The 57,671-nt window shown below is 49.3% G+C and carries 51 protein-coding genes (2 of these 51 only partly in view); 26 read left to right on the plus strand and 25 right to left on the minus strand.

Features of this window, described 5'->3' with window-relative positions; translation table 11 throughout:
* Positions 1 to 171: 171 nt before the first annotated feature.
* The 7 genes from FJM74_RS20090 to mazG all read right to left on the minus strand — a co-directional run bounded on the left by FJM74_RS20090 (position 172) and on the right by mazG (position 8,200).
* Positions 172 to 1,758, minus strand: coding sequence for a tetratricopeptide repeat protein (locus FJM74_RS20090; RefSeq protein WP_187264433.1), 1,587 nt, complete (start codon positions 1,756 to 1,758; stop codon positions 172 to 174).
* Positions 1,759 to 1,803: 45 nt separating this feature from the next.
* A complete protein-coding gene (locus FJM74_RS20095) occupies positions 1,804 to 2,754 on the minus strand; it encodes a PstS family phosphate ABC transporter substrate-binding protein (RefSeq protein WP_187264434.1) in 951 nt (316 codons plus the stop codon).
* A 1,214-nt stretch (positions 2,755 to 3,968) separates the two neighbouring features.
* Positions 3,969 to 4,805 carry an energy transducer TonB gene (locus tag FJM74_RS20100; RefSeq protein WP_187264435.1) on the minus strand — a complete coding sequence of 279 codons (837 nt, stop codon included), beginning with the start codon at positions 4,803 to 4,805 and terminating at the stop codon, positions 3,969 to 3,971.
* Between the two features lie 15 nt (positions 4,806 to 4,820).
* Positions 4,821 to 5,336, minus strand: a complete 516-nt coding sequence (locus FJM74_RS20105) for an ExbD/TolR family protein (RefSeq protein WP_187264436.1) — start codon at positions 5,334 to 5,336, stop codon at positions 4,821 to 4,823.
* A 15-nt stretch (positions 5,337 to 5,351) separates the two neighbouring features.
* Positions 5,352 to 5,957: an ExbD/TolR family protein gene (locus FJM74_RS20110; RefSeq protein WP_187264437.1), complete on the minus strand. Its 606-nt coding sequence runs from the start codon at positions 5,955 to 5,957 to the stop codon at positions 5,352 to 5,354.
* A 16-nt stretch (positions 5,958 to 5,973) separates the two neighbouring features.
* Positions 5,974 to 6,861: a MotA/TolQ/ExbB proton channel family protein gene (locus FJM74_RS20115; protein WP_187264438.1), complete on the minus strand. Its 888-nt coding sequence runs from the start codon at positions 6,859 to 6,861 to the stop codon at positions 5,974 to 5,976.
* A 529-nt stretch (positions 6,862 to 7,390) separates the two neighbouring features.
* Positions 7,391 to 8,200, minus strand: coding sequence for a nucleoside triphosphate pyrophosphohydrolase (mazG, locus tag FJM74_RS20120; protein WP_187264439.1), 810 nt, complete (start codon positions 8,198 to 8,200; stop codon positions 7,391 to 7,393).
* Positions 8,201 to 8,616: 416 nt separating this feature from the next.
* On the opposite strand from mazG, the gene glmM reads away from it, so the two are divergent.
* The 3 genes from glmM to FJM74_RS20135 all read left to right on the plus strand — a co-directional run bounded on the left by glmM (position 8,617) and on the right by FJM74_RS20135 (position 11,978).
* Positions 8,617 to 10,008 carry a phosphoglucosamine mutase gene (gene glmM / locus FJM74_RS20125; protein WP_187264440.1) on the plus strand — a complete coding sequence of 464 codons (1,392 nt, stop codon included), beginning with the start codon at positions 8,617 to 8,619 and terminating at the stop codon, positions 10,006 to 10,008.
* A 140-nt stretch (positions 10,009 to 10,148) separates the two neighbouring features.
* Positions 10,149 to 11,291: a cysteine desulfurase family protein gene (locus FJM74_RS20130; protein ID WP_187264441.1), complete on the plus strand. Its 1,143-nt coding sequence runs from the start codon at positions 10,149 to 10,151 to the stop codon at positions 11,289 to 11,291.
* 105 nt (positions 11,292 to 11,396) lie between these two features.
* Positions 11,397 to 11,978 (plus strand): LOG family protein, encoded by a 582-nt coding sequence (locus tag FJM74_RS20135; protein WP_187264442.1) that lies wholly within the window; start codon positions 11,397 to 11,399, stop codon positions 11,976 to 11,978.
* Between the two features lie 272 nt (positions 11,979 to 12,250).
* On the opposite strand, the gene hemH is transcribed toward FJM74_RS20135, so the two are convergent.
* Positions 12,251 to 13,279 (minus strand): ferrochelatase, encoded by a 1,029-nt coding sequence (gene hemH / locus FJM74_RS20140; RefSeq protein WP_187264443.1) that lies wholly within the window; start codon positions 13,277 to 13,279, stop codon positions 12,251 to 12,253.
* A gap of 443 nt (positions 13,280 to 13,722) precedes the next feature.
* Between hemH and era the strand changes: the two genes are divergently transcribed.
* The 4 genes from era (at position 13,723) to FJM74_RS20160 (ending at position 16,589) form a co-directional block, all read left to right on the plus strand.
* The gene (gene era / locus FJM74_RS20145; RefSeq protein ID WP_187264444.1) at positions 13,723 to 14,613 is read left to right on the plus strand and encodes a GTPase Era; all 891 of its coding nucleotides are present in this window, start codon (positions 13,723 to 13,725) and stop codon (positions 14,611 to 14,613) included.
* Between the two features lie 69 nt (positions 14,614 to 14,682).
* Positions 14,683 to 15,996 carry a ribosome biogenesis GTPase Der gene (der, locus tag FJM74_RS20150; protein ID WP_187264445.1) on the plus strand — a complete coding sequence of 438 codons (1,314 nt, stop codon included), beginning with the start codon at positions 14,683 to 14,685 and terminating at the stop codon, positions 15,994 to 15,996.
* Positions 15,997 to 16,070: 74 nt separating this feature from the next.
* Complete coding sequence (locus FJM74_RS20155; protein WP_187264446.1) at positions 16,071 to 16,247, plus strand: hypothetical protein; 177 nt, start codon at positions 16,071 to 16,073, stop codon at positions 16,245 to 16,247.
* A gap of 168 nt (positions 16,248 to 16,415) precedes the next feature.
* Positions 16,416 to 16,589 carry a hypothetical protein gene (locus FJM74_RS20160; RefSeq protein WP_187264447.1) on the plus strand — a complete coding sequence of 58 codons (174 nt, stop codon included), beginning with the start codon at positions 16,416 to 16,418 and terminating at the stop codon, positions 16,587 to 16,589.
* Positions 16,590 to 16,631: 42 nt separating this feature from the next.
* Here the strand turns inward: FJM74_RS20160 and FJM74_RS20165 are convergent, their stop codons facing one another.
* Positions 16,632 to 17,201 (minus strand): hypothetical protein, encoded by a 570-nt coding sequence (locus FJM74_RS20165; RefSeq protein ID WP_187264448.1) that lies wholly within the window; start codon positions 17,199 to 17,201, stop codon positions 16,632 to 16,634.
* A gap of 277 nt (positions 17,202 to 17,478) precedes the next feature.
* Between FJM74_RS20165 and FJM74_RS20170 the strand changes: the two genes are divergently transcribed.
* Complete coding sequence (locus FJM74_RS20170) at positions 17,479 to 18,549, plus strand: hypothetical protein (protein WP_187264449.1); 1,071 nt, start codon at positions 17,479 to 17,481, stop codon at positions 18,547 to 18,549.
* A 336-nt stretch (positions 18,550 to 18,885) separates the two neighbouring features.
* On the opposite strand, the gene murQ is transcribed toward FJM74_RS20170, so the two are convergent.
* From murQ to FJM74_RS20190, 4 genes are all read right to left on the minus strand, one after another.
* The gene (gene murQ / locus FJM74_RS20175) at positions 18,886 to 19,695 is read right to left on the minus strand and encodes an N-acetylmuramic acid 6-phosphate etherase (protein WP_187264450.1); all 810 of its coding nucleotides are present in this window, start codon (positions 19,693 to 19,695) and stop codon (positions 18,886 to 18,888) included.
* A 141-nt stretch (positions 19,696 to 19,836) separates the two neighbouring features.
* Positions 19,837 to 20,697: a hypothetical protein gene (locus tag FJM74_RS20180; protein ID WP_187264451.1), complete on the minus strand. Its 861-nt coding sequence runs from the start codon at positions 20,695 to 20,697 to the stop codon at positions 19,837 to 19,839.
* 61 nt (positions 20,698 to 20,758) lie between these two features.
* On the minus strand, positions 20,759 to 21,037 hold the full coding sequence (locus tag FJM74_RS20185; RefSeq protein ID WP_187264452.1) for a cytochrome b5 domain-containing protein: 279 nt from the start codon (positions 21,035 to 21,037) through the stop codon (positions 20,759 to 20,761).
* Positions 21,038 to 21,286: 249 nt separating this feature from the next.
* Positions 21,287 to 22,447, minus strand: coding sequence for a formimidoylglutamase (locus tag FJM74_RS20190; RefSeq protein WP_187264453.1), 1,161 nt, complete (start codon positions 22,445 to 22,447; stop codon positions 21,287 to 21,289).
* A gap of 242 nt (positions 22,448 to 22,689) precedes the next feature.
* Here FJM74_RS20190 and FJM74_RS20195 point away from each other — a divergent pair, with 242 nt between their 5' ends.
* From FJM74_RS20195 to FJM74_RS20225, 7 genes are all read left to right on the plus strand, one after another.
* Positions 22,690 to 24,462, plus strand: coding sequence for an AMP-dependent synthetase/ligase (locus FJM74_RS20195; protein WP_187264484.1), 1,773 nt, complete (start codon positions 22,690 to 22,692; stop codon positions 24,460 to 24,462).
* A gap of 382 nt (positions 24,463 to 24,844) precedes the next feature.
* A complete protein-coding gene (locus FJM74_RS20200) occupies positions 24,845 to 25,279 on the plus strand; it encodes a MarR family winged helix-turn-helix transcriptional regulator (RefSeq protein ID WP_187264454.1) in 435 nt (144 codons plus the stop codon).
* 144 nt (positions 25,280 to 25,423) lie between these two features.
* The gene (locus tag FJM74_RS20205; RefSeq protein WP_187264455.1) at positions 25,424 to 27,826 is read left to right on the plus strand and encodes a 3-hydroxyacyl-CoA dehydrogenase/enoyl-CoA hydratase family protein; all 2,403 of its coding nucleotides are present in this window, start codon (positions 25,424 to 25,426) and stop codon (positions 27,824 to 27,826) included.
* A gap of 60 nt (positions 27,827 to 27,886) precedes the next feature.
* Complete coding sequence (locus FJM74_RS20210; protein WP_187264456.1) at positions 27,887 to 29,065, plus strand: acetyl-CoA C-acyltransferase; 1,179 nt, start codon at positions 27,887 to 27,889, stop codon at positions 29,063 to 29,065.
* 37 nt (positions 29,066 to 29,102) lie between these two features.
* Positions 29,103 to 29,462, plus strand: coding sequence for a four helix bundle protein (locus tag FJM74_RS20215; protein ID WP_187264457.1), 360 nt, complete (start codon positions 29,103 to 29,105; stop codon positions 29,460 to 29,462).
* A gap of 34 nt (positions 29,463 to 29,496) precedes the next feature.
* A complete protein-coding gene (locus tag FJM74_RS20220; protein WP_187264458.1) occupies positions 29,497 to 31,284 on the plus strand; it encodes an acyl-CoA dehydrogenase family protein in 1,788 nt (595 codons plus the stop codon).
* 451 nt (positions 31,285 to 31,735) lie between these two features.
* Positions 31,736 to 32,464 (plus strand): glycosyltransferase family 2 protein, encoded by a 729-nt coding sequence (locus tag FJM74_RS20225; protein ID WP_187264459.1) that lies wholly within the window; start codon positions 31,736 to 31,738, stop codon positions 32,462 to 32,464.
* Here the strand turns inward: FJM74_RS20225 and FJM74_RS20230 are convergent.
* On the minus strand, positions 32,451 to 33,914 hold the full coding sequence (locus tag FJM74_RS20230) for a hypothetical protein (protein WP_187264460.1): 1,464 nt from the start codon (positions 33,912 to 33,914) through the stop codon (positions 32,451 to 32,453). The genes FJM74_RS20225 and FJM74_RS20230 overlap by 14 nt on opposite strands.
* Before the next feature lie 440 nt (positions 33,915 to 34,354).
* Here FJM74_RS20230 and FJM74_RS20235 point away from each other — a divergent pair, with 440 nt between their 5' ends.
* Positions 34,355 to 34,618: a hypothetical protein gene (locus FJM74_RS20235; protein WP_187264461.1), complete on the plus strand. Its 264-nt coding sequence runs from the start codon at positions 34,355 to 34,357 to the stop codon at positions 34,616 to 34,618.
* 5 nt (positions 34,619 to 34,623) lie between these two features.
* Here the strand turns inward: FJM74_RS20235 and recG are convergent, their stop codons facing one another.
* From recG to mutY, 5 genes are all read right to left on the minus strand, one after another.
* Positions 34,624 to 36,717, minus strand: a complete 2,094-nt coding sequence (gene recG / locus FJM74_RS20240; RefSeq protein WP_187264462.1) for an ATP-dependent DNA helicase RecG — start codon at positions 36,715 to 36,717, stop codon at positions 34,624 to 34,626.
* A gap of 626 nt (positions 36,718 to 37,343) precedes the next feature.
* The gene (gene gldD, locus FJM74_RS20245) at positions 37,344 to 37,889 is read right to left on the minus strand and encodes a gliding motility lipoprotein GldD (protein ID WP_187264485.1); all 546 of its coding nucleotides are present in this window, start codon (positions 37,887 to 37,889) and stop codon (positions 37,344 to 37,346) included.
* Between the two features lie 25 nt (positions 37,890 to 37,914).
* Positions 37,915 to 39,285, minus strand: a complete 1,371-nt coding sequence (gene gldE / locus FJM74_RS20250) for a gliding motility-associated protein GldE (RefSeq protein WP_241739271.1) — start codon at positions 39,283 to 39,285, stop codon at positions 37,915 to 37,917.
* 26 nt (positions 39,286 to 39,311) lie between these two features.
* A complete protein-coding gene (locus FJM74_RS20255) occupies positions 39,312 to 39,782 on the minus strand; it encodes a single-stranded DNA-binding protein (protein ID WP_187264463.1) in 471 nt (156 codons plus the stop codon).
* A gap of 121 nt (positions 39,783 to 39,903) precedes the next feature.
* A complete protein-coding gene (gene mutY, locus FJM74_RS20260) occupies positions 39,904 to 41,001 on the minus strand; it encodes an A/G-specific adenine glycosylase (protein ID WP_187264464.1) in 1,098 nt (365 codons plus the stop codon).
* A gap of 458 nt (positions 41,002 to 41,459) precedes the next feature.
* Between mutY and FJM74_RS20265 the strand changes: the two genes are divergently transcribed.
* From FJM74_RS20265 to FJM74_RS20275, 3 genes are all read left to right on the plus strand, one after another.
* Complete coding sequence (locus FJM74_RS20265) at positions 41,460 to 41,819, plus strand: HU family DNA-binding protein (RefSeq protein ID WP_187264487.1); 360 nt, start codon at positions 41,460 to 41,462, stop codon at positions 41,817 to 41,819.
* 63 nt (positions 41,820 to 41,882) lie between these two features.
* The gene (locus FJM74_RS20270; protein ID WP_187264465.1) at positions 41,883 to 42,734 is read left to right on the plus strand and encodes a tetratricopeptide repeat protein; all 852 of its coding nucleotides are present in this window, start codon (positions 41,883 to 41,885) and stop codon (positions 42,732 to 42,734) included.
* Between the two features lie 207 nt (positions 42,735 to 42,941).
* Positions 42,942 to 44,549 carry an Rne/Rng family ribonuclease gene (locus FJM74_RS20275; protein ID WP_187264466.1) on the plus strand — a complete coding sequence of 536 codons (1,608 nt, stop codon included), beginning with the start codon at positions 42,942 to 42,944 and terminating at the stop codon, positions 44,547 to 44,549.
* Between the two features lie 59 nt (positions 44,550 to 44,608).
* On the opposite strand, the gene FJM74_RS20280 is transcribed toward FJM74_RS20275, so the two are convergent.
* Positions 44,609 to 45,262, minus strand: a complete 654-nt coding sequence (locus FJM74_RS20280) for a porin family protein (RefSeq protein WP_241739272.1) — start codon at positions 45,260 to 45,262, stop codon at positions 44,609 to 44,611.
* Between the two features lie 75 nt (positions 45,263 to 45,337).
* Between FJM74_RS20280 and gldB the strand changes: the two genes are divergently transcribed.
* The 4 genes from gldB to FJM74_RS20300 all read left to right on the plus strand — a co-directional run bounded on the left by gldB (position 45,338) and on the right by FJM74_RS20300 (position 49,276).
* Positions 45,338 to 46,327, plus strand: coding sequence for a gliding motility lipoprotein GldB (gldB, locus tag FJM74_RS20285; RefSeq protein WP_187264468.1), 990 nt, complete (start codon positions 45,338 to 45,340; stop codon positions 46,325 to 46,327).
* 64 nt (positions 46,328 to 46,391) lie between these two features.
* A complete protein-coding gene (locus FJM74_RS20290) occupies positions 46,392 to 47,045 on the plus strand; it encodes a hypothetical protein (RefSeq protein WP_187264469.1) in 654 nt (217 codons plus the stop codon).
* A 141-nt stretch (positions 47,046 to 47,186) separates the two neighbouring features.
* Entirely contained in the window at positions 47,187 to 48,383 is a 1,197-nt protein-coding gene (locus FJM74_RS20295; RefSeq protein ID WP_187264470.1) for a glycosyltransferase family 4 protein, read from the plus strand.
* Between the two features lie 410 nt (positions 48,384 to 48,793).
* Positions 48,794 to 49,276, plus strand: a complete 483-nt coding sequence (locus FJM74_RS20300; protein WP_187264471.1) for a DUF4890 domain-containing protein — start codon at positions 48,794 to 48,796, stop codon at positions 49,274 to 49,276.
* A gap of 75 nt (positions 49,277 to 49,351) precedes the next feature.
* Here the strand turns inward: FJM74_RS20300 and FJM74_RS20305 are convergent, their stop codons facing one another.
* The 5 genes from FJM74_RS20305 to FJM74_RS20325 form a co-directional block, all read right to left on the minus strand.
* A complete protein-coding gene (locus FJM74_RS20305; protein WP_241739273.1) occupies positions 49,352 to 49,873 on the minus strand; it encodes a hypothetical protein in 522 nt (173 codons plus the stop codon).
* Positions 49,874 to 49,932: 59 nt separating this feature from the next.
* The gene (gene nth / locus FJM74_RS20310; RefSeq protein ID WP_187264472.1) at positions 49,933 to 50,613 is read right to left on the minus strand and encodes an endonuclease III; all 681 of its coding nucleotides are present in this window, start codon (positions 50,611 to 50,613) and stop codon (positions 49,933 to 49,935) included.
* 223 nt (positions 50,614 to 50,836) lie between these two features.
* Positions 50,837 to 51,439, minus strand: a complete 603-nt coding sequence (locus tag FJM74_RS20315) for an RNA polymerase sigma factor (RefSeq protein ID WP_187264473.1) — start codon at positions 51,437 to 51,439, stop codon at positions 50,837 to 50,839.
* A gap of 600 nt (positions 51,440 to 52,039) precedes the next feature.
* Entirely contained in the window at positions 52,040 to 52,378 is a 339-nt protein-coding gene (locus FJM74_RS20320; protein WP_187264474.1) for a hypothetical protein, read from the minus strand.
* Between the two features lie 710 nt (positions 52,379 to 53,088).
* Positions 53,089 to 53,214, minus strand: coding sequence for a 30S ribosomal protein THX (locus FJM74_RS20325; RefSeq protein WP_187264475.1), 126 nt, complete (start codon positions 53,212 to 53,214; stop codon positions 53,089 to 53,091).
* A 621-nt stretch (positions 53,215 to 53,835) separates the two neighbouring features.
* Here FJM74_RS20325 and uvrA point away from each other — a divergent pair.
* Entirely contained in the window at positions 53,836 to 56,637 is a 2,802-nt protein-coding gene (gene uvrA, locus FJM74_RS20330) for an excinuclease ABC subunit UvrA (protein WP_187264476.1), read from the plus strand.
* A gap of 246 nt (positions 56,638 to 56,883) precedes the next feature.
* A protein-coding gene (locus FJM74_RS20335) for a HipA family kinase (protein WP_187264477.1) crosses the window boundary here: on the plus strand, positions 56,884 to 57,671 show its 5' portion. The gene runs 10 nt beyond the window's last position; the window shows 788 of its 798 coding nt (coding positions 1-788); it begins with the start codon at positions 56,884 to 56,886; the stop codon falls past the right edge of the window.
* Positions 57,659 to 57,671: the start of a DUF3037 domain-containing protein gene (locus FJM74_RS20340; RefSeq protein ID WP_187264478.1), read on the plus strand. It continues 407 nt past the right edge of the window; only the first 13 of its 420 coding nucleotides appear in the window; its start codon is at positions 57,659 to 57,661; its stop codon lies beyond the right edge, outside the window. The genes FJM74_RS20335 and FJM74_RS20340 overlap by 23 nt, the downstream gene beginning before the upstream one ends.

Below are 57,671 nucleotides of genomic sequence, written 5' to 3' on the forward strand. Positions count from 1 at the left end.
CAAATTGAATAATTAGCCCATTACCTAAATTATTCAAATCAAAATGCCCCTCCAGAGCCTATTCTGCTCCTGCAGCTAAGCGAACAATAGGGCTCGAACCTTGAAAGGAACAGTTCATAAAAAAAAGCCTGCTCCGGGTGGAACAGGCTTTTTTTTATGAACTAAAGCAGGTTACTTTTTAGTTGTTTTGCTCAACTCGGCAAGGGCGGCTTCAGCCTGTGGGTTTGCCGGATCCAGGTTCTTTGCTTCCTGGTAAAATTTGGCAGCATTCTCTTTATCTGCTTTCAGATAATAGTAATAGCCAAGATACACGTTAGCTTCAACCAGATCTTTCTTAAATTTTTCTGGGTCGGCCTGAGCAAGTTTGATAAACTCCTCATAATGAGGTTTTGCTAATCCTTCTGTGGACTCCGGGTCAAGGCTCGCGCTAGCTCTTGCTCTCCATAAGTGAGCGTAGGCATAGGTGGGGTTAGTCTCCGTGATTTTAGCGTATGTCTCATCCGCTTTCTTGAAATCGCCTGCCATCATATAAATATTGCCTATATAATAGTAGTCGATATTAGATGGGTCGGCTTTCTCGAATTTCCTTTCATAAACACCCACGGCTTTGTCGTACTCCTCGTTGCTGGCATACATATTGGCCAGGTCGGTGTAAATCTCCGCTTTGTTTGGCTCCATAGCCAGCGCCTTTTCCAGATTTTCGATGGCCTTAGGTCGCTGATTATTCTTTGCCAGCATTTTGCTGTAGTACTCGTAGTCGCCGGCGCGCACTTTATTTTTATCTACTTTGGCAAAGAATGTTTCCATTGCCTTAAGTGCCTGCTCATGCTGACCGAGTTCATACAAAGAGTACGCCTGCAAACGGTTCATAACCGTGTGGTTAGGCTCCTCCTTCAGTACTTCCTGTACTTCGGCAAGGGTCTTCTGATAGTCCTTTGTCAGGAACAGGAAGGAGGCATATTTTGCCCGTGTTTCGCTGGTGTTTTCAGCCATATCCACATACTTTTTAAAGGTGGATACTGCCTGATCGAATTTGCCATCGAAGTAGTACATCTCTCCCAGGTCGTGGTAAGCCGGCGCATAATTCGGATCTGCTGCTATTGCCTTTTTAAAGGCTTCTTCTGCCGCTTCGTAGTTTCGTGACCGGGTATAAACCTGACCTACCCTCAGGTGCGCCTTCGGATACTTGTTATTTACCAGAATGGCCTGGTCGTAGTTAGTCAGGGCTTTTCCGCCATCATTTTGTTTCAGATAGGCGTCTCCAAGTACTACAAATGTTACAGGGTTCTTGTTGTCGCGCTGAATGGCCTGGTTCAGATACTCAATCGCTTTGCTCATGTCGGTCTCATTAGACTCCACATAAGCTTCGCCTATCATCGTCAGAACATAAGGGTCTTTTCCTTTGCTTTGTTTTACGGCTTTCTCGAAATGGCTTTCAGCCGCAGCTTTATTCCCTTTTTCCAGCTCCAGTTTACCCAGTCCCACCATGCTGATGGCAGACTTTGAGTTCTGAGCTAGCCCTTGATTAAAATAATAGGCAGCAGAGTCTGGCTTTTCTGTTCTAAGGTATACATCTCCCAGCGCAAAATAAGCTTTATCAGCTTCCTTGCTATTCAACTGTGATTTGTAATATGATTTAGCTTGCTGATATTTTTCCAGATCAACGGCCATTCTTCCCTGGTCAACAGTTTGTGCTACTGCACCTGCTGTAGGGATAGCTGTTGCCATAAGGAGGATATACTTCCACTTGTTGGTCATCGTTTTAAAATTTAGAGTAGTTATTGTTTAGTCTAGTAAGTTAATCTATCGCTGCAGACCAATTATACGGACTGGCATGGTGGCTGGCACAAGCCCTGATTTCAGGAAGATGCGCTGGCCTTTGTCTCCAGCTATAAAGGAGGCAAAACCTGTGCCAAGCCCTGTCCTGCCTTCTGTACTTATAATATAAAGGTATCTTCGTAGCGGATAAGTTCCCTGTGCTATATACGCCTGGTAGGGCTGAAAGTAGCTATCGGTACTTGCCGGCTCAGGTTCCGAGCTTATTCCTACAACTTTAATTTTTTCCATAAACCGCACAGCAGTGGTGTCGTCGAAGTCGCTTATCCAGTTTACGCCAATTACGCCAACAGAATTCTCGTTCTTCGATACATAATCTATCAGTGCCTCGTGCGAATTGCTGGCATACGTGTTTTTGGGCAGTGGCTGGTTTGAAATGATAGAATCTTTAACAAAGCGGGCTGTGCTGGAGTTGTTGTTGTCGAACACGATCGTCAGGCCGTTGATCTTGTTCTCAGGGCTAAGGTCGCTCCAGGAGGTTACCTGGCCACTAAAGATCCCTTGCACTTCCGACATGGTCAGTAAGGTGTCTGGGTTATCTTTGTGCACGATCAGGGCCACAGCATCGATGGCTATTTTTACCGTTCTGGGTATGATTTTTCGCTGATCAAAGACTGCCTTTTCCTCCGGCCTCAGTTCCCGTGACAGAACGGCAACCCTGGTGCTGTCGTTCAGCAGGTCCTGAATCACGGCCCCTTCTGATTTATACTGCGGGTTCAGTTTAGCATACTTATAGATGGTCTCGAAGGTGTAGACCTGGCTATCCATTATGGGTTGAAAAGACTCATCGATACTGATAGTGATATTCCCGGATGTTGGTGTATCGGCAGGCGTATCAGAATTGCCACAGGCTGTTGCCAGCAGCACTAGGACCATTGCCTTCCATACAGCCCATTCTTTAATCCTTAAATTTATCATGCCTTCCTTGAGAACTTTTTTGGTAAACTCTTACAAATCTAATAATTCCGTATAATATTAGCGTTACTCCTAATATTAATTTCATATTTTTAGGCAGGTTCAGATTATATTGTTTTGTATCTACGAACAAAAGAAAAGCGCCCGCCCCAATATATATGAGGGTCATTATCAGTGTGAAGTAAAATACTGCTTTCTTCAAGGCCGTGGGCTGTGGTCTTTCTTTTCTGGGTGGTAGCATAACTGTTTTTTATAATTTCCCTTAAACTAATCGTTGTTTGGTGGCAGCTAAAGTTTTCCTATATCTAATATAATGCTTTTCTTTTACATATTCTCGGGAGACCTTTAAAACTGATTTTTCTTTTACCGGCCTCTACCTTTCTTATTTCGATGCATTTTATAAGTACCTACTCTCAGGTGTATGGATTATGTTATATCGGCCGCGACGCAAGGTAACAGCATAGGTGTGAGTTTTTATCTGCCTGATGTCACCCGAGTGTCTTATTTCTCCAGGTGAGGCCATTTCTACTGCTGCTCAACACCCGACGGTTTGTCTATTCCCCAGTAGGACCCATTCTATAAAGCCTCGGCAAGACCTCCTGAGGGGCTTTTTGATTCTAATAATTTGATCGCTGGTTGCTTATTGTTGATTGTTAGAGAAAGTGACATAACAGCTATAACTTTTCGGATTTGTCTTACTTTTTATGCAAATGCAAAGCCCTGTGTCTTGTTCCTGATCCTTCTGTAAAACAGAGTTCCTGAGATAAAAGCTCGGGGCCTGTTTTACAGAACGAAACATTTGCATAAACAATGCCTTTCCAAAGGTTACTGTTGCTCCTGCCGCCCTTATCTTGGAAATGGTTCGGGTGTATGGACAACGTGCAGAGTTTCCTACTGAAAATAGCTTCATTCTAGCCCGGCTTGGGTTCTACGGCAGATTAGAAATTAAAGCATAGAAATTATGGATGGATTACTCCTTCTGCTCCCTCAATCCTGCTCATTTTAAAATCCTGGCAAACCCGATTCAGGCAAAAAAGCCTCTGGAGGTCCTGTTTCATTACAATAATTCCTTCCTGTGCCAGGTAGTAATATCAATAGGGTACAGGGCTTTTTGTTGTACACCCATTTGTGCTTCGTTACCTGTCTTTTTTATACCGCTGCAAACAAAAGAGCCTCCCTGGTTAAAAGGAGGCTCTTTTGTTTGCAGCGGTATAAAATTACTTAAGTGTGTACTTAATCGGAATGTTATACCTTACTGGTACTGCTCTACCATTTTGCTTTCCTGGAGTCCAGTTCGGCATGCTTTTTATAACCCGGATGGCTTCTTCGTCGCAACCGGCACCCAGGCCTCTCAGTACCTGAATATCACTGATCTCTCCGGTTTTGCTTACTACGAAAGAAACATACACTGTTCCTTCCACACCAGCCCGAATAGCTTGTTGAGGGTACTTTATGGCTTTGCTGATGTAACCAAACATGGCTGCTTCACCACCAGGGAACGAAGGCATCTGTTCTGCAAATGTATAGGGTTTTTCTTCCACTACTTCTGCTACAGCACCTGTACCGTTTATATCGCCGATTGGGGCCGCAGGCATGTTCTTAACACCTTCCTGCGTTTTAATACCGGCCGATATCTCCACTAGCTCTTTCGCTTCAGCCAGGTCCTCTTCATCGTCGCGTACCTCCTCATTTCTTTTTACAACAGGCGGCGTATATTTTACGGTTGCCTGTTGTGGCGGTGGCGGCGGCGGCGCATCTGGCGGCGGCGGCGGCGGTGGCGGTGGTGGCGGCGTGTTTTCTACTGGGGGTGGTTGGGCCAGTTCTACTTCTGTTACAACACGTTCAATTACCGGGGCAGGAGGTGCTTCTCCTTTAATTGCTTCTTTTACAAGCGGGATGCTTATAAAAGCAGCAAATAGCAGAATAGAAATAATTGCAGCCTGCGTAATATGTTTGTTGTAAAGTCTTCGAAGTAGGTAGGCACCATATGCCCGGTTTCGTCCTGCGAAGACGATATCATCGAGCGATGCTTTTGCTAACTTACTAACTTCCATTTTTTTTAGTTTTAATTAATTCTGATTCAGTACTAATTCTTTGTCTTGCTCGGTTATGTCTACCATGGCAAATCTTTTCGTGTCTGTGATCTTCATCTCATCCAAGATATCTACCATGTTTTTATAACGGGCACCATCCATAGGCTTAATCATTACCACCATTTTATCGTTTTGCCGGATACGTGGTGCCAGTAAAACCTTTCTGATTCCGTTTGCTGAATAATCAGAGGTCAACACCTCCGGATTATCATCAACTAAACCAAAGTAGTAATAGATCTTATCATCTTCACCCAGTATAATAGTAGTGGCATTATCCGCCTTCACAGGAGTTAGGTCCTCTATATTATCAGGTTTCACCGGCATCTGGATCTCCATGGTCTGCGGCTTACTAAAGGTAGTTGTAAGCATGAAGAACGTTAGCAGCAGGAAGGCAAGGTCCACCATCGGTGTCATGTCCAGGTGGACAGACATTTTCTTGGAGCGTTTCTTACCCTTCTTACCGGAGTCGGCTTTTTCTTGTACTTCTGCCATTTTATGTCTCCTTTTTTATAGTGATGTTGGTCTAGCTTCCATGTCCGTAATCAGGTTGAACCTGCTTACTTTTCTGTCCTCTAGCGTCTTAATGACCTTGTTGATGGTGCCGAAATTCGCGTCTATATCACCCTTTATGGCCACAATTACCTGGGGGTTTGTTAAACGTGTCTGCCACACCCATTCAGAAAGCTCATTGTTCAGAGAATCCATTGGAATTCCAGGCTGGTTCACTTTTTTACGATCATCGCTTCCCATCGACAGGAACCCGGGAAGCTGCCTTACCGGCACGCCGAAGCTCGAGGTGAGAGAGAAGGTCTTTTTCTGATCTTCGCTAAACGTAACCCCATACTTCTGGCCTATCTTGTCTAGAAGTTTCTCTCTTGTCTGCTGTCCGTCCACTCCATAAAAAATGCGGTTATCCTTATCTATAGTTATAGTGATAACATTGGATTCCGGTATTTTTATCTCTGATACGGAACTTGGAGTATCTACAATTACTGCGTCGTCCGGAGCAAATTGAGTGGTCAGCATAAAGAAAGTAACTAGCAAGAAAGCCAAGTCTACCATTGGCGTCATGTCCAATACAGGCTTGTTTCTTTTTACTTTTACTCTAGGCATTTCGCTGAATTAAAAATTAAATTGTTTGCTGTCTTGCAGTGGTTGTGTTCGTTGCAGGAGCGCCGGTGTCGTGCTGAGCTGCAAAAGTAGAAATGATGCTGAAGCCGGCCTCGTCGATGCTGTACGTCAGTTCATCAATTTTACTTGTAAAGTAGTTGTAAGCGATAATCGCGATAGCAGAGCCTGTTACACCAAGAGCCGTGTTAATCAAGGCCTCAGAGATACCGTTGGAGAGTGCGGTGGCATCTGGCGTACCTGAAGCTGCAAGAGCCGAGAACGCTTTAATCATACCAAGTACCGTACCAATCAGACCTGTAAGGGTAGAGATAGAGGCGATGGTAGAGATAATTACCAGGTTTTTCTCCAGCATCGGGAGCTCCAGTGAGGTTGATTCCTCAATCTCTTTTTGGATGGCGGCAATCTTCTCTGCTTTCAGCAACTCTGTGTCAGCCTGCATTTCCTTGTACTTCAGCAACCCTGACTTTACCACGTTGGCTACTGAGCCTTTCTGTGCATCGCAGGCGGCGATAGCACCGTTAACATCACGCTGGTTTAATTTTAAATTGATGAGACGTACGAAACCGGCCACGCTCTTTGTGCCTTTTGCCTTGCTGATGGTAAAGGTCCGCTCAATTGAGAAGATAAGTACCAGCAATACAAGCGCCATCAGGATAGGCACTACATAACCACCTTTATATACAATTCCCAGGTAGTTGCCGGGTAGCGGGTGGTTTTCGTTGTTGCCGCCTTCGAAGTTAGCTCCATTGCCTAAAACAAAAATATAAATCAGGAAGCACGCTAGAATTGCAACTGGCATCACGATAGTAGCAAATAAAGAGCCTCCTGTGCTACCTTTGGCTTCTACATTAGCATCTTTGCTCACTACTGCAGTCTTTTTTTCCATTTTCTTAATAAGTTTAAAGTTTAGCTGTTTGTGTTGTAATAAATTGTTTGTGTAATGACTAAATGTTTTAGAATGGGTTTTAGTTCTTTATTAGTTTGCAATATCTATTTTTTCTTTAAATAATGAATTAAATACGATCTTTTTTTTGCCTTTTTTATATAAGGGCCTAATAGAGAGCTGTTTGGCGATTATTTAACTAGCGTAAGTAAGCTTATATAATAAACCGTTACAAAGCTAATTAATTTAAAAAAAGGATGCAAAACGAAATTGCCGTCTTAGTTGCTTTATTATTCTCTAACAGGATTCAATTACAGCCCAAATTGCATAAATAAAAATGATAAATATCTTTTAAATGTAAGTTGTTTGCCCTTTATCAGCAAATATCTTTTCTCATTTTATATGGTTTCCGTGGCTGGAAAACGACCTGCTCAGTAAATGTCTCCGGCTCAGGTTATTATCCCTTGCCTCTTGTGCTTTGGCGAAAGTGTGGTTTAAATATAATAATTGATGTTGTAACTTGTATGCCGGTTCAGCGATTTTTTGCCTTGTTCCAGTAAAAGTCCATCTCCTTCAGCGTCATGTGCTGTAACTTTTTGCCGTCTTTCGTAGCCTCTGTCTCCAGGTACCGAAACCGATCTATGAATTTCAGGTTTGTTCTTTCCAGCGCCTCCTCCGGGTTTACATCTATAAAACGGGCAAAGTTTATGAGCGAGAACAGCAGGTCGCCAAACTCGCCTGCTGCTTTTTCCTGGTCTATGGCAACGCCGTCTTGCCTGTTAAACTCCGATTCGAACTCAGCCAGCTCTTCCTGCACCTTTTCCCAGACCTGCGTGCGCTCCTCCCAGTCGAAACCGGCTCCACGGGCTTTTTCCTGTATGCGCATGGCCTTTATAAGAGCCGGCAGCGAGCTTGGTACGCCACCCAGCACCGATTTGTTTCCTTCCTTGAGCTTTAGCTGCTCCCAGTTTCGCTTCACCTCTTCTTCGGTGGTGGCCTCTGTGCTGCTATAAATGTGCGGGTGCCGGAAAATGAGCTTCTCGCAGAGGGTGTTGAGCACTTCGGCAATATCGAACTGCTGCTGCTCGGAGGCAATCTTGGCATAAAACACCATGTGCAGCATGATGTCGCCCAGTTCTTTCTTTATTTCCGGCATGTCGTTACGGATAATGGCGTCAGAGAGTTCGTAGGTTTCTTCTATCGTCAGGTGCCGCAAGCTCTCCATGGTCTGCTTTCTGTCCCAAGGGCATTTTTCCCGCAGTTCCTCCATAATGTCGAGTAGCCGGTTAAAGGCCTCAAGCTGCCTTCCCCGTGGGCTTTCGCCAAATTGCGTGTTTTCCATAAATACAAATATATTAAAATTGAGAGCCAAGTTGTTGCTCTGTGGCAACGATTGTTGTGTTATGTTATTGTTAAGGCGCTCCGAAACCTCTGTTCCGGGCCACGGTAGTGCCACATACTTAGTACATTGCCGCGCCGCATAAGCAGCTTCCCAAAAAATAATGCCCGTCTGAATTATTTAAATAAAAATGCCCCTCCGGAGGCTCTGCTGCTGCTTCCCGGAGTGCCCGCCAGGCTTTTCTCAGGCTAGGCTGCGGTGGCTCCGTGCCTGTGCTGGGTAGCCGGCAGGCCCTGTGCCAGGCGCTAACTTGCAGCAAATATAAATCTGCTAGGCCCTCCGGTGTCATTAAAAGAATTCAACGATTTAGCTATTAAACAATTATTACTACTTTTGCCTCTGTGAAAATATAATAACAAGTGGCTTTAATAAAATCAATATCTGGAATTAGAGGTACTATTGGAGGTAAGGCCGGTGATGGGCTTACCCCGGTAGACGTTGTGAAGTTTGCCGCTGCCTATGGCACCTGGGTGCTTCAGACAACAAATAATAACACCATTGTTATAGGGCGCGATGCGCGCCTGTCTGGCGATATGGTGAATAAGCTGGTGTGCGCCACGCTGCAGGGGCTGGGAATTAACGTGATTGACCTTGGGCTATCTACCACGCCCACCGTGGAGCTGGCAGTGCCTGATAACAAGGCAGGAGGGGGCATTATTCTGACGGCCAGCCATAACCCCAAGCAGTGGAACGCCCTGAAGCTGCTCAACCAACACGGGGAGTTTATCTCTGATGCCGAAGGCAAGCTGGTGCTGGAGCTGGCCGAGCAGGAATCGTTTGAATTTGCGCAGGTAAATGAGCTGGGCACTTACAGGCAAGACGACGAAGCCCTCCAGAAACATATCGAGGCCATTCTTGAGTTGCCCCTGGTAGATGCCAGGGCAATTGCGGCCAAAGACTTCAGGGTGGCCATCGACTGTGTGAACTCCTCAGGAGGCATTGCGGTGCCGATGCTGCTCGAGGCGCTGGGCGTAACCAAAATAGAGAAGCTTTTTTGTGAGCCCGACGGCCATTTTGCCCATAACCCGGAGCCGCTTCCTGAGAACCTGCACGAAATCTCTAAACTGATAGAGAGAGGCAAGTTTGACCTGGGCATAGTAGTAGACCCCGATGTGGACCGCCTGGCGCTGGTGAGCGAAGACGGCAGCATGTTTGGCGAAGAGTACACGCTGGTGGCCGTGGCCGATTATGTGCTGAAAAATACTGTGGGCAACACGGTGTCTAACCTTTCCTCCACAAGAGCGCTACGCGATGTAACCGAGAAGGCCGGCGGCGACTATTATGCTGCGGCCGTGGGAGAGGTGAACGTAGTGAACATGATGAAGGCGCAGAATGCCATTATCGGCGGCGAAGGAAACGGCGGCATCATCTACCCGGAACTGCACTACGGCCGCGATGCGCTGGTAGGCATTGCCTTGTTCCTGACGCACCTGGCCAAGGCAGACATGAGCATGACGCGCCTCAGAAGCTCCTACCCAAGCTACTACATCTCCAAGAATAAAATAGAGCTTACCCCCGACGTGGATGTGGACAAAGTGCTCGTGCAGATGCAGCAGCGCTATGCCAAGCAGCCTGTTAACACCATAGATGGGGTAAAGATAGAATTCGGCAAGGAGTGGGTGCACCTGCGCAAGTCAAATACCGAGCCTATCATCCGGATCTATGCTGAGTCTGACACCAACTCCACGGCAGAGCACCTGGCCAACAAAATTATCGACGACATCAGAGAGATTATCTCTGAAAAAGCATGATGTGCTGTTGTAAAAAGTTATTATCACAACCCTGATGAAGTTGCGCCAGGAGCAGCGATGTAAAAGTCTGCCGCCCCTGGCGCAACTTTTTTGAGTAGTTTTGCGGTTCGATAAATAAGAACGATTAAAAAATACCTGCTATGCGTGTTTATTTAGATAATGCGGCCACTACCCCACTCGATAAAGAAGTGTTTGATGCCATGGCTCCCTATATGCTGGAGCACTATGGCAACCCATCGTCCATTCATGGGCATGGGCGGGAGGTGCGCTCTGCCATAGAGAAAGCCCGCAAAACCATAGCCAGCCTGCTGCATACCTCGCCGGCCGAAATCTTTTTCACTTCCGGCGGTACAGAAGCCGATAACACCGCCATCGTGTGTTCGGTGCGTACGCTTGGCATTAAACACGCCGTCACCTCCCGGCTGGAGCACCACGCCGTACTTCATACTCTGCAGATGCTCGAGAAGCAGGGCGAACTGAGCCTGAGCTACCTGCGCCACAATGCACAGGGGGTGCTGGACCTGGAGCACCTGGAGGAACTGCTGACCACCAATCCGCAAACGCTGGTGTCGGTGATGCATGCCAACAATGAGATCGGTAACCTGAACGACATAGCGGCCATCGGGGCGATCTGCAAAGAGCACCACGCTGTTTTCCATGCCGACACGGTGCAGACCATGGGCCACTACCGGCACGACCTCCAGAAGCTGAACGCTAATTTTATAGTAGGTTCAGCCCATAAATTTCATGGACCCAAAGGTGTCGGATTCCTTTATGTTGATGCGGGCATAAAAGTGCAGCCCCTGATCCATGGCGGCTCGCAGGAGCGCAACATGCGGGGCGGAACCGAAAACGTGTATGGCATTATCGGGTTGGCAAAGGCGCTGGAGATAGCCTACCGCGACATGGACCAGCACCAGCAGCACATACAAAGCCTGAAGGACCGCCTGATACATAAGCTGCAGCAGCAGGTAGAGGGGCTGACCTTTAACGGACTATCGGCAGAGGCAGGCAAAAGTCTGTACACGGTATTAAGTGTGAGCCTGCCACCATCCGACATTACCGAGATGCTGCTCTTCAGCCTCGACATCAACAAGATTTCGGCATCGGGCGGCAGCGCCTGCAGCAGTGGGGCAAACGCCGGCTCGCATGTGCTGGAGGCGCTGGGCATAGATCCTGGCCGCGGTAACATCCGCTTCTCCTTCAGCAAGTACAATACCGCCGAAGAGGTAGACTATGTGGCCGAAAAGGTGGCGCAGTTGTATAGAAAAGTGCCGGCTTAAAATCGGTTCCCGAACAATATCCTTTGCAAATGGCTTCTTCAGAAATGAAGGAGCTTTTTTGTTTATTAACAAGCTTTAACTAGTAGCTGGCGTATAAATAAAGATATGAAAAGTTTAGGTGTATTTTGTGGGGCTAATATAGGTGCAAACAAAGCATACGCGTTAGCTGCAGACAAACTCGGGCGGCTCATGGTTGCCCAGGGTATTTCATTGGTATTTGGCGGTGGCAAAGTTGGCCTGATGGGAGCCATTGCCGAAAGTGTGTTGGCCGGAGGAGGAAAAGCCATAGGTGTGATACCGCAGAGTCTGGTAGATCGGGAGGAGGCACACATGGGGCTTACCGAACTGCATGTGGTGCAGACCATGCACGAGCGCAAAGCCCTGATGGCCGCCCATGCCGATGCCTTTGTAGCTATGCCGGGCGGCTTCGGCACCTTCGATGAGATATGCGAGATCATCACCTGGAACCAACTGGATATTATCCGCAAGCCGGTAGCCTTTTATAATGTAGCGGGCTATTACGATAGATTTTTTGAGATGATAGACTATTGTGTGGCAGAAGGCTTTATCAAACCCATCCATCGGGAGGCCATTATTGTAGAAGCCGACCCTGAGGTGCTGTTGCAAAAGCTGACCGGTGCTGCCAATGCCACCTCTGATGATCTGGTAGATTTTGAAAGGATATAGATTGTTAGCAATTCTATATGCTATAGCACAGTAGGGGCTGCTTTGTGAGGAGAGCGAGATGTATATGAAGCAGTATCAGGAGAAAAAGAGCTTTGGAAGGCCTTTTTTATTCAAATAATTCAAAAATCCGGAGGCTTTCTTCATCGCCGGCTCGCGGCACAATATTTATCTGATTGTATTCTGACGTAAAAGAAAGCGCCGGTACCATTGGTTAGCACCGGCGCTTCCTTTTTTAGGAACAGAAACGGCAGAAGCAGGACTCCGCAGCCGCTCTAGTTTTTCAGCACCATCTCTTTCACGGCCTCTACCCAGAGCGGGTGCGAGTTCAGGCTTTCCACCAACTGCCATTTCTCGCCGCCTGCCTCCAAAAACATCTCCCGAAACTCTTCGCCCACCTCAATGGTGGTTTCCAGGCAATCGGCTACGAAGGCAGGGCTATAGGCCAGCACTTTTTTGATGCCTTTGGCCGGAAGGTCTTTCAGAATAAAATCGGTGTAGGGCGTAAGCCAGGGATCTTTGCCGAGCCGCGACTGGAAAGCCACCGAATACTGGTCTTCGCGCAGGCCAAGCTCTGCCGCCAGCAGCCTGGAGGTAACAAAGCAGGAGGCGCGGTAGCAGTATTTGTTCCGTTTGTGGTACGTGTTGCAGCAGGAGCCGAGCTTGCAGTAACCTTTGTCGCTGCCCTTGAGTATGTGGCGCTCCGGCACACCATGGTAGCTGAACACCACGTGGTCGTAGTCGTCCTGGGCCATGTGCTGCTTGCCAAGCGTTGCGAATGCGTTGATAAATCCTTCGTCGTCGCAGAAAGAGGATATAAAGCTGATGTTCGGAATCACCCACCAGTCTTTCACGATCTCCATCACCTTGTCCTGCACCGAACCGGTAGAGGCCGAGGCGTATTGCGGGAACAGCGGCAGCACAATGATCCGGTCTACGCTCTGCTCGCGCAGTTCCTCCAGCGCACTTTGTATGCTCGGGCTCTGGTAGCGCATGCCAAATGCCACGTGATAGTCGCTGCCGAGCGCTTCCTGCAGTTTCTGCTGCAGGTCGTGGCCATGGAAGAGCAGCGGCGAACCGCGTTCAGTCCACAGCTCCTTGTATACTTTAGCCGATTTAGGCGCCCGAAACGGCGCAATGATGCCATTGATCAAAGCATAGCGCTGCACTACGGGCATATCAATAACACGCTTGTCCATCAGGAACTCGCGCAGGTACTTTCTTACATCAGGCGTGTTGGGCGTGTCTGGCGTACCCAGGTTTACCAGCAATACGCCAATTTTGCCTGTCGATTTCTTACTCATAAGACCTTGAACTGATTTCCGGGTACAAAGATACGAACAAGAACCCGTTAGTTTTGTTTAGAATTAATTTTGAAGAAGAGAAGTTCTGAATTTTGATTGAGTGAATGAGAGCGATTGGGAGAATGATTAGTAAGGCAAGGATTCGTATGGACATAGCAGCAGGTGCCAGGGGCTCTGGAGGGCCTTTTTCATTAGAATAATTGGTTTACTCCGAATAACAGGGCACTGTAGACAAACAACCAGGTTTCGGCCTCAGAGACGACCGCAAAATTTTTCTAATAAAAACTGCCCTCCAGAGCCTATTGCCCCAGCTGCTGCCGATGCTATGTAGACACATACACTTCTTCCTAAAGTAAAATGCTTTCACTCACAATTCATAATTAATTCACGCACAAGGATTCTACGTAAAAAAGAAGTACTTTTGCAACCTCAAATTTAAGCGCATGTCTGAAACTCCTCATAAAGCCGGTTTTGTAAGTATCGTGGGTAAGCCGAACGTTGGCAAGTCTACGCTGATGAATGCTCTGGTAGGCGAAAAGCTCTCCATCATCACCTCCAAGGCCCAGACTACACGGCACCGCATTATGGGGATTCTGAACGGCGACGATTTCCAGTTGGTGTATTCCGATACGCCCGGCATCATTAAGCCGCAGTACGCGTTGCACGAGTCGATGATGAGTTTTGTGCGCACCTCCCTCGAAGATGCCGACGTGATCCTGTTCATGACCGACATTTATGAGAAGCACGACGAGGACGATGTGATTGCGCGGCTGAAGCATGCGCAGGTGCCTATTCTGCTGCTCATCAACAAAATAGACCAGGCCACCGAAGAGGAACTGACCGAGAAGGTGGCCTACTGGCAGGAGAGGATGCAGCCCACCGAAATACTGCCCATCTCGGCGCTGCACAACTTCGGCCTCGACCACCTGTTCCAGCGGCTGCTGCATTATGTGCCCGAGCATCCGGCTTATTTCCCCAAAGATGAACTCACCGACAAGCCGGAGCGTTTCTTTGTGTCGGAGATGATCCGGGAGAAGATTTTCCTGAACTACAAAAAAGAAATTCCCTACAGCTCCGAAGTGGTGATAGAGGAATTTAAGGAAGAGGAAACCATTATCCGCATCCGGGCCGAGATCAGCGTGGAGCGCAAGAGCCAGAAAGGCATTCTGATCGGCCACAAAGGCGAGGCGCTCAAAAAAGTGGGCACACAGGCCCGCAAAGACATGGAAGAGTTTTTCCAGAAAAAGATATTTCTTGATTTGTATGTGCGCGTGAACGAAAACTGGCGAACAGACCAGAAGCTGCTACGGCGCTTCGGCTATAGCGGCGAGTAGAAAATCAGCACAGATAAAGCTTCGGTGCAGGGTGCACCGGGGGCACTTTAACTATTTTATTTTTATTCGATGTCATCTAACATCATTGCCATTGTAGGCCGCCCTAACGTGGGCAAGTCTACGCTTTTTAACCGACTCATTGGCCACCGAAAGGCCATCATGGACAACGTGAGCGGCGTAACCCGCGACCGCAGCTACGGACACGGCGACTGGGTGGGCAAATACTTTACTGTAATAGACACCGGTGGCTACGTGCACGGCACCGACGATATTTTTGAGGAGGAAATAAACAAGCAGGTGGAGCTGGCCATAAAAGAAGCCGATGTGATCCTGTTTATGGTAGACGTGGATGCCGGCCTCACCGGCCTGGACGAGGAATTCGCCAACTACCTGCGCCGCACCGACAAGCCAATCTACATTGTGGCCAACAAAGCCGACAGCAATGCGCGGGCGCACCAGATGGGTGAGTTCTATGCGCTGGGCATCGGACTGGAGATTTTCCCGGTATCTTCGCAGAACGGCTCCGGCACCGGCGAGCTGCTCGACGCCGTTATCACACATTTCAAAGACGAAGGCGTGGAGGATCCGAATGCCGGCATTCCGAAGTTTGCGGTGCTTGGCCGGCCAAACGTGGGCAAGTCGTCGTTTGTGAACCTGCTGCTGGGCGTGGAGCGCAACATCGTTACCGATATTGCCGGCACCACCCGCGATGCCATCGACTCGCGCTACAACGCCTTCGGCAAAGAGTTTATTATTGTAGACACGGCCGGTGTGCGCCGCAAAAGCAAGGTGAGCGAAGACATAGAATTCTACTCGGTCATGCGCTCAATGCGTGCCCTCGAAGATTCTGACGTTTGTATTATTATGCTGGATGCCACGCGTGGCATAGAGGCGCAGGACGTGAACCTGATCACGCTGGCCGAAAAGAACCGCAAAGGCATTGTGATACTGGTGAACAAGTGGGACCTGGTAGAAAAAGAAACAAACTCTACCAAAGAGTTTGAAGAGGAGATACTGGACAAAATTGCACCTATCAAATACGTGCCGGTTATCTTTACGTCGGTAGTTACCAAGCAGCGCGTGCACAAAGCCATCGAAACGGCCATGCAGGTGTATGAGAACAAGACACAGAAAATCTCGACCTCTAAGCTAAACGACAAAATACTGCCGGAAATTGAGCGCTATCCGCCACCGGCTACCAAAGGTAAGTTCGTGAAAATTAAATATATTACGCAGCTGCCTACGCACAACCCCACATTTGCCTTTTTCTGCAACCTGCCGCAGTACATCAAAGACCCCTACAAGCGTTACCTCGAAAACAGCGTCCGGAAGCACTTCGGATTCGATGGTGTGCCGATTAACCTAGTATTCCGGAAAAAATAGAGGCCGTTATTTATTACTATATTCAGATATGGTGTTATATTTGAACCTTTATTCAACCTAATCATCATATCATCATGAAAAAAGTATTCGGTTTATTATTTGTTGCTGGCCTTTTCGTATTTGCTTCTTGCGAGTCTGGAACTACTACTGAAGAGACAACAACTACTGACGAGATCATTGTAGAAGAAGATGACGCCACCATGATGGACGTTGACACTGTAACTACTGAAGTAGATACTACTTCTTTGTAGGCTGAAGAAACATAAGCCATGGCCCCGGCCTGGTTTAGCAAAAAGGCGCCCTCTGGGCGCCTTTTTGCTTTATAGCGCTAACTTAATATGCAGGAGTGCGTAAGTTGTGCTGATCCTGCTGCAGCGGCAGGAATGATTTTCGATACATAAAAATCAAAACGTAACAACATGAAAAAGACAGTATACATGATGCTGGCAGCAGGCTTTTTTACCCTGGCTTCCTGCGAGACCACCAGAGAAGAAAAAGCAGAAGACCGGGTAGAAGACGCTGCTGATGATGTGGAAGACGAAGCAGAAGACGTGGCAGATGACCTGGAAGACGCAGCCGAACGCAAAAACTAACTAAAGCATGAAAGAGGGGCCCCATAGCCCCTCTTTCATGCTTTAGCTGCCCAGCCTTTTCTGCATCATGCCATTTATCAGGCCGAACAGATGCTTGGGTGTAAAGGTGCGCCAGGGCACTTCTTCCAAAATTCCGCCGGAGTTTATATAGTAGTCGATGCTGTAGTTGCGCATCTCCGCCAGCACAAAGTCCCGGAAGCAGACGGCCGCAATCCAGCCATCTTCCACATCCTCGAACCACTCCTCATAGTAGGCATCGTCCGATCCGTGAAAATTAAACACGTTCTCGCCTATGAGGATAAAGTGCCTGATGCCTTCCTGCACCATCGGGTCGATGATGTTGCGCTTCAGCTTCATGATGTCGTTGTTGAGCGTGTCGTTCCACTCTCCCATAAACTCTATCACTGCGTAGCCGAGGTCATAGTCGGCGTATAGAATTTTTATGAAAAGTGTTTCGGAGTCGATGTCGTCCCATTGCGGGTGTATGTAGTAGCCATAAATGGTATGCGTAAAGTCGGTAAGGCTGTTTTCTGCGCCGTATAGAGGCGATCGCGGGTCTTCGTTGGCAGCGTATAGCTCCAGCCAGTTATAAAAAGGCTCAATGGTATGCATAAAAAGTTGTCTTAAGAAAATTGCTTCAACAAAGGCAGCTATTTTTTTTATTTACTGCAACAGGGCCTGCAAAGTTGAAGTAATTTGCTTCAGGAACAATAACTACTCCCAAACCAACAGGGGGGGCAGACCAGTACAATGCCCTGAGCCGGATAAACTTTTTTGGCGGGCTTAGGCACGTGTTGGTTTTATGGAGGCTATAATTGTGCTATATTGTAGAGGCCCTTTTAGGCGTTCTGTCTTTAGCAGGACGGGATTTTTTACAACCGATTATTTTATGCGACATGTTTTTTGCAAGGGGCTGTTTAAGTGGCCGCTCCTGCTGCTTCTCTGTTTCAGTTATACGTATGCCCTTGCTTCTCCCGACTATATAGCGGTCTATCACCCGGCCATAAACCAGGCCGAGCTGTCGCTGGCGCAAAAAGATTACGAAGGCGCCCTCAGCTTTTATCAGGAGGCTTTTGCAGCTGTGCCCGCTCCCTTTGCCAAAGATTATTTTAACGCAGCCGTGTGCGCCACCCATACCGGCGAAGAAAAGCTGATTTATAAGTACCTGGAGAAACTGGCGCTAAAGGGCGCAGACCTGGAGTACCTGAAGCGGCAAAAGGGTTTCAAGCCATTGCAGGAATCGAAAAAGTGGCGAAAGTTTGAACGGAAATACCCGAAGCACCAGAAAAAATACAGGGAGCGGGTAAACCTGGACCTGCGCGCCGACCTCGACGAGCTGTATGCCCGTGACCAGTACTTCAGGCAGGCCAAAGGCGGCTTGCGCGTGCATGCCGATACTTTGCGCAAGATAGAAGCAGCCAACGTAACCATCCTGCTCAATGCTATTGCGCAATACGGTTACCCTGGCGAGGACCTGATAGGAGTGGGCGACACCATAGAGTGGCTGCCCCGGTTTGCCATTGTAATAGAGCGGCAGACACGGTACATGAGGGGGTACGATTTTACCGAAATTTTACAGGAGGCGGTGCGGCAGGGGCGGCTTGCCCCACATGCCGCCGCCTACCTGATGGAGAAGCAGGGCTTTAGCGAATACAAAACCCGGGCCCTTGTAAAAGTAACCTGCGGGAAACCCAAGGAGTGCGAAGACGATAAAAAGCTCCCGGACCTGAGCAAGTTCATGAAAGAGGACCTGAGTGAGGCGCAGGAGCAAAAAATAAACGAGCAGCGGCTCTCGCTGGGCCTTGAGCGCCTCTCTGAGTACCGGGATAAAGTACTCTTTAGTTTAAGGCAGCAAGAGTTTAAGCTGAACTATCCGGGTGCCATCGCCTATTACATTGCTCCCAGCAAAGAAGCCGCCATTGTGCTGACGGAGCGGCTGGTAACAGTAGAAGACGATTAAGAGTTAAGAGTTTTTGGAGGAGTAATTATTCTAATGAAATGGGCCCTCCGGAGCTTTTGCTGCCGGTGGTTAAAACGACATAAGGCGCAGGACACTGGACTTTTACTTTTTGGCTCTTCGCCAGGCATAGCCCTTGCTGGGCGTAGTTTCCGACTTCGCCCAACATCTGGTTTTTTTTACTAATAACACTGGCCATTCATCTTCAAATCTTCAAGTCTCCAAATTCCCGAATCTCCAGATTTTCAAATTGAACAATCAGCACATGAATCCATTAGCACATTAATTCGCTCTCCGGAGCATGCTCACCTGCTGATGCTTCTCCACTCAATCATTCATTCAAAATTCTTTACGATACGCTTCTATGGCGGCACGTACGTTGCCGTGCTTTTGGAGCAGGGCAGCTGCCTCCGGCTCCTGAATCTGTAGTTCTTCCATGAGCATGCGGGTGCCGCGGTCCACGAGCTTGAGGTTCGAGAGCTGCATGTCTACCATCTTGTTTCCTTTCACGCGGCCCAGGCGAATCATGGTGGCGGTGGTGAGCATGTTGAGTGCCAGCTTTTGCGCAGTGCCGGCCTTCATGCGGGTGCTGCCGGTCACGAACTCCGGCCCGGTAATGACCTCTACTGGGAACTCGGCTGCCTGTGCCACAGCACTGCCTGCGTTACACACAATGCAGCCGGTGCTGATGCCGGCGCTGCGGCAGGCTTGCAGGCCTCCGATAACGTAAGGAGTGCGGCCAGATGCGGCAATGCCAACTACTATGTCTTTATCGGTGATCTGGTGCGCCTGCAGGTCCTTCCAGGCTTGCTGCTCATCGTCTTCGGCAAACTCCACTGCTTTCCGGATGGCACCGTCGCCACCTGCTATCAGCCCGATGACCATGCCATGCGGAACACCATACGTAGGCGGACACTCCGAGGCATCCACAATGCCGAGCCTGCCGCTGGTGCCGGCGCCAATGTAAAAAAGGCGGCCTCCCTGGCTGAGCTTCTGCACCGTAACCTCCACCAACTGCTCCAACTGCGGAATAGCTTTCTCCACGGCCAGCGGAACGGTTTTGTCTTCCTGGTTAATAGCCACCAGCAGTTCCTGAACCGATTTCTGCTCCAGGTTATTGTAATGCGACGCCGATTCTGTAGTAGACACTTTAGGAGTTAGAAAGTTAGCAAGTTAAAAGATTGGAAAGGGGTAGGGTATGGGGGAGCAGAAGGAAAATGAGTGAAGGAGGGAGATCAGAGAAGTTGACTTATGCTTCTGAAATAATCTCACTCATCCACTCATTCCAAACTATTGCTGCCCCTTCTCCAACAGCTCCTGGTGGTAACGGACCATGCCTTCGCTGGGGCTCTGGAGAATGATGCCGATGTGAGCCCCGAATTTATTGGCCACCTGGTGTAGGGTGTCAGAGAAATAATAGGCAATGGAGCCCACAAAGTTAATAGGGAGTTCGTCAAAGCCTTTGTACTTGCACACGTGGCGCTCAAAAAACTCGTTGAAGTTTTCGTAGATCATGGCATGGATCACCGGGTGCTTCCGCTTTTCGCCTATAAACTTGGCGAAAGTAGCCAGGTAGGTGCTAGGCATGTCGGTGTAGTAAACGGAATCCAGGATACCGTCTTTGGTCAGGTTATAGGTCTTTTTAAGCGATTCTGCCAGGTCGTCGGGGAGTTCGCGGTACAGGTAGGCCCGGATCAGCAGCTTGCCCAGGTAAGCCCCGCTGCCCTCGTCTCCCATCAGGAAGCCCAGCGATGGCACATTGTCGATGATTTTTTTGCCGTCGTAGAGGCAGGAGTTGGAGCCGGTGCCCAGTATGCAGGCAATGCCAGGCTGGTGCCCGCAAAGAGATCTGGCGGCTCCCAGCAGGTCGTGGTCTACATGTATATCGGTGGTGGCGAAAGCGCGGCGAAGCGCATCCTCTACCCGTTTGTTCCGCTCCGGCGAACTGCATCCGGCGCCGTAGTAATAAACAGAAACAGGGTCCTTTTGCTGCAACTTCGGAAGAAGTTCCTGCTCCAGTATGGCATATACCTCATCGGAGTCGAGGTACTGCGGGTTAATGCCTGCTGTAAATACCTGCTGATGGGAACCGGCGGCATCCATTAAGCGCCAGTCTGTTTTTGTTGAACCGCTATCTGCTAGTAAGATCATGGTGTTATCGGTAATTAAGTGTGCAAGCAAAAAAGCTGCTGCCTTTCTGCGGTTTATCTGTTTAGTATCCGGAATTCTTTACAGTGCCAATAACTGTAAACTTATCAAAAACAAATTCGGTGTGGGGGGCGTCTTTCAGCTCCTCTGTCAGGTCCTGCCCGGCCCAATGCTCATAGTGGTTGCCCGTGTGCCACAACCGCGATTTTTTAACATCATAGATCAGGCCTTTGTAGGCAACCCACACCTCATCCCGATCCTGCCCATTTCGGGAGGCGAGCTGTTGCAGCGTGTATTCAGGCAGTGCCTTAGGATGATTCGCCTCGGTATTAGTGTCAGGCATTAAGTTTAAGTATAAACAAGTTAAAGGGATATTCAAACATAGTTCTAAAAAAATGTCCGCTACAATTGTGTAAAGACGCAGGGCCCTTAACTAGGTAAGAGTTTTAAGTTGAACGTTCCTCAACACTTGCTATGGTCATCATTTTCGATTTTTGCACTTCATCTTCAAACTCCCAAATCTCCCCATCCCCAAATCTTCAGATTAAAAAATTAGCACATCAGCACATCAATCTATTAGCACATTAAATAATCAGCCGATCCGGGCCTGTGTTACTACCCAGCGGTTGGGCACTTCTCCTTTGATGGCCTGCAGGTAGTCTTCGTAACTGCAGGGCACAATGCGGGAGCCTTTTTCTGCCGAGAGCGCCTCTACTTCGAGCCACCATTTCTCCCCGTTCTTGCTTTTGTAGAAGATCATCTTGTCGGGGTTGTCATGAAAGCCAACGGCGTATTTGGTGAACTTGTTGCTGGTAAACTGCAGTTCGTTCTTGCGGTGGTAGTAACCTTCTATAAAGTACCAGATCATGGTGGCCAGTGTCATGGCCGTAAGCTCCCGCTCATCCAGCTCCGGCTGATACTCATAAAAGCCGATGGAAGTAAGGCTGTCGTTCAGGCCGGCGTACCAGCATATCTGGCAGGCCTCCTCGCCGGTTAAGCCAAACGGGTTGGCCGGTTCGTAGCCCGGCGCATCCTGGTGCCGGACGGCCGAAACATCGAACGTAAGCAGATCGGCGCCCCTTACGATCGGCTCCATCTCCTGGAGGCTTTTATGCACCTCGCCAACACGATATGCCTCAAAATGGAGCTTTTCCAGGGTGGCCATCACCTCCGGCTCCACCAGGTACGATTGGTAACCCACCTGTCCGAAACTGAAGAGGAAGTTGGGCTCGTGCATGAGAATCTGGCGGAGCTGTTTTCTGTTTTCCGGTTCATCTGGTTCCTCCAGCATGTCTATGCGGCTATCTACGGTTACCATGTTTACAGCACGCTCCAGGTGCTCGTAGCCCAGGTACTGGCCGTACTCCAGGTCGTGGGAGCCGCCGATAATAATCGGAATGGTGTTGTGCGAAACCAGCAGCTCCACAATTTCCTTCAGGCGCAGGTACGTATCGTCGAGGGTGATGCCGGGGCGCAGATTGCCCAGGTCCACTATTTTGCAGCGACCGGCTCCTTTGGTGAGGCTATACAGTTTTTTGCGAACAGCGCGGGCCGGAGGGTCGGTCGTTTGGGCGGCCGGGTCTGTTTTGTCGCGGCCACGGGTTTCGTGCACGCCAAGGATGGCGATGTCGGCAGCGCGCCAGTCGGGGAAGCCGCTCACAAACCGGCTGATGTAGGCGCCCAGCGTGCGCGGCTTGCTGAACATGGCGAACAAATCCTCGTTCAGAGGCTCAAAGAAAATGGAAAGATTCATACAATTGTATCCGAAAGCCTCAAAATTAGTAAAAGTATATAACTCCGGCTCTATCCGGTTGATTCGAATCATCTACCGAAGGCTAAATTTTATGGAGATAAGCCATAAGCCGGAAAAAAACTGCTTACTTCGTGTGGCATATATTAATAATTTTAACTAACATGCGTAAGTAGCAAGCTATTGTTTAAGACCAGAATTCTTACCATATGATAACCACGCAAACGCCCACAAACCAGAAAGCTATGACGGTTACCCGCACGTTTGACCTCTTAAGCCATCAGCTCCGAAAATACCCACAGCCCGACTGCCTGGCTGCAAAAGTGGACAATAATTGGCAAAAATACAGCACGCAGGATGTGCAGGATAAAATAAACCAGGTTAGCCTGGGGCTCCGCAAATTAGGCATCGGCAAAGACGACAAAGTTGCCATTATCTCTTTTAACAGGCCGGAGTGGGTGCTGGTAGACTTTGGTATTCAACAGCTGGGCGCTATCAGTGTGCCCATGTACCCGACCATCACGATAGAGGATTACCGGTTTATTTTTAACGATGCGGGCGTCAGCATTGTGTTTGTGGCCGATAGCTCGCTGTATAACAAAGTGTCGGCGGCAACAGAGGGCATGAGCAGCATTCAGGGCATCTACACCTTCGACGAGGTGTCGGGAGCCAACCACTGGAGCGAAGTGACCAGGTTGGGTGAGCAGGAAGACCCCGAGGAACTGGAGCCGCTTAAAGCAGCCGTTGCACCAGACGATATCCTGACCATTATCTACACCTCAGGCACGACAGGCAACCCCAAGGGCGTTATGCTGACGCACAACAACCTGGTGAGCAATGTGATGGGAGTGGTGCCATTCTTACCTGTAGACCACAGGCACCGTGCGCTGAGTTTTCTGCCGCTCAGCCACGTGTTTGAGCGCATGCTGCTCTACCTGTATGTAAATGCCGGCGTTTCTATCTACTATGCCGAAAGCATCGAGAAGGTGGGCGATAACCTGAAAGAAGTGAAGCCGCATGTGTTCTCTACCGTGCCGCGCCTGCTCGAGAAGGTGTACGACAAGATCGTGGCCAAAGGAATGGAACTGAGCGGCATTAAGCGCAGGCTCTTTTTCTGGGCACTGGAGCTGGGGCTTAAATACGACACCCAGAAAGACCAGGGCTGGTGGTACAACAAGCAGCTGGAGCTGGCCAACAAACTTATTTTCAGCAAGTGGCGCGAAGCCCTGGGTGGTAATATCATTGCCGTAGTATCGGGTGGTGCTGCCCTGCAGGAGCGGCTGGCACGGGTGTTCTGGTCGGCGCAGATCCGGGTAATGGAAGGCTATGGGCTAACAGAAACATCACCTGTGATAACCGTGAACCGCTGGGAGCCCGAAAATAACATGATAGGCACGGTGGGGCCCGCCATAAATGGGGTTGAGGTGATGATAGATCCGACAGATGGCGAGATCCTGACGCGCGGCCCGCACATCATGAAGGGCTACTACAAACAGCCTGAGCTTACCAATGAGGTGATAGACCAGAATGGCTGGCTGCACACCGGCGACATTGGCGAGATGATAGACGGCAAGTACCTGAAAATAACAGACCGCAAAAAAGAGATGCTCAAAACCTCGGGCGGCAAGTATATAGCTCCGCAAATGATCGAGAACAAGCTGAAAGAGTCGGTCGTGATTGAGCAGGCCATGGTGGTGGGCGACGGGCAGAAATATGCCGCCGCGCTCATCGTGCCCTCTTTCTTAGGCCTTCAGGATTACTGCCAGTTTAAGGACATTCCCTACACTTCCGACGAAGAGATGATCACAAAACCGGAAATACTCGACAAGTTCCAGCGTGAAATCGATAAGGCAAATGAGCAGCTGGCCCAGTTCGAGACCATTAAAAGATTTAAGCTGCTCTCTATGCCCTGGACGATAGAGAGTGGTGAGCTTACCCCCAAGTTGAGTGTGAAGCGGCGCGTTATCACCACCAATTACGCCGACCAGATCAACAGCCTGTATGAGGGAAGCCGGTAGGGCAGCTACCAGGCTGTGATCAAATTATTTGAATGGATTTGGCCCTCCGGAGGCGAAAACAGACATAGCACTTTTCGAAAGTTAAGGGTTAAATTATGTTTTCCGGTTCATCCTCAAATTCCACAGTCAACCATTTTTTAACAACCAGCAATTATTTGAATGAAAACGGCCTTCCGGAGGCATGTGGATCACAAAAAGCAGGAGCCTCGCCCATACAGCGGGGCTCCTGCTTTTGTAAGCTTCTTTACTTTTTTGCAGAAAGCAAATTTCTGCCACGCTGCCCCGTGTGCCCGCCACCAAGCTGGCGGCGGAGAATATTTCGCTAAAAATAGTATGCAAGCATAACATTTATTTTTATATTTGGTATAACCACAGTAAGACTATGAAGCCAGAAGAAACCGTAGATTATAATGTGAAAGTGTGCTGGCATGCCATCTCACGTATGTATAACACGGAGGCAGGTAAAAATGGCATCACCACGTCCATCGGGTTTGTGCTGTTGAACATAAACCAGGAAACCGGCACGCCAGCCACTAAAATTGCGCCGCTTCTGGGCCTGGAAGCCCGGAGCCTTACCCGCATCCTGAAAAGTATGGAAGAAGACGGACTTATTTACAAAGTCTCGGATGACAAGGACAAGCGGCTGGTGCGTATTTTTTTAACGGAGAAGGGGCTGGAGAAAAAAGAGGTGTCGCGGCGTACGGTAAAGCACTTTAACCACAAAGTGCGGGAAGAGATTCCGGAGGATGAATTGCAGGCTTTTTTTCAGGTGTGCAGCAAGCTCATCCATATGGTAGAAAACAAGGATATTTTCTGAGAACCTGTTCTGCTGTTTTAGAGGGTTGCCAGCCTCAACACAGAAGGCTGCTGTCAGCACATTTTAGTTACCAATAAATCAGAAAGTCTTGTGCCTTGTGCCGTGATACTTATGACTTTTAATTAGGATATCATTCAAATTTCTATGAAAAGAATCATTAAAAAAGTAGCCGTGCTTGGTTCCGGCGTAATGGGCTCGCGCATTGCCTGCCACTTTGCCAACATAGGGGTGCAGGTGCTGCTGCTGGATATTGTGCCAAAGGAGCTGACACCCGAAGAGCAGGCCAAAAAACTTACTACCGATAGTACGCAATTCCGGAACCGGATTGTGAACAGTTCGCTCCAGGCCGCCATTGCGTCGAACCCGTCGCCGCTATACCGCAAGTTCGATGCGAGACTTATCCAGACCGGCAACTTCGAAGACGATATGAAGGAAATATCCACGGCCGACTGGACCATTGAGGTGGTGGTGGAGAACCTGAAAATTAAGAAGCAGGTGTACGAGCAGGTGGAGCAGTACCGCAAACCCGGCACGCTTATCTCCTCCAACACCTCTGGCATTCCTATTCACCTGATGCTCGATGGCCGCTCCGACGACTTTCGGAAACATTTCTGCGGTACCCACTTTTTTAACCCGCCGCGCTACCTCAAGCTGCTAGAGATTATCCCGACTCCGGAGACAGACCAGGAGGTGGTCGATTTCCTCATGCACTACGGCGACCTGTACCTGGGCAAAACTACGGTACTGGCCAAAGACACACCGGCCTTTATCGCCAACCGGATAGGCATTTATGCCATTATGCAGGGCCTGCAGGTCATGAACAAACTGGGCCTGAATGTAGACGAAGTAGACCGGATTTCCGGTCCGATCATTGGTCGTCCTAAGTCCGCTACCTTTAGAACCCTGGATGTGGTTGGTTTGGATACCCTGGCGAACGTAGCAAATGGCCTATACCAGACAGGTGAGAAAGACGAATCCAGAGAGCTGTTTAAGCTGCCGGATTACCTGCAGAAGATGGTGGAGAACAAATGGCTGGGCGATAAAACCGGGCAGGGATTCTATAAGAAGACAAAAGACGCCACCGGCAAAACAGAGATCCTAACCCTCGACCTGCAAACGCTGGCGTATGGTCCGAAGCAGAAAGCCAGATTCCAGAGCCTGGAAGTGCTTAAGCCAATAGAGGACCTGAAGAAGCGTATAAAAGCATTTTCCGGGCAGACAGATAAGGCAGCTCAGTTCTTCAATGAGTCTCTGTACGGCTTGTTCCAGTACGTGAGCAACCGCATTCCGGAAATCTCTGACGAACTATACAGAATAGATGATGCGATGCGTGCCGGCTTTGGCTGGGAATTGGGCCCGTTCGAGTATTGGGATGCCATTGGCGCCCGCGAAGGCGTGCAGCGCATGACAGAGGCAGGTTACGCACCGGCCGCCTGGGTAGAGGACATGCTGCAGCACGGCAAAGAATCTTTCTACTTGGTAGAAAATGGCCAGCGCCGCTACTACGATATTCAGACGCACGAATACAAAGCCATACCAGGAGCCGAGAACTTTATCATCCTGAACAACCTGCGCAGCAACAAACTAGTCTGGAAAAACAGCGGTGCCAGCCTGATCGATCTGGGCGATGGTATCCTGAACGTGGAGTTTCATACCAAGATGAACACCATGGGTGGCGATGTGGTAGCAGGCCTGCACAAAGGCATAGAGCTAGCTGAGAAAGAGTTCAGAGGCATGGTAGTCGGTAACGATGCCGCCAACTTCTCGGCCGGGGCCAACGTGGCGCTTATTTACATGTATGCCATTGAGCAGGAATACGACGAGATCAACTTCATGATCAAGCAGTTCCAAGACACCATGATGCGGATGCGCTATTCTGCCATTCCGGTTGTTGGTGCCCCGCATGGGCTTACGTTAGGCGGTGGCTGCGAACTGAACCTGCACTGCGACCACATACAGGCAGCCGCCGAAACCTACATGGGGCTGGTGGAGTTCGGCGTTGGCCTGATTCCAGGAGGTGGCGGAACCAAGGAAATGACGTTGCGGGCCTCTGAACTGTACGAAGATGGCGACATAGAGCTGAACACGCTCAAGAACATTTACCTCAACATCGGCATGGCCAAAGTTTCTACCTCCGCAGCAGAGGCTGTAGAGTTGGGTTATATGCGCGCTGGCGATGGCATCACCATTAACAGCAACCGTTTGCTGGCCGATGCCAAGGCGCAGGCTATTCTGCTGGCCGAGAGAGGATATACAAAACCGGTTCCGAAAACCAATATTAAAGTCCAGGGCAGAAGCGCTTTGGGTATGTTCCTGACCGGAGCCAATGCCATGATGACTGGCCGCTACATATCGGAGCACGACCGGAAAATTTCGGAAAAGCTGGCTTACGTGATGTGCGGTGGCGACCTGTCGGCTCCCACCGAGGTAAGCGAACAGTACCTGCTGGACCTGGAGCGTGAAGCTTTCCTGTCGCTGACAGGCGAGCGCAAAACGCTGGAACGCATCCAGAGCATCCTGACAACCGGCAAGCCGCTCAGGAATTAAAGAACAGTTGCCTTACGGCAACCAATAATTTAACAATTCAGAAATTCAACAAGTAAAAATATGAACAATGCCTATATCGTAGCCGGATTTCGCAGTGCCGTAGGAAAAGCACCTCGCGGCGTTTTCCGATTCACCCGACCCGATGACCTGGCCGCCGACGTGATCAAGCACCTGCTGGCCGCCGTGCCGGAACTGGACCCGGAGCGGGTAGACGACCTGATTGTGGGCAACGCTGTGCCGGAGGCGGAGCAGGGGCTCCAGATCGGGCGCATGATCTCGCTGCTGTCGCTACCTATGTCAGTGTCGGGCATGACGGTTAACCGCTATTGCGGCTCCGGCATCGAAACCATTGCCATGGCCTGCAACCGCATTCAGGCGGGTATGGCCGATTGCATTATAGCCGGTGGCACAGAGTCGATGTCGATGGTGCCGACCGCTGGCTGGAAAACAGTGCCCAATTACAGAATCGCCAAAAACAACCCCGACTGGTACCTGAGCATGGGCCTTACGGCAGAGGCCGTTGCCAAGGACTACGACGTTACCCGCGAAGACCAGGACGAGTTTGCTTACCAGTCGCACCAGAAGGCGCTGAACGCTATTGCCAATGGCTACTTTAAAGACCAGATTGTGCCGATTACGGTGGAGGAAACCTACGTAGACGAAAACGGCAAAAAGAAAACCCGCAGCTATGTAGTAGACACCGACGAAGGGCCAAGAGCTGACACGTCGCTGGAGCGTCTGGCAAAGCTGAAACCTGTATTTGCGAATGGCGGAACGGTTACAGCCGGTAACTCCTCCCAGACCTCAGATGGGGCCGCTTTTGTGCTGGTCATGAGCGAGCAACTGGTAAAGGAACTGAACCTGGAGCCGATCGCCCGCCTCATTAGCTATGGCACCGGCGGCGTAGACCCACGCATTATGGGCATGGGCCCCATTGCCGCCGTTCCGAAGGCCTTGAAGCAGGCTGGCCTGAAGCTCGCTGACATAGACCTGATAGAGATGAATGAAGCCTTTGCGGCACAATCTGTAGCCGTGATGCGCCACCTCGATTTTGACCCAGCCAAGCTGAACGTAAGCGGTGGAGCCATCGCCCTCGGCCACCCGCTTGGCTGCTCCGGTGCCAAACTAAGCGTGCAGCAGTTCAGCGAACTGCGCCGCCTGGGCAAAAAATACGGTATTGTAACAGCCTGTGTAGGAGGTGGACAGGGTGTGGCTGGGGTGTATGAACTCCTTCGGTAGATGTTAGAAGCTAGATTTTAGATATTAGACTTTCCTTATGCATAGTTTTAAAGATCTTAAAATCTGGCAACGTTCAATGGATTTGGCAAAAGTAGTTTACGAAACTACAGCCAATTTCCCCTCGAACGAGAAGTATGGACTAACATCTCAGATAAATCGTGCGGCTGTTTCAGTGCCATCTAATATAGCAGAAGGGGCAGGAAGAAATTCAACTAAAGAGTTTGCTCAGTTTTTAAGCATAGCACTTGGCTCTGCTTTTGAGTTAGAAACACAATTGATTTTAGCTCATTCCTTTGGGTTGATAAGTAAAGCCTCACTCGAATCAATTCTACAGCAGCTTGAACAGATTCAGAAGATGATCTATGGCTTTAAAAACTCCATTTTAAAAAAAATCTAGCATCTAAAATCTAGCATCTAAAATCTTAAGTAATATGGCAGAAAACAAAGCAACTAGCATCAAAGGCGGGGAGTTCCTGATAAAGGAAACCAGTCCGCAGGATGTGTTTATACCCGAAGAGTTTAACGAGGAGCAGCAGATGATGGCGCAGACCTGCCGCGACTTTGTGCGCGAAGAGGTGCTGCCGCTGCTCGACCGCCTCGACAACCACGAGGAGGGCCTGATGGAGAACCTGATGAAGAAAGCAGGGGAACTTGGGCTTTTCGCTGTCTCTATTCCGGAAGCCTATGGCGGCCTGAACATGGATTTTAACACTGCCCTGTATGTAACCGAGGCAGTAGGTGGCGGGCATTCTTTTCCGGTGGCCTTTGCGGCCCATACCGGCATTGGCATGCTGCCTATCCTGTATTTCGGAACGGAGGCGCAGAAGGAAAAGTATGTACCCAAACTGGTAACCGGTGAATGGATGTCGGCCTACTGCCTGACGGAGCCGGGCTCCGGTTCTGATGCCCTTGCTGCTAAATCGAAAGCGGTGCTGAATGCAGCAGGCACGCACTATATCCTGAACGGGCAGAAAATGTGGATCACCAACGCCGGTTTTGCCGATGTGTTTATCGTGTTTGCGCAGATAGATGGCGATAAGTTTACGGGCTTTATCGTGGAAAAAGATTTTCCGGGCCTGAGCCTCGGCAACGAAGAGCACAAAATGGGTATCAAAGGCTCCTCTACGCGGCAGGTGTTTTTTACCGATTGCCAGGTGCCGGTAGAGAACGTGCTCGGAGAAATCGGGAAAGGTCACCTGATCGCCTTCAACATTCTGAACATCGGGCGTGTAAAATTGGGTGCCGCTACCCTGGGAGCCGCTAAAAGAGTGGCTGACCTGTCGGTGAAGTATGCCAATGAGCGGCACCAGTTCAAGCTGCCTATCGCTAAGTTCGGCGCCATCCGGCACAAGCTGGCGGAACAGGCCATCCGGATCTTCGCCATGGAATCGGCCCTTTACCGGGTCGGCATGGACATCTTCAGAACAGAGCAGGAATTGCTGGCAGCAGGTAAAGCCGAGAACGAGGCCATGCTCGGAGCCGCTCAGGAGTTTGCCGTGGAATGCGCTATATTGAAGGTGGAAGGCTCTGAAGTGCTGGATTATGTAGTGGACGAAGGCGTGCAGATCTACGGCGGCTACGGCTACTCTGCCGACTACCCCATGGACCGCGCCTACCGCGACTCCCGCATCAACCGCATTTTTGAGGGCACCAACGAGATCAACCGCATGCTCACCGTAGATATGATCCTGAAAAAAGCCATGAAAGGCGAACTAGACCTGATGGGCCCGGCCCAGTCGGTGCAGCAGGAACTGATGGCCATTCCGGATTTCGGTGCGGAGGAAGAAGGCTTGTTCGCAGCGGAGCACAAAGCCATCCGCAACCTGAAAAAAGCTGTTTTGCTGGTGGCCGGAACAGCCGTGCAGAAGTATATGAACTCGCTTGCCAAAGAGCAGGAGGTGCTCATGAACATCTCTGATATGGCCATTAAAACCTATGTGGCAGAATCTGCGCTGTTGCGCGTGGAGAAACTGGTAAGCCAGAAAGGCGAAGAGGCAGTAGCCAACCAGATCGACATGGTGCGGGTAGTAGTAAACGATGCCGTTGATACTGCTTTTAAGGCAGGCAAGGAAGGTATTGCCGCCATGGCCGAAGGCGATGAGCAGCGCCTGCTGTTCATGGGCCTCAAGCGCTTCACCAAAAAAGACCTCTACAATACCAAAGAAGCCCGTCGCCGTATAGCAGCAGCTTTGATCGAGGCAAACGAGTACATCTACTAAGCCGTTACTTGATTCAATAGCAGGAAAGGCTGGCCCGTTTGAGCCGGCCTTTTCTGCTTTCAGGCATTTTCGGCAGCAGCAGCTATAGCTCCGGAGGGGCATTTTCATTGGAATAATTTGATTGCTGGTTGCTAATTGCTACTTGTTAAATGGTTGATCTGGAAAGTTGAAGATGAATGGCCAGTGCAGGCATTAGAAAAAATTGCTGGGCATAGTTTCCGACTACGCCCAGAGAAGACTTGTGTCTTGTGTACTTTTTAGAAAGCAGCAAAGCGCTCTGGAGGGGCAATTTTATTGGAATAATCTGACCAAAAGCGCTTATTGTAAGAAAACACATCCTCCGGTTTTATACGCATTTCTGCGTATGCAAAACCCCCATTTTCCTGAGGCTCACGATAACAAAAATACAGTTGCCGTATGTATAACCCAGCAGAAACAGTAGCAAAAACATATGGGAGCAACGTGTCTGATACCAGTGTATAATGAAAGGGACCGGATTGCACAGGTTCTGGAGGTGGTGACAAAGGTAAAGAATATTGACCAGGTGATGTGTGTGGACGATGGATCCACAGACGGAACTGGCGACTTTATCAGGCAATACTGGCCTGCGGTGCAGGTGGTGGTGCTCCCTTATAACCAGGGAAAGGCGGCTGCCATAGATCATGGGCTGCGCTGGGTGAAAAATGAGGCTGTTTTGCTGATGGATGCCGACCTGCGGGGACTAAACGCAACAGAACTGGAGAAGGCCGTTGCAGCATTCTTAGATTTTAGAACAGTAGATATGCTGATCCTGCGACGCATGAACTCCCCCTGGTTCGTGAAATTTTACCGGAGCGATATCCTGCTTTCCGGCGAAAGACTTGTGAGGAAAAAAGACCTGGAGCAGGTACTGTCGGGCCAGGTGCAGCGCTACCAGCTGGAGGTGGCCATCAACAACTACATGCTGCGCCACCACAAGCAGGTGCGCTGGTTGCCATGCTCAGCCCTTAACACCTACAAAGTGAAAAAATGGGGCAGGCTCGATGGCTCCTACAAAGAACTGAAGATGTATGCCGATATTGTGGCCTATGTAGGGCTGCTGAACATGGTGCTGCAACTTACATCTTTCGCCACTAAGCGCCTCGACACAGGAGGAAATACAGGTGCTGCATCAAAAACCTATCGTGCTATCTTAGGGTAAGCCGAAGCAGCTGTAGGCTGCCAGGCGCCTTGCTTGTTCTGGCCACAACTGCCAGCTCTTTTTCAGTGAGCCAGGCGGTAAAGGCCTTGATGTAAGGTATCTCTTTGCCTTTGGCTATTTGCAAGCCTAGCACAACAGGTGCTTTGGCAGAGCCGTTTGTAGCATTAATAGAGCGGAGGTACAGGTCATGTTTACCATTTAGCTGTTCCAGCGTGAGGAGCTGCAGCGTATTGCCGCTCAGGTTGGCTTTGTACGAAATACCCGAAAAGCCCTGCGTGGCCGGTGCCTCCTGCTGCTTCATCACCACAGAGTTCCAGGCGAGGTTCAGCACATCGTTGTACCCGAACAGGTGCAGCTCCAGCCCAAAGTAGGGTGCGTTCTCGCCGCCTGCCGCAAATTTTTTCTCCGCTATTACGATCAATCGGTTGTCGGGAGTAAGCAACAGTTCCGACAGGTAGATGTCTTCCAGCCGTTTTGCCACTACTCCTTTCGCTCTGCCCATGTTGTTTACGCTCTCCAAGTAGGGCGGCGTAAACTTAAATTCTTCCGCAAAAATCATTTCCTCTGCTTCAAAGTCGAACTTAATTGTTCTGAGGCTGTGGTAGATCGCTGTTTTCTCATCGGCTGTGATTACGGTCCCGAACAATTTTCCATCAGGCATTAGTTTATACTTGCCATCCAGAATATAAAGCTTGTTGCCGCCTGCCGCTCCTCCAGCCAGCACCGATAAGCTTTTCGGGGCTGAGCCGGCCAGGGTATATCTTCGTACCGTCAGGCGCTGCATGTTGTCCGAGATCAGGCTCACGTACTGGTCGCCGTTGCTGCTGAGCTGGATGTCGGCAGAGAGAATGGTGGTTAAGTCGCCGAGGGCATAGCTGGTGTCTTTTATTTTGGTTAACCGGTTGTCGTAGAGGTGCCCTTTTATGCTGGTGATATGCTGGTTCTGGTCTGTCTGGTAGTGGTAGGCCAGCAGTCGTGCCCCATCTTCGGAGGCTGCCACATTGGCTTTTCTGAACGACATGGGCGCTTCGAGCAGCATCAGGCTTTTTTCGGTGGTTCCGGTGGCCAGGTTCACCAGGTGCCCGTGCAGCTGCTGAGAGCCCTGCCCGTTGTCGCGGTGCGTTATCACCAGGGCTGCCTCAGCAGTTTTTATAAAAGCGATAACAGTTTCGAAGCCTGCCACCGGCACAGGGGCGCTCCAGGCTTTTTTATGGTTTGCCGTATACTTCTCCACTCTATATCCGTCCGATTCCTGCCTATGCAGCACCACAAACTCGGAGGCATTTAAGGCCAGGGTCTTGTGCGTTATCTGTTCGTTATAAACATCTTCTGTAGGGTCGAGGGTATAGGCAAATGGTGCCGAAGCTTTTATTCTGGCCTGCGCCATGGCAGGGGAGGCTGGTTGGAGCACATAAAGTAGCGGGAACATTAAAGCAAAAAGTGTTTTCACAGTTCAGGGGCTTGGGTTTAAAACGATGGGGAAATTAAGCTGTTAGCCTTATATTATCAACATAAATTTAACAAGGCAGCCAGCAGACAATCAAAACTGCCATTTAGGCTGGTGCCAATCATACCAACGTGCAGGCGATACAGATTATTTGAATAAGGAAAACCTGGAAGATGTGGCTGCCTCTAAAGCTGAGAAAGAGCAGAAGAAAATACTTTCGCAAAACTGTAGGATTAGAGCCCGGTTTCCAGGCAGGCCGTTATCCCGCAGGTTTAAAAATATTTGTTCAAAATGGCACAGTGCTTCCGGTTTTATTTCATGTGGAGGTTGCTGCGGTAACTTATTGCTAGTGAGTGTGTTGCTGAGGTGTTGACTGTTTTATAACAGCAAATTTCTGAGGCAGATATCCTAATTTGGCTAATCATATTAACAAAGTATAACATTTGTTAGTTGATATTTTCGAATCTTTATCTGTACTTTTGTGCTGGCTCTACAACTTTACCTTTACCTTAATCCATGATATGAAGTCTTTACTGAAAGTTTTTGTTTTTGTGGCTTTGATCGTTATTAGTAAAATTACCCGAGAGGCAGATGTTATTGAAATAAAAGCTCCTGCCAGACAAACCCAAGCTGTAGTGGATTATCAGAAGCAAACTGCCATGGCAGATGACATTAAAAAGGAGCGGGCACAAACGGTGCTTAACTAAGGTCTTTAACTGATCCGGCTCCAGTTTACCGTATTCGCACTCAACGACTGAATGTGTTTCCGGATGTTCTGATGCTTATCCTGCTCCAGTTGTGGGTCCTCCTCCAAAATCTGTTGTGCTGCTGCACGTGCTTCCTGTAAGATGGGGGCATCTTTTGCCAGATCAGAAATAAGCAAGTCCAATACCCCGCTTTGCTGCGTTCCCATCAGGTCTCCGGGGCCACGCAGCTTCAAGTCAATATCTGCAATCTCAAACCCGTTGTTGGTACGCACCATCGTTTCGAGGCGTGTTTTGCTGTCTTTGCTCAGCTTGTAGCCGGTCATGAGTATACAGTAGCTCTGTTCGGCCCCACGCCCCACGCGCCCCCGCAACTGGTGCAGCTGCGATAGCCCAAACCGTTCGGCACTCTCTATCACCATCACAGAAGCATTGGGCACGTTCACGCCTACTTCTATCACAGTTGTCGCCACCATGATGTGAGTTTCGTTTTTCACGAAGCGCTGCATCTCGTAATCCTTGTCCTGTGCCTTCATTTTGCCATGCACCATGCTGATCCGAAACTCCGGAAAGGCCCGCTGCACGCTTTCATAACCATCCATCAGGTCTTTGTAGTCCATGCCCTCCGATTCTTCTATGAGCGGGTACACAATGTAGGCCTGCCGCCCCAGCTTTATCTGGTCGCGAATAAACTGGAACACGCGCAGCCGGTGGCTATCGAAGCGGTGCACGGTCACGATCTCTTTCCGGCCGGCCGGCAGCTCGTCTATCACCGACACATCGAGGTCGCCGTACAGGGTCATGGCCAGGGTGCGGGGGATGGGCGTGGCCGTCATCACGAGCACGTGCGGAATAATCTGCGGGTTTTTGCGCCACAGCTTGGAGCGCTGCTCCACGCCGAAGCGGTGCTGCTCATCTACAATGCAGAGGCCCAGGTTTTGGAACTGCACCACATCTTCCAGCAGCGCGTGTGTGCCCACAATCATTTTCATCTCGCCGGAGCGCAGCTGCTCGTGTAGCACCTTGCGCTCCTTTGCTTTGGTGGAGCCGGTTAGCTTGCCCAGCAGGATGCCCAGGCTATCGGCAAATTTTTTCAGACCCTGGTAGTGCTGGTCGGCCAGGATCTCGGTAGGGGCCATCAGTACCGACTGTGCGCCGTTGTCGGCGGCGATGAGCATGGTAATAAAGGCCACAATGGTTTTGCCGCTGCCCACATCGCCCTGCAGCAGGCGGTTCATCTGCTTGCCGGCTGTTAAATCCTTATAAATCTCCTTCACTACCCGCTTCTGCGCATTGGTGAGGTCGAAGGTCATGTGGTTTTTATAAAACTCGTTGAGCGTGGGGATGTTGTTGAAAACCTGTCCTTTAAGTTCCACGCGGCGCACCACGCGCTGGCGCAGCAGCCGCAGCTGAATATAAAATAACTCTTCAAAGGTAAGCCGGAACTTAGCCGATTTGTATTTCTCTGCCGACTCGGGGAAATGGATGTTGAGCAGCGCCTCGCGCTTTCCTATCAGGCGGTAGTGGTCCACAAGGTCAGGAGACAGCGTTTCCTGAATATGCGGAGCCGCCATATTGAGCAGCACCTCCATCAGTTTGGCAATGGTTTTGCTTTCTACCCGGAAGCTTTTAAGCTTTTCAGTGGTATTGTAAACCGGCTGCAGAAAAGCGTTAGTTGGCTTCTGCTCAGTTACCTCCTCCAGCTCGGGGTGGGCTATGTTGTAGCGGCCGTTGAACTCTGTCGGCTTTCCGAACACGATGTAGTCGGTGTGGTTCTTGATTGCCTTCTCCACCCATTTCACACCCTTGAACCAGACCAGTTCCAGTTCGCCGGTTTCGTCTGCCAGCCTTGCTGAGAGGCGTTGCTTGCGCCCTTCGCCTAAAATTTCCTTACCCCGCAGCCGGCCCTTTACCTGCACATACGGCAGCGAGTCGTCGAGCTCGGCAATTTTGTAAAACTGTGTGCGGTCGAGGTAGCGGAAGGGGTAGTGCTGAATTAGGTCGCCGTAGGTAAAAATGCCCAGCTCCTTTTGCAGCAGTTCTGCCCGCTGTGGCCCCACGCCTTTCAGAAATTCGATCTTGGTATGGAAAAAGTTGCTCAAGGCAGTTCAGGCAGTTTTGGTGAGGGTTTGACTCTTGTACGATAACAAAGATAAAAGAGGAAGGGCAAAAGACCTTATCCGGTCAGGCTTTTGTGCCAGCCGGTGGAGCAACAGCTGCTGTAATCTATGTTTCTGAAATTATTCTAATGGAATTGCCCCTCCGGAGCTTTTGCTGCTGCTGCTCCTGCTTAAAATTGTAGAAGCCAGATTCTAGACTTATTATCTGAATCAGGATTTAAGGATAGACAGGAAGTTTGTCCGTTTTTTATGTGCTTCCCTCACTAGGCTTAGTTTCCGACTACGCCTTTTTATATTGGTTAGTCTGTGACTAACCTCGCTGCCTGAGCAGCGAAAAACTGCAGTAGCAGACGCAAAATCTAAAATTGGCAATGCGTGTAGGTTGCTTCTGTGAAGCAAAGGTAGTCGGAGACTACCTGACATAAAAAGGGCGTAGTCGGAAACTACGCCCAGCGCCTGGTTTTAGCCTTCACTAGCCATTCATCTTCAAATTAACAATTTAACAATTAAACCATTTAACTATCAACAACTAACAAATCAACAATCAAAAACCAACCATCAGCAATTATTCGAATGAAAACAGGCCTCCTGAGCCTTTGCTGCTGCCCTTACTTAAATTCCAGTGTGTTGAGCAGGTGCACGATGTCCTTTTTCATGAACTCGATAACGGGGGCCAGGGAGTCGTTTTGGGTGGCTGTCCGGAAGTAGAGGGCGCCACGCAGAAAGTGAGTGGTGGTATCGGTTACGTAAAACTGGAACTGGCTGGGCACCTCGCCTGCCAGCTCAAACACATAGGCATGGTCACCCTGAGGCGTTTTCATCTCTGTCTCTTCTATAGAGTAAGCCTTTACCTGGTGCTTGGAAGTAAGCTTCCGGGCATCTTCTACCAGGTTGTCGAGCACTTTGGGGTTGTTGTGGAGCGCTTTGTAGGTTAGCTGCACATTGGCGCCAAACTTAGGGTAGATGATGGTGATCCAGTGCGGTTGCGCAATAGAGGAGGAGTCGGGCCTTATTTTGGCGTATTTCGAGTACTCAAACGTGTAAGGGTGCTCCTCCTGCAGCTGCTGGTAGGCGGGCTCCGGCAGGTCTATGCGGTTGTATCCTTTGGGTTTGGGTGTGTATTCTGCTCCGCAGGCCACCATGGCAGCGGCCATCAGGCACCATAAAAAGGCTTTAAGACTAACTGGCTCGCTGGTAAACTTCTTTTTTGCTTGTGACATTAATCTTAATTCGCTTTACACGTTTAATGTCCGCCGACTCTATGGTGAAATGAAAACGCCCCTGCGATACTGTTTCGCCTACGCGCGGCACCCGGCCAAAAAACGAAACCATGAGTCCGGCTATGGTCAGAGCATCTGATTTTGCTTCGTTAAAGGCATCGAAAGGGATCTCTGCTATTTTGCAAAAGTCGTGCAAAGATGTTTTACCATCAAATATAAACGTATTTTCATCGAGCTGCGAATAGATTATCTCCTCATCGTCGTCAAACTCATCGTTTATTTCTCCTACTATTTCTTCTACCACGTCTTCGAGGGTCAGCAGGCCGGTGGTAGCGCCTGCCTCATCTACTACAATGGCCATGTGCACGTGCTTGTCCTTAAAATCGTCCAGAAGCTCGGAAATATGTTTTTCCGCTGTTACCCGCAGGGGGGTACGGATGAGGTGCTGCCACTTAAAGTCGGGTCCTTCGTTTATGTGTGGCAGCAGATCTTTGATGTACAGGATGCCTTCTATATTATCTTTGCTGTGCGCATACACAGGCACTCTGGAGTAGCCCCACTTCAGGATCTGAGGGAGCAGTTCGGGTATGGTGGCATTTTTGTCAAAAGCCACAATATCTTTGCGCTGACGCATAATTTGCCCCACCGTAATGCTGCCGAAGTTTACGATACCCCGCAGAAGCTTGCGCTCTTCCGGCGACGTTTCTTCATTAACCAGGGCCATGTCGAGGCTATGGTGCAGCTCTTGGATAGAATAGTGGTAAGATTTAGACAGGTAATGTTTCTCTATATAGGCGCTGATCCCCATAAGCGCGCCGGAGAGCGGCTCCAACAACTCCTGCAGCAGGCTGATGGCGGGAGCCGTTTTACGGGCAATAGCAGCGCCCCGCTTGTTGGCATAGATCTTAGGCAGTACCTCTCCAAAAAACACGATCGAAAAAGTTGCCACCAGCATGCAGCCTATAATGGCCGCCGCAGACAACGACCGGGTGCCAGACAACTGCCACGAGATGTAAGCAAACAAGGTAATGATGCTGACATTGATGCCGTTGTTGATGATCAGGAGCGTGGTGAGCAGCTTACGGGGCGTCTGCAGGAGCCTGTAGATTTTCTGTTCGGCCTTAATGCCGCTGTTTCTGTAATTCTCCAGCTCCTTGTCTGAGAGAGCAAAAAATGCTGCCTCTGCACCCGAGGCGAGTGCGGAGAGCAGCAGTAAGAAGAAGCAGGCCATGGTGGCTGCCACATATTCAAAACTGAGTACGGCCGTAATTATTTGTGTAAAATAAGGTGAGCTATAACTCAGGGGGTCTCCGGGGTCTATACTGTCCAAAGTTCAATCGTTAAGTTAAACATCGTTTAAAACGGCAAGTCGTCTGGCTCATCGTTCGAGCCGGCAGGTGCTCCGCCGCTGCCGCTCTGAGGAGAGGCATTGCTGTAGCTGCCTGCCGACGAGGAGGCAGACGACTCCTGGTAGCCGCCATTGCTGCCGCCGTCGCTTCTGCCACCCAGCATGGTCATGTTATCGGCAACAATTTCGGTGCTGTACCGCTGAATGCCCTCTTTGTCCTGATAATTGTTTGATCGGATACGGCCTTCAATAAACACAGACTGCCCTTTGCGGAGGTACTTTTCTGCCACCTCAGCCAGGCCGCGCCAGAGCACAATGTTGTGCCACTCTGTTCTTTCCTGCTTGGCGCCGGTTTTGTCTTTAAATGTCTCGGAAGTAGCAATCGGAAAACGGGCTACAGCTACCCCTCCTTCCAGGTGCCTAACTTCAGGGTCTTTACCTAAATTTCCAATCAGGATTACTTTATTAACACTTGCCATGTGGTGTGATTTTTTTATTTATTAAAACCTGTTTTTGAATATCTAATTAGTGCTAAACAGCTCTGGTTCTGGCAGATGCTGCTCTGCAGGAATTATATAATGTTTTTGCCTGGGCAAAGGTTCAAGATTCTAAATTTACTAAAATTCCGGCATCTATCAAATAACTGCTGATAAGTACCGGCTTTGGCAATGCTTCAATTTCAGCGGCGCTGAAAGCGGCTAATCTTGTTTCCTTCAATACTTCTTCCCTTAAACGGGATTTTGTTTCTATTAGATAGAATCTGGCCGTTATTTTTTGATGGCTAAGCACATGTTTGTAGTCCTTTCGGGGGAGTTGCACCTGCTGCTCCTCTACCTGGAGGCCGCTTTGCTGCAGTTCTTTTACCAGTTCGCCCACAGGCATGTGTTTTTCAGGACTTTCGAACAGGTAAAAATCGTAGAGGCCCTGCCAGATGTCGCCTGCCAGGCGCTTGCGCAGGTAATACTGGTGCTGGTGCCTGAACACGAAGTAGTGAAAAAAACGGGGTTGTGCTGCCTTGGCCTTCGATTTTACGGGCAGTTCCTGCACCATGCCGTGGTTAAAGGCGAAACAAACCTGCTGCAACGGGCAAAACATGCAATCGGGCATGAGAGGGGTGCATTGAATCGCCCCGAACTCCATAATGGCCTGGTTAAAAGTATCCGGTGCATCGGCAGGCACAAGGGAGTCGGCCAGCGCCTGAAATGTTTTGCGGGAAGCAGGCACTGCAATATCATCGGTTATGCCAAAAAGGCGGGCCAATACCCTGAACACATTGCCGTCGAGCACCGCCACCTGCTCCCCAAAAGCAAAAGATGCAATGGCCGCCGCCGTGTAGCTGCCCACACCACGCAGGCGGAGCAACCCGGCATAGTTGTGCGGGAAAATACCATTGTAATCCTGCACCACCTGCCGCGCGGTGTAGTGCATGTTGCGGGCTCTGGAGTAGTACCCGAGGCCCTGCCACAGCCGCAGCACTTCGTCTTCGGAGGCCGCTGCCAGGTCCTGCACCGTGGGGTAGGCTTCTGCAAACCGGAGGTAATAGGGCAGCCCCTGGGCCACACGGGTCTGCTGCAGAATTATTTCAGAAAGCCAGATGCGGTACGGGTCCCGGGTGTCGCGCCAGGGGAGCGCCCGCTTATGCTGCCCGTACCAGCGGATCAGGGCAAAAGAAATAAAGTTTGGATCGATACTTGCCATGTAGAGCCTGTGGTGTTTTTGCCTTTCAGCCTGCAAATTGCTAATTAAGAAGCTGATAACCTGTTTTTATTCTCCAGAAAATGCTGGAATGGAGTAAAAAGAGCATTGATTAGAAAATGTTTTCAGTAATTTTAGCCTTGCTAGCGTTTTGCAGCCTTGCACCAAAGATATGGAGTAACACCCTGAAAGGGTACCTGAAACGGAGTAGGTTTGCCCTGAAGTTCTGGTGGGCACAGTGCGCATGGTAGCTACGATAACAGACATTGCATAACAAAATATTGTAAGAAGCAGAACGTTAGGGAAGGGGGAATACCTTTCGTGGCACAGGAATTGTGTTGTAACATTAAGCAGGAAGCCAGGGAGATATCGCAGCTCTAAGAATTTAACACTAAAGCTTTTACTTGTCAAAAAGAAGGGCTACCTTTGTGCCCCGAAAATCCCTGAAAAGCCAGGAATTCTTGCCAGTTGTATCAAGAAAATCATATTATTGTCAATTTATAAATTATAAGAAAGTGACTAAAGCAGAAGTAATATCAGAGATTGCTGATAAAACAGGGATTGATAAAACTGATGTGCAATCCACGATTGAGGCTTTTTTCAAGGTTGTGAAAGACTCAATGGCGAATGGTAACAACATCTATGTGAGAGGTTTTGGTAGCTTTGTAAATAAGAAGCGAGCTAAAAAAGTGGCTCGTAATATTTCGAAGAACACATCCATCATCATCGACGAGCATTTTATTCCCAGCTTTAAGCCGTCGAAAACATTTATTCAGAAGATTAAGAACAGTAAAAAAATCAAAGAATTAGCGCATTCTTAATTCTTTTGTATCTTTGCGGTTCTGAAATAGTTCATTTGTAATCAATTAGCTTAGGTGAAAAGAATGTCCCGGTCTCAAATACTAGTTATAGTGGCGGCTCTTGCCATAGTAGCCGTTCTGTTCTTTTTGCCTAAGGTAGTTGTTAACGAGGAAGATAAGGAAAGTTTTACAAAAACTGAATCATCTCTGCCAGAAGGGCATTCTGAAGACGATGGGCATGACCACGGCCCCGGAGCAGCTGATGTGCACATGACGGCAAGCCCGGAGCAACTGCTGGAACTGGCCACTGTACGGGCCCGTTTTAACAAAGCAGGCGATGACCAGACCCGTAGCCGGGTGGCTGCTGAGCTGGCTGAAGCTTATACCACGGTGCACAAGTACGATAGTGCCGGCTATTACTATGAACTGGCCGCTAATGCCCGCCCAGGCGAGAAAAGTTTTAAGCGGGCCGGCGACAGCTATTTTGAAGCGTTCACCTATGCCCCTTCACAGGGCAGGGCCAGTGAGCTGGGAGCCAAAGCGCGTGCCATGTACGAACAGGTGCTGAAGAACAACCCATCGGAACTTGATTCGAAGACAAACATTGCCATGACCTACATCGCCACTGATAACCCGATGCAGGGCATTAGCCTGTTGCGGGAGGTGATTACGGCAGACCCGAATAACCAGAAAGCGGTGTTTAACTTGGGCTTGCTATCCATGCAGTCGAACCAGTACGATAAAGCCGAAGAACGTTTCCGTAAGCTCGTTTCTATCAATCCGGAGCATGTGGAGGGTACGTTTTACCTGGCGGTATCGCTGGCTAAAACAGGGCAGAACGAGGAGGCAATTACTTACTTTAACAAAGTGAAAACCCTGAGCAACGACCCGGCGCTCGCCACCTCTGTAGACGAGCACCTGGCAGAACTGAAGTAGCAAAAGAAATTATTCATAAAATTAAAACATTAACATTATGCCTTGCGGAAAAAAAAGAAAACGCCATAAGATCGCGACCCACAAAAGAAAGAAGCGTCTAAGAAAAAACAGACATAAGAAGAAGTAATTTCTTCTGAATAATTTGAGGCCCACATTGCTCAGGCGATAGTGGGCTTTGGTCTATACATACAATTAATTTAAGACAAATTGAGTAATGAATTAATCATTAATTCTACTCAAGATGGGGAGCGCATCGCGCTATTGCAGGATAAGAGACTAGTAGAGTTTCACCACGAGAAAAAAGACACGAACTACATCGTTGGTGATATTTTTCTGGGTACTGTAAAAAAAGTGATGCCCGGTCTTAATGCTGCTTTTATCGATATAGGCTACCAGAAAGATGCTTTTTTGCATTACCATGACCTGGGGGCCAATATTAAAACGCTTAACAAGTTTATAAAAGTAGCCCAGACGCAGAAGAACGCTTCTCCAAAACTTAACCAGTTAAAATTTGAGCCTGAGATAGACAAACTCGGCAAAATAGCTGACGTGCTCAAAAAAGGGCAGCAGCTGTTGGTCCAGATTGTAAAAGAACCTATTTCTACCAAAGGGCCCCGCTTATCCTGTGAGCTTTCTCTGGCAGGGCGATACCTGGTACTCGTGCCGTTCTCAAACACGGTAAGCGTATCCAAGAAGATCGTCAGCAAAGAAGAGCGTACGCGCCTCAAGCGCCTGATCATGTCGATCAAGCCGGAGAACTTTGGCGTTATCATCAGGACGGTGGCCGAAGGGCGTGAAGTGGCAGAACTCGACCGAGATCTGCGCAACATGCTCGACAACTGGGATGAAGGTTTTATAGCGCTGAAAACGGCTAAAACTAGCGATAAAGTTATCGGGGAGTTAGGCCGTTCTTCTTCCATTTTGAGAGATTTGCTAAACGAAAGTTTTGACAACATAATAGTGGATGATGTCCAGCTTTATGAAGAGATCAAAACATACATCGGCAGCATTGCACCAGATAAACTTAGAATTCTGAAGCACTATGCCGGTAAGACAAAAACCTTCGAACACTTTAACATCGAGAAACAGCTCAAAGCTGCTTTCGGCAAAACAGTAACTATACCAGGTGGCGGGTACCTGGTAATAGAGCATACTGAAGCGCTGCACGTGGTGGATGTGAACAGTGGGAACAAATCTAATACCGAAACCGATCAGGAGGCAACTGCCCTGCATGTAAACATGATGGCTGCCCGGGAAGTGGCCAGACAGCTTCGCCTCCGGGATATAGGTGGTATCATTGTAGTAGACTTCATCGACATGAAGTCGCCCGAGAACCGACAGCGTATATACGAGGTTTTCAAAGAGGAACTGAAGAAAGACCGCTCCAAATCGACAGTTCTGCCCATATCAAAATTCGGCCTGATGCAGATTACCCGTCAGCGTGTAAGGCCGGAGCAAAATATTATAACCGGTGAGGTTTGTCCTACTTGTGGCGGCACCGGAAAAATTACCGCCAGTATTCTGGTAACCGATGAAATAGACGCAGCGGTAGACGACCTGCTGACGAGCCACAACCATAAAAGTCTGGAACTGTATGTGCACCCGTTTGTGTATGCTTATTATACCAAAGGCATCATTTCGAGGCAAGCAAAATGGTTCTTTAAGTATTTTAAATGGGTTAAATTGGTAAAAGACACATCGCTTGGTCTTACCGATTTCAAAGTTATGGACGAGCGGGGAGATGAGATAGAACTGCGTTCGGCCTTTGCCGAACTAAATGACGTATCAGAACCTGAAGAAGTAATAATACCTTAAAAAGAAAAGAGCCGCGCCTTTATCAGGCGCGGCTCTTTTCTTTTTAAGGCTGTAGCGGTTTAGAACTTTACACCAAAGTCAAGGTTGATCACGTTGTTCTTTACGGATATATTTCTGTCGCTGAAAAGCTTTTCATAATAATCGTCTATATCTGACAGGCCCCTGTGATAAGAAACGCCGGCCAGCAGCTTCGTGCTTTGCCCCAGCGTAAATTCTACCCCAGTGCCCAGTAAAGCGTCTATTTCAAAAATGTTGAAGCGCTTGATCATTTTTTCGTTGTTGATGATCTTTTTGTCATTTACCTCAGCAGAAACCTTGGTATTTAAGGCCGTTCCTACCTGCACGTACAGTATCGTGCCTGGCGCTATTTCGTTTGTGAACAGCTTTAAGGTGACGGGCAACTGAAGATACTGAATGGAAACATTGTCGGAACCGGAGGTGCTGACGGTGCCACTGTTGTGGGTGTAGGTAATTTTACCGCCCTTGGTACGGTAGAACAAGCCGGTGCTGATGGCATAGTTCTGCGAAAAGAAATAATCGGCAATTACGCCCACACCAAATCTCAGGTTATTACTGTTACGGAAGTTGTAGGCGTCCTCAGCAACAAATCTGTTGCCGGCAATATTGGGCGATAGCTGGACACCTATCTCTATTTGAGCGGAGGCGCTGAGCCCAAAACATAAAAACATCAGTACTAGTGATAACTTCTTCATTTGCATAGTTTAAATTAAAAGATAAAGATACTCTAAAAGGATTAACCCCGTATTTTTGCACAAATATATAATAGAATGTATTACAGACTACTCATACTAGTAACACTTCTTTTTGTTTCTGGCTGCAGGAAAAACACCTGCGGAATACCCGAAGGGGCTGAAAAAGTGCCGGTGCAGGTTGAAATAGAGCGTTTGGAAAAGCGATTTTTTCAGGATACCAGCAGGCAGGGCATCGCAGCATTTATAAAAAGCCACCCTGATTTTGCAGAGAAGTTTTTCGGTAGGGGCCAGCTTCGCTCAGATTCTGTTCTGATTAACGCCCTGCATGGCCTGGCTACTAACCTGGAGCTCCGGAAATTGGGCCAGGAGGCAGAGTCTCGGTTTGGCGACATGCAGACAGAGCGGCAGCAGCTTGAAACAGCCTTTAAAGTGATCAAGTATTACTACCCTGATTTTGTGGTGCCCGAGGTAAAGACCTTTGTGTCGGGCCTGAGCCGCGATTTTCTGATAACAGACAGCCTGCTGGTGCTGGGCCTAGATTTTTTTATTGGTAAGGACGCCAGCTACCGGCCCGATGTGTATGAGTATATACTGAAGCGCTACGAAAGGCCTAATATGCTGCCTACGGCCATGCTGCTGCTCTCCAACCAGTTTAACCAGACCAGCCAGACAGAGCGCAACCTGCTCGCCGAGATGATTAATACCGGCAAGGCCTATTATTTTGTGGAGTCGGTAATGCCTTGCACCGCCGACTCGGCCATAATAGGGTACAGCAGGAAAGAGATTGCAGAAGTGCGCCACAACGAGCCAAAAGTATGGGCCCATTTTATAGAGAAGGAACTGCTCTATGAAAAGAACCCCTTCCTGATTACCAAGTATGTGGGCGAGCGGCCCAACACGCCCGAAATAGATGCCACAGCCCCCGGCCGCATAGGCACCTGGGTGGGCTGGCAAATTGTGCGCAAGTACATGGAGCGGAACCCCAACATAACACTCCCTGAGCTGATGGCCGAAACAGATCATCAGAAGATCTTCAACGAGGCGAAGTACAAGCCCCGGAAGTAAAGCCTTTAAGTTAGAGAGTTAAAAAGGTAGAGAGGTAGAAAGTTAAATTAATAATATGCCATCTATGAATGACAGAGAAGCAGCTGTTTTAGTAAAGGAAATCTTTACTAAAATAGAGCAAGCAAATTCTATTGAGCAAATTAATAATATCGTGTCTGAAACTGCCGAATTATGGAAGAATAGAATGGATGAGATCAGCTATCCTAAAATAGTTTATAATATTACCCGTTCGGAGATTGAGGAATTAAAGAAAAATAATATAATAACTGAAGATGGAAAATTATCCGAGGAGATATCATCCGGTGAGTTGGATCCCTTAACGAAATTACTGTATGCCATTGTCTGGAAAAACGGCGATTTGAAAAAGGTTAAACATATAATTCAGGGGATAACTTCTGAGCAAGATGATAACAAAGATGATGGACTAGTTTTCTATCAATTCGGGAAATACTTAACTAAAACCATTGGAGAGCCTATCATTGATCAACATGTAATTAGAGCATTTGGAGTTTTTTCATCAATGAGTAATGACTCAGAAATTAAAAGGCTCAGAAGGCTTTCGATAATTACGAAAAAAGAAAAGGCGTATATATATGCATATAAAGAATGGTTGAATTCCTCTGTGCTTAAGGAAGACTTGAAAAATATAAAGGATTATTCTTACTACATAGATAAGGTCTTGTTCGCAGTTGGAAAAACTATAAAAGCTAAGCTATAATGGCTAAGATGTTTAATGAGTGAACCCTGATTCCTGCCGCTGAATTATTCTAATCAAAAAGCCCCTCCTGAGCTTCTTTACCTGCTGCTGTTGCTGCTGCACAAGTAACCTAATCCTGATACGAGAACCTTACGCTTCGCCATGCGCATTACGCTACTGCACCAACACCACCACAACCCCGACTGCCCCGCCACCTGCCGGCACTATACCTTTATGGGGGCACTGGCGCAGCGGCACCAGATTCGCCTGATCACGAGCAGCGCCTGGCGGCAGCACAGCATAACTCATGCCTACAGCTGGGTGCCGGAGGGGGTGGAACTACACGAGTGCGATGTGCCTTATAAAAATAAAATGAACGTGTCCCAGCGGCTGTTCTCTTACAGCCGTTTTGCGGCCTATTGCCTCACCAAAGGCTTGGCTGGCCCCGCCCCAGACATTATATGGGCCGTTTCTACGCCGCTTTCCACACCCTGGGTGGCGGCGCGGGTAGCGGCCCTGCGCAGAGTGCCATGGGTGTTTGAGGTGCAGGACCTGTGGCCATCGTTCCCGATTACCATGGGGGCCGTAAAAAACAAATGGCTCCAGCGCAGGCTTTACCAGCAGGAGCGGAGCCTCTACCACAGTGCCAGCCATATTATCACCCTTTCTCCCGATATGACCGATTATGTGGCCAGCCTGGGCGTGGCACGGCATAAAATAACGACCAACCTCAATGGCACTGATTTGCACCTGGCGCAACAGGTAACAACAGAGCAGGTAGAGACACTAAGGCAGCAACTGCAGTTACAGGGCAAGCAGGTGGTGCTGTATGCCGGCACGTTTGGCCGCGCCAACGACATACCTGGTATTCTGAGAGCAGCTGCCGCCCTGGTTCCGGAAAGCCAGATACAATTTGTATTTACCGGCGGAGGCTATTACGAGCCGCAGGTGCAGGAACTGGCCCGGAAGCACACCAACCTGACGCTGGTGCCCCCATTGCCCCGGCACCAGGTGTTTGCGCTCTTTAAGCTAGCCACGGTGTCGCTGGTTACTTTTAACGACCTTCCGGTGCTGGCCACCAATTCGCCCGCCAAGTTTTACGACAGCCTGGTATGCGGCACCCCTGTTATCGTGACCAACCCCGGCTGGACTAAAGCTTTTGTAGAGCGGTTTGGCTGTGGCTGGTATGTGCCTGCCGAGAACCCGGCGGCTTTGGCACTAACCATAAAGCAGGCGCTTGATGACCAGGAGGGGTTAAGGGCGGCAGGAGCCAGAGGAGCCATGGTGGCCAAAAAGCAATTCGACCGGCTTAACCTGGTGCTTGAGGTGGAGGATGTGCTGAAGCGGGCCGCGAAATAGGAAACTCTCCGGTTTCGTGTACGGCTGCTTTTCAGGCTCATAACCTGCAGGAGCGGCAGGACCTCCGGAGGGGCCTTTTCATTAGAATAATTCAGGCACAGCAGTTGAGTTACCTTTTACAGTTACTCAACTGCTGTGCCTGAACTGCATTACACCTGAAATTAAAGGCTGAGTGATTTACCACTCCGGCAATACCGCAGTAATCGTACATTTTCGTTCTCTTTAAAACTTCTGAACAATACAAGGTTCTGATTGTTAGGTAAATATTGAAGTTTAAAGAGTTGGTGATTTCCTTTCCTGAAATTCTGGCACGGGCTTTGGGTATGCAGTAACAGCTAAGCGTTTAAACACCGGGCCTAAGTTGTTGCCTTTACACAATACCTAACCATGAGTTTGAAAGGAAAAATAAGATGAAAAAGATAATCGTAATGCTCTCCCTGGGTGTGATGGTGGCTGGTGCTTCCTTCGCGCAGAATGCCCCTCAGAAAGAAAAGAAAAACCGCACAGAGTACCGTGCCGATAGAGAACATAAAAAGCATAACAGAAATCCGGAGGCCAGAGCGCAGAAGCAAACCGAGCGGATGGCTCAGAGACTGAACCTGAACAAGTCGCAGCAAAAAAAGCTGCAGGCCCTGAATGTGCAACATGCCAAAGATATGCAGGCCTTGCAGGCTAAATATAAAGATGCTGACCGTGCCAACAGCAACATGCGCGACGAGCGGAAAGCCCTGCACGCCAAGCGGGAGGCTGAGATGAAAAGCATTCTGAACAAAAAGCAGTATGCGCAATACGAGGCAGAGAAAAGCCAGATGCGTGCCCGCAGGCAGGAAAGAGGCCAGGAGCGTGGCAAAGATTTTAAAGGAAAAGAATCCAGAAGATCACAAAGCAGTTAATTTCCCATAGTCACAGAAAAGGGCAGGATTTCCTGCCCTTTTCTGTGACTATGCTTCAGTGGCGCTGAACTACTATCAGTCTCTGATGCTTCTGGCCATCGTCTTGTAATCTTCTTTCAGCAGCTTTACGTTGGCTTCTGTTGTCCAGCACAGAATTTTATAGAAGTGCGTTTTGGTCTCTACTGCTGTAATCAGCATATAAAAGTTGCCATCCTCATCTTTCCAGGTCAGCTCTACATCGGCAACAGCATTTCCGTTTACCGTTGCAGTAGATACCTTGCTCATCTTCCGCTTTTTGGCTTCCTTTTTATAATCAGTGGCGAAATCTGCCAAAAAATCCTCGGCATCTGTAAACTTGATTCCTTTGCTCTCTAACTCTTCCTTCGAGTCGTCTATCACCACCACGTACGCCTCTTTGGCGGTATTAAGGTATTGCAGCGAAGCGACATCGTTAAGCTCATAAGTCTTGAGCATGTAGTTGGGCACCTGCATCTGAAAGCAGTGGCCTCCTGTTTTTTCTAAAAACTTTGCTTGGGCATGTGCCACTGAGAATGTGGCAAGCATTAAAAGCAGCGTGAGTGCTTGTCTGGTAGTCATAAGGCTTTTCTATATTGGCAAAGGCGAATATAGTATATAATCTAGAAAAAACTGCTGGCTCAGCCTCCTAGTTTGTTCTCCGGATCGTCGGGAATGTTGGGGAAGTTCTTCTGGAAAAACTGGCAGAAGTGTGTCAGTGGGCACTCCTCGCATTTAGGGCGACGGGCTACACAGATGTAGCGGCCATGCAGAATGAGCCAGTGATGCGCTTTTGCAATCAGGTCCTGTGGCAGGTGAGCGATTAGCTGCTTCTCTGCCTCCAGCGGGGTCTTCGCCTCTTTCGTAACCAGGCCAAGGCGCTTGCTTACCCTGAACACGTGCGTATCTACGGCCATGGCGGGCTGGTTCCAGATAACTGATACGATTACGTTGGCGGTTTTGCGGCCTACGCCCGGCAGCTTTACCAGGTCCTGCACGGTGCTTGGTATTTCCGAGTTAAACTGCTCCACCAGCATTTTGCCTAAGCCGGCCAGGTGCTTGGCTTTGTTGTTGGGGTAAGAGATGCTTTTGATGTAGGGCAGTATGTCGTCGGGTGTGGCGGTGGCCAGGTGCACAGGTGTGGGGTAGGCCTCAAAAAGGGCAGGCGTTACCATGTTCACGCGCTTGTCGGTGCACTGCGCGCTAAGCACTACGGCCACCATAAGCTCATAAGGGCTGGTATAGGCCAGCTCCGTTTGCGGTTCCGGAAAATTCTGCGTGAAATACCCGATCAGGTGCCTGAAGCGTTCCTTTTTCTGCATAAAAAAAGTTTACAGTCGTTAAGACTGCAAACTTAAGCTTTTTGAGTAATTCAGGATGTTGTTAACAGCTCTTTCGGGAGCGATTTTGATGGAACCAGTTAGCAGGTGGTGAACCATTAACAGATCTGAGCAGCTCTCAGCCAACTCACTGTCTTGCATTAAGGCCAATTCCAGTTGTTCACAGGCATCTTCTGCCAATTCATTATAAACGTACTGTATTAGCTCATTCTGAGTAGAGGTTTTTATCATAAGTGATACTTTGGTTTAGCATCTTCTTCCTCAGGTTTATAAGCGCATAGCGCATACGGCCTAAGGCAGTGTTGATGCTCACCCCGGTAGCTTCAGCAATCTCCTGAAAGCTCATGTCCGCATAATGCCGCATCATGAGCACTTCGCGCTGCGCCTGTGGCAGCGTCTGGATTAGCTCGCGCAGACGGGTATGGGTGTCCTCCTTTATCTGCAGCGACTCCGCGGAGTCTTCGGCAAACGACAGGTTATTGAACACATTGCTCCCGTCTTCCAGGGTGATCATCGGGCTCCGTTTCTCTTTCCGGAAATGGTCGATTGCCAGGTTGTGGGCAATACGGCATATCCAGGACGAGAACTTGCCTTCTTCGTTGTACCGGCCGCTCTTCATGGTGTGGATAGCTTTTATAAAAGTATCCTGCAGAAGGTCTTCGGCGGTGTACGAATCTTTAACGATCAGATAAATCGTAGTATATACTTTGTTTTTGTGTCTGTTTACTAACTGTTCAAACGCATTTTCTGTACCTGCGATATAAAGCGTAACCAATGCGGAATCGCTAAGCTGGGTAGTTATATTCATCGTAAAAGCTACATTATGTTTAACGTAGAGCTTTATATCATATTGTGAGCGTTTGAATTATAAACAAAACTTTTTAGAAGGGTAAATCAAATATAGGTAAAGGTTTTAGCTTGTGCAAATGTTGCCCGGGCTTCAGAAAAAAAATAAATCGCCAGGGCGGTACCAATCGGGTCTGCTAAGCGTTACGGGCAATCTGTGCCGCATGCTTATACGGAGATATATAAATATGCGGCTATATAGATTTTTATTTTTTACGACCCCTTTTTCGCGCATGCCCTGCAGCTGCTCCTTTTTAAAATCTCACACAATAATCTTACCAATGAGCTGCTGAAAAACTAATGATTGTAAGCTTTTTGTTGGGCGCTGCTCCCCGTTGCTAAGATTGGTAAGGCCGCCACTACTGCTGCTGCACAACTTCGGGAGCAATTTATTTAAGAGAGGCTTTAAGCAGCGCCTTCCTCTCCGGGGCGGCAGCTTTGCAGCACTTCAAAAACGGGGCCTCAGTTATCGAAACACAGGACTGCCTGTAAATGTATAGATCCTTCGCAAATCCGGGATGCCGGCTTGCGAAGGATCTGGTGGATAAATGGGGCAGAATCCTTACTTTCTGCTATAGCCTTTCAGGCGGTTAAGGATCAGCAACAACCTACGGTTGATTTCGCGTTCTTCTACAGGCTTGCATTGGGCCGTAATGTCGTGCGGCTTCTGCAGTTTCTGTTCCAGCGCTTTCAGGTGGTTCAGGTAGCACTCTACTGTTGTGCAGGATACATTGAGAAGAGCATCGTTGGTATGGTTGCTCTCCACTTTGTATTTTAGGTTTATGGCATATGCTATTTCAGAGTTTATCACCTTGGTAACGGCTTCATCTGTCGTAATTTCTTGCTGGTACACCCTTCTCTCAATGCTCTCCAACAAACTTCTGATGTCCAGTTGTGTCATGTAATGTTAGCTTTTAAGTTAATGATAAGACAATGTTTCTCTTCTCTGGCTTGTGGCGCCAAATGCAGGAAGCCGGTTCTGATGGTATGTCTGTTGTTGGATATGCCCTCCAATATGTTACAGGCAGAAGCAGAACTGGAAACAGTATCTGGCAGGGCCGAAGAAGCTAATTTCTGGCCAGGACCTTCTGGGTCCGTTATAATTTTTATACTTCTGTTAGGGAATGTGTGTTACAGAATTAAGCTGATTTAATGAAATATAATGTATTGATAATATTGAAGCGTAACGGTTCCGGTTTTGGTGGAAAATATAGTGTTGGCTCCTGATGTTTCTGGAAGCTGATTATAAAATCTGGACCAGAAACCGACCTCTGTTAGCTCAATTCGTTGCCATCTAAGGGGATATGCCTCCTGCCCTGGCCCCTAAAATAAATCTTTTAAAATGGGTAACCCCTGCATTACATGGCTTGATATTTCTTTTTTGTTATATATTACCCTAACGGAGTTTAGATACTAAAGTTAAAAATAATCTTGAAATAAACAAGCATATAATTCAGACTATTCCATTCCTGCTTATCAGGGAGAAGCTGTGTTTGGGTAGGACGCGCTGTGCTGGAACGGAGGCGGCAGATACTCTGCGGAGGCCTAATTAAAAAGGCACCGCTTCAGAAAGAAGCGGTGCCTTTTTATGGGTGCGGTTATGCCGGGGCGCTACGATGCGGCGGCTTCTTTTTTAGGAGCCTCGGCTGTTTTTTTATTTGACTGGCGTGGCCGGCTGTTGCCATAGCTGCCTTTGGCGATTTTACCTTTTCTCGATTTTTTATCTCCTTTTCCCATAAATAAAATTTGTTAATAGATGTTTAGTTAAACATGGTGTACTTGATTATTACGGGTTATGATGCCGGGCAGCTGAAAAAATTTGAGAGCTGCCATTGCTAAGATAGTAAATAGCAGGCAGAATATAAAGGAGTTAACCTAAAAAGGGCAGTTCGGCACAGGTTAAAAGCGTAGGAGCGTAGGAGCACCTGACCCAAATTATTTGAATGAGACAGGCCTTCCGGAAGCTTTTTCGGGGACACAAGACACAGGACTTTTTAGGAGTGAAGAGGTAAAATTTATGAGTTAAATTGCTTTCCATTGTTCATCTTCAAATTTCCAAATCTTCAAATTAAAAGATCAGCACATCGACCCAGTAGCACATTAACCCGATTATTCTAATTAAAAAGGCCCTCCGGAGGCTCCTGCGATTGCTGGTGGCCCGGGAGCACAGGCAGCGGCAAGGGCTTAGGCCACCAGCGTATTTCATTTCCGGTTCTTTTGCTTCAATTGGCAGGCAGCTGTAACCATGGCCTTCTAAATCAGGTTAAGTATTTGTACCTTTGCAAATTACTTAAATTTAAGAGCAGGGCTTGGGTTTTGGTTGCCGTTTGGCGGCTCAAAACAGGGCCCACTGGCTGTATGGCAAACAATTCTGAACAAAATATCGATACGCTCGACCCCCGGCATAACATTATTATTAAAGGGGCGCGGGTGCATAACCTCAAAGACCTGAGCGTGGCGCTGCCCCGCAATAAATTCATCGTGATCACGGGCCTCTCCGGCTCCGGCAAATCGTCGCTGGCGTTTGACACGCTTTATGCCGAAGGGCAGCGCATGTACGTAGAGAGCCTAAGTTCCTACGCCCGGCAGTTCCTGGGCCGGATGGACAAACCGGATGTGGATTACATCAAAGGCATCAGCCCGGCCATTGCGATAGAGCAGAAGGTGAGCATCAAAAACAACCGCTCCACCGTGGGCACCAACACCGAGATCTACGATTACCTGAAGCTGCTCTATGCCCGTATCGGCAAAACCTACTCGCCTGTGTCGGGAGAGGTGGTGCAGAAAGACACGGTAACAGATGTGGTCGATTATATTTTCTCGCTCGAGAACGAAGCCCGCGTCATGATCCTGGCACCGCTGCAACTTACGGTGGAGCGTCCACTGGCCAAAGAGCTGGACCTGCTGCTGCAAAAAGGTTATTCCCGCATCTACGCCAACGGCCAGGTTTATTTTATAGAGGAACTGCTCGAGAACACGCCCGAACTCGGCAACGAGGTGTATATCCTAATAGACAGGGCCGTTATCTACAAAGAAGACGAAGACCTGCAGTTCCGGATTGCTGACTCGGTGCAGACTGCCTTTTTCGAGGGGCACGGGGAGTGCCGTGTCATGTATGGCGACGCGGTGCGTGTGTTTTCCGACCGTTTTGAGCTCGACGGAATGTTGTTCGAGGAACCTTCCGTAAACTTCTTCAGCTTTAACAACCCCTACGGCGCCTGCCAGACCTGCGAAGGCTTTGGGAGCGTGCTGGGCATAGACCCCGACCTGGTTATTCCCGATAAAAGCCTGACCGTGTACGAAGGAGCCATTGCCCCCTGGCGCTCCGAGAAAATGAACGAGTGGCTGCAGCCTTTAATTAAAAACGGCATCCGCTTCGACTTCCCGATTCACCGACCCTACAACGAGTTGAGCCCGCAGGAGCAGGAACTGCTCTGGACCGGCAATAAATATTTCGAAGGCTTAAACGATTTCTTCAAGCATATACAGGCGCAGTCGCACAAGATCCAGTACCGCGTGATGCAGTCGCGCTACCGGGGCCGCACCACCTGCCCCGAGTGCCGTGGCTCGCGCCTGCGCAAAGACGCCAGCTATGTAAAAATAGACGGCAAAAGCATTACCGACCTGGTGCTGCTCCCGATCACGGAAGTGCTGGCTTTCTTCCAGAACATACAGCTCACCGAGCACGAGCGTAACATTGCCGAGCGGCTGGCCGTGGAGGTGACCAATCGCCTGGGCTACCTGGTGCGGGTGGGGCTGGGCTACCTCACGCTGAACCGTCTGTCTAATACACTGTCTGGTGGCGAGAGCCAGCGCATCAACCTGGCCACTTCGCTGGGCAGCGCCCTGGTGGGCTCTATGTATATTCTGGATGAGCCGAGCATCGGCCTGCATCCCAAAGATGCCGAGCAACTAATCGGTGTGCTGCGCTCGCTGCAGCAGATCGGCAATACCGTGATTGTGGTGGAGCACGAGGAGGAGATGATGAAAGCAGCCGACCAACTCATCGACATTGGCCCCGAGGCTGGTTCCGGTGGCGGAAACCTCATGTTCCAGGGCAGTTTTGAGGAGATGATCGCGACTTCCGAAACCTACACCGGCCAGTACCTGAGCGGCAGAATGGAGCTGGCAGTGCCGGCACAGAGGCGCAAGTGGCGCAACTACATCGAGATTGTGGGAGCCCGCGAGAACAACCTGAAAAACCTGACCGTGAAGTTTCCGCTGGAGGTGATGACGGTCGTGACAGGTGTGAGCGGCTCGGGCAAGTCTACGCTGGTGAAGAAGATACTCTACCCGGCCATGCAGAAGCTGCACGGTGCCACCTCCGAGGCAACCGGCAAGCACGACAAATTACAAGGCGACTATGCCAAAATTGAGCATGTGGAGTTTGTAGACCAGAACCCGATCGGCAAGTCTTCGCGCTCCAACCCGGTAACTTATGTGAAGGCCTACGATGCCATCCGCACGCTTTTCGCGGATCAGCCGCTGGCAAAGGCGCGGGGCTTCAAGCCATCTCATTTCTCCTTTAACATAGAAGGCGGCCGCTGCGAGGTGTGCCAGGGCGAGGGGCAGGTGAAGATCGAGATGCAGTTTATGGCCGATATCTACCTGACCTGCGACAGCTGCCACGGCCAACGCTTTAAGCAGGATGTGCTGGATATCAGGTTCAATGACAAGAATATATCGGAGGTGCTGGACATGACCATTGCCGATAGTCTGGAGTTTTTTGAGGGCCAGCAGAAAATTCTCGAGCGCCTGAAACCGCTCAACGATGTGGGCCTGGGCTATATCAGGCTGGGGCAGTCGAGCAATACTTTGTCTGGCGGCGAGGCGCAGCGCGTAAAGCTGGCTTCTTTCCTGACCAAGGGCGCCACGCAGCACACCAAAAACATCCTGTTCATTTTCGATGAGCCCAGCACCGGCCTGCACTTCCACGACATCAGCAAGCTGCTCACCTCCATGAACGCGCTTATCGAAAGCGGCAACACCGTCGTGATTATCGAGCACAACATGGACATCGTTAAATCGGCTGACTGGCTAATAGACTTAGGCCCGGAGGGAGGCCTGAACGGAGGCAACCTACTGTTTGAGGGAACACCCGAGGATATGGCGAAGCTGGAAGGAAACGATACAGCCCGCTTCCTGAAAGAAAAGCTTTAATTTGAATAATTGCTGAGTGTTAGTTGTTTAATGGGTGGTTTTGATACTAGGAGCTAATCTGCAAAGCACCATCTTATACATGACTGATTCATAGCCCATGTCGTGCTACGTGCATCGTAATACGTGATACTAATAATCTGATCTTGTGTCCATATCAACAGCAGCACCAGGAGCAGCAAAAGCCTCCAGAAGGCCTTTTTCATTAGAATAATTTATTACTAAAGCAAAAAGCAAACCCCGGCACCTATGGATTTCAGCCCCCCCGAACTCCGAACCGTTACCATGACACGGTACGTTACCCCCTTGCGCGAAGGTGGATCGCTGCCGGCGATTGTAGAGGCCGACGACGACTTTCTATATGTTGTGAAGTTCCGTGGAGCGGGACAGGGCGTAAAAGCGCTCATCGCCGAACTTATTGGCGGGGAAATTGCGCGGGCGCTTGGCCTGCGGGTGCCCGAAATCGTATTTATAGAAGTAGACACCGCCTTTGGCCGCACCGAGCCCGACGAGGAGATACAGGACCTGCTGCAGGCAAGCGGCGGGCTCAACCTGGCGCTGCACTACCTCTCCGGCGCCATCACCTTCGACTCGCTGGTGACCACGCTCGATGCCAGAACGGCTTCGCAGATTGTGTGGCTCGATTGCCTGATCACGAACGTAGACCGCACCCCCCGCAACACCAACATGCTTATCTGGCACAAAGAGCTGTGGCTGATCGACCATGGCGCCTCGTTCTACTTTCACCACTCCTGGCAGAACCTGGCGGAGCAGGGAAAGCGGCCCTTCGTGCTTATAAAAGACCACGTGCTGCTGCCCCAGGCCACCGAACTCGATACCGCAGACGCAGCGGCGCGTGCCATCCTGACACCAGAACGCATCCGCGCGATCGTGGACCTCATTCCCGACGAGTGGCTGACAGGCGATTCGCCGTTTGAGACAGTTGCCGAGCACCGCGAAGCCTATATTCACTTTTTAGAGACCAGAGTCGTCCATTCCGATATTTTTGTTAAAGCAGCCCAACATGCAAGAGAAAC

Origin of the sequence: Pontibacter beigongshangensis, assembly GCF_014332515.1 — a bacterium.
GTDB classification, from domain to species: Bacteria; Bacteroidota; Bacteroidia; order Cytophagales; family Hymenobacteraceae; genus Pontibacter; species Pontibacter beigongshangensis.

Bases quoted from the DNA above. Each gene is read 5' to 3' on its own strand.
- FJM74_RS20090 (WP_187264433.1), bottom strand. From the start codon at position 1,758: ATGACCAACAAGTGGAAGTATATCCTCCTTATGGCAACAGCTATCCCT.
- FJM74_RS20095 (WP_187264434.1), bottom strand. From the start codon at position 2,754: ATGATAAATTTAAGGATTAAAGAATGGGCTGTATGGAAGGCAATGGTC.
- FJM74_RS20100 (WP_187264435.1), bottom strand. From the start codon at position 4,805: ATGGAAGTTAGTAAGTTAGCAAAAGCATCGCTCGATGATATCGTCTTC.
- FJM74_RS20105 (WP_187264436.1), bottom strand. From the start codon at position 5,336: ATGGCAGAAGTACAAGAAAAAGCCGACTCCGGTAAGAAGGGTAAGAAA.
- FJM74_RS20110 (WP_187264437.1), bottom strand. From the start codon at position 5,957: ATGCCTAGAGTAAAAGTAAAAAGAAACAAGCCTGTATTGGACATGACG.
- FJM74_RS20115 (WP_187264438.1), bottom strand. From the start codon at position 6,861: ATGGAAAAAAAGACTGCAGTAGTGAGCAAAGATGCTAATGTAGAAGCC.
- mazG (WP_187264439.1), bottom strand. From the start codon at position 8,200: ATGGAAAACACGCAATTTGGCGAAAGCCCACGGGGAAGGCAGCTTGAG.
- FJM74_RS20130 (WP_187264441.1), top strand. From the start codon at position 10,149: ATGCGTGTTTATTTAGATAATGCGGCCACTACCCCACTCGATAAAGAA.
- FJM74_RS20135 (WP_187264442.1), top strand. From the start codon at position 11,397: ATGAAAAGTTTAGGTGTATTTTGTGGGGCTAATATAGGTGCAAACAAA.
- hemH (WP_187264443.1), bottom strand. From the start codon at position 13,279: ATGAGTAAGAAATCGACAGGCAAAATTGGCGTATTGCTGGTAAACCTG.
- era (WP_187264444.1), top strand. From the start codon at position 13,723: ATGTCTGAAACTCCTCATAAAGCCGGTTTTGTAAGTATCGTGGGTAAG.
- der (WP_187264445.1), top strand. From the start codon at position 14,683: ATGTCATCTAACATCATTGCCATTGTAGGCCGCCCTAACGTGGGCAAG.
- FJM74_RS20155 (WP_187264446.1), top strand. From the start codon at position 16,071: ATGAAAAAAGTATTCGGTTTATTATTTGTTGCTGGCCTTTTCGTATTT.
- FJM74_RS20160 (WP_187264447.1), top strand. From the start codon at position 16,416: ATGAAAAAGACAGTATACATGATGCTGGCAGCAGGCTTTTTTACCCTG.
- FJM74_RS20165 (WP_187264448.1), bottom strand. From the start codon at position 17,201: ATGCATACCATTGAGCCTTTTTATAACTGGCTGGAGCTATACGCTGCC.
- FJM74_RS20170 (WP_187264449.1), top strand. From the start codon at position 17,479: ATGCGACATGTTTTTTGCAAGGGGCTGTTTAAGTGGCCGCTCCTGCTG.
- FJM74_RS20180 (WP_187264451.1), bottom strand. From the start codon at position 20,697: ATGATCTTACTAGCAGATAGCGGTTCAACAAAAACAGACTGGCGCTTA.
- FJM74_RS20185 (WP_187264452.1), bottom strand. From the start codon at position 21,037: ATGCCTGACACTAATACCGAGGCGAATCATCCTAAGGCACTGCCTGAA.
- FJM74_RS20190 (WP_187264453.1), bottom strand. From the start codon at position 22,447: ATGAATCTTTCCATTTTCTTTGAGCCTCTGAACGAGGATTTGTTCGCC.
- FJM74_RS20195 (WP_187264484.1), top strand. From the start codon at position 22,690: ATGACGGTTACCCGCACGTTTGACCTCTTAAGCCATCAGCTCCGAAAA.
- FJM74_RS20200 (WP_187264454.1), top strand. From the start codon at position 24,845: ATGAAGCCAGAAGAAACCGTAGATTATAATGTGAAAGTGTGCTGGCAT.
- FJM74_RS20205 (WP_187264455.1), top strand. From the start codon at position 25,424: ATGAAAAGAATCATTAAAAAAGTAGCCGTGCTTGGTTCCGGCGTAATG.
- FJM74_RS20210 (WP_187264456.1), top strand. From the start codon at position 27,887: ATGAACAATGCCTATATCGTAGCCGGATTTCGCAGTGCCGTAGGAAAA.
- FJM74_RS20215 (WP_187264457.1), top strand. From the start codon at position 29,103: ATGCATAGTTTTAAAGATCTTAAAATCTGGCAACGTTCAATGGATTTG.
- FJM74_RS20220 (WP_187264458.1), top strand. From the start codon at position 29,497: ATGGCAGAAAACAAAGCAACTAGCATCAAAGGCGGGGAGTTCCTGATA.
- FJM74_RS20225 (WP_187264459.1), top strand. From the start codon at position 31,736: ATGGGAGCAACGTGTCTGATACCAGTGTATAATGAAAGGGACCGGATT.
- gldD (WP_187264485.1), bottom strand. From the start codon at position 37,889: ATGGCCGCTGCCATGGTGGCCTGCGGAGCAGAATACACACCCAAACCC.
- FJM74_RS20255 (WP_187264463.1), bottom strand. From the start codon at position 39,782: ATGGCAAGTGTTAATAAAGTAATCCTGATTGGAAATTTAGGTAAAGAC.
- mutY (WP_187264464.1), bottom strand. From the start codon at position 41,001: ATGGCAAGTATCGATCCAAACTTTATTTCTTTTGCCCTGATCCGCTGG.
- FJM74_RS20270 (WP_187264465.1), top strand. From the start codon at position 41,883: ATGTCCCGGTCTCAAATACTAGTTATAGTGGCGGCTCTTGCCATAGTA.
- FJM74_RS20280 (WP_241739272.1), bottom strand. From the start codon at position 45,262: ATGAAGAAGTTATCACTAGTACTGATGTTTTTATGTTTTGGGCTCAGC.
- gldB (WP_187264468.1), top strand. From the start codon at position 45,338: ATGTATTACAGACTACTCATACTAGTAACACTTCTTTTTGTTTCTGGC.
- FJM74_RS20290 (WP_187264469.1), top strand. From the start codon at position 46,392: ATGAATGACAGAGAAGCAGCTGTTTTAGTAAAGGAAATCTTTACTAAA.
- FJM74_RS20295 (WP_187264470.1), top strand. From the start codon at position 47,187: ATGCGCATTACGCTACTGCACCAACACCACCACAACCCCGACTGCCCC.
- FJM74_RS20300 (WP_187264471.1), top strand. From the start codon at position 48,794: ATGAAAAAGATAATCGTAATGCTCTCCCTGGGTGTGATGGTGGCTGGT.
- FJM74_RS20305 (WP_241739273.1), bottom strand. From the start codon at position 49,873: ATGACTACCAGACAAGCACTCACGCTGCTTTTAATGCTTGCCACATTC.
- nth (WP_187264472.1), bottom strand. From the start codon at position 50,613: ATGCAGAAAAAGGAACGCTTCAGGCACCTGATCGGGTATTTCACGCAG.
- FJM74_RS20315 (WP_187264473.1), bottom strand. From the start codon at position 51,439: ATGAATATAACTACCCAGCTTAGCGATTCCGCATTGGTTACGCTTTAT.
- FJM74_RS20320 (WP_187264474.1), bottom strand. From the start codon at position 52,378: ATGACACAACTGGACATCAGAAGTTTGTTGGAGAGCATTGAGAGAAGG.
- FJM74_RS20325 (WP_187264475.1), bottom strand. From the start codon at position 53,214: ATGGGAAAAGGAGATAAAAAATCGAGAAAAGGTAAAATCGCCAAAGGC.
- uvrA (WP_187264476.1), top strand. From the start codon at position 53,836: ATGGCAAACAATTCTGAACAAAATATCGATACGCTCGACCCCCGGCAT.